Origin of the sequence: Bifidobacterium psychraerophilum, from assembly GCF_000741705.1 — a bacterium.
Taxonomy (GTDB): Bacteria; Actinomycetota; Actinomycetes; order Actinomycetales; family Bifidobacteriaceae; genus Bombiscardovia; species Bombiscardovia psychraerophila.
On record NZ_JGZI01000010.1, the window covers coordinates 634,388 to 692,058 of the forward strand.

Below are 57,671 nucleotides of genomic sequence, written 5' to 3' on the forward strand. Positions count from 1 at the left end.
CAAACTTGTTGACGGGGCGCAGGTGGAACGTCTTTCTCGGATTCGTGTTGCGGCGGATCTCACGACTGATGCTCGAGACGCTGCATGCCAGGCGTTTGGAGATAGCGCGGATACCGTGTCCCATATGCAAACAGTCAGCCAGCGCAATACGTTCCGTCTGACTGAAATACCATTGTGAAATTCAACGTCTGATTCAACAGCTCGACATAATGATCGCGTCGCGCCCTATACATCACATGTCTCGATGCATACACCGCTCCTTGATACTCGTAATGCGATATCCACCTCCTTGGAGAACAGGGGTTAGAACAATAACCACATCCGTTAGTTGATTCTCTTCATTGGGGTGGTAACCAGTGTAGTAAATAATGCGGCACTAATCATAAGTGCACTGTTCTCATTAGTTTTGAACATCCTTATGCTCTCTCCCTAGCTCCACAAGTATAGAGAAGATCACTTCGTTTCAAGTGGCCTTCTCTACTGCTTTTCAGCTTCGTTCCCCTGTATCTCCAAAGTCGATTCACTGGTCCGCATTGGCCCGTGGTGACTTATCCGTGTTTGATATTGCCTAAGTATCACGGCAATCGCTTGAATAACAGTTGGGGCATAACCGCAAACGAGGAGCATATCCGTCTTGAGGCCTTTCGATATGGAGAAGGCGCAGCAGCAGTATGGAAGGCGACAAGGTAGCTGTCACCATGCCGAGTATCCGTCGAGTCCGCGGACACCAGGGAAGCAGGCTGATACATCAAGATTGCCGGTGGGCAATCCACCCGTCACCGTACTTTCTTCTTGTCTTTGGCTTTGAACATCGATGCCTGAATATCGGATAGGTTCCCTGAACACGTTCCCTTCCGCCAGTGCATTGCATTATCTGTCTATAGGCCTGTTCACAAGCTGTCACTATTGCATCTGACTTATCGGAGTGCGGTTTTCAACGATTCCTGAACTCAGCCATGCTGCTGCGAATGTCCGGGTACTGTCTCAACCACAGATCGGAAAGCCGCCAACACCACAGCTTCGGTGACCTCCTCCGGGGCAAAACAGCGTTGAAGGGTCAACCCCTCTTGCACCGCATCAACTACCCGGGCATTAGCGACGCCAGCCCTTTGTAATGCACGTTTGGCCCCCTGCATCCAATCGCGCGTCAGGTCGGCATACCGTTTATCGCGGAAAGACAGAACGTAGAGTTCGGCCAATAATATGCGGTCCTCTCTACGTTCGGCATCCGATTCCCTTGTCACCAGTCGCGAAAGGCTTTCGCTTAGATCAGCGCTCCCATTGTCTGTCACCAAGACCATGCGTGCGAGTGAACGCTGAGCATACTGTTGGAATGCTGCGTAGATGAGCTCATCCCGGGAAGAGAAATAGTAGGTCATCGAGCCGAGTGGCACTCCTGATAGCTTTGAAACATTGCGGTAGGTCGTTTCGGAAAGACCTTTACTTGCAATCAGGGAAAGGACGGCATCAAGTATCATCGTCAACCGATCCGACGAAGCGAAATCCGTTTTTCTTTGCATGAGAGCCCTCCCAGATAACTCAACCCATCGTACCGTCCGTCTACGATGTTATATTCGTACGTACGTATGGTATATTCTACAACTATGAATTCTCCGATGCATTCGATCCGGCCATTAGATTCCATGCAAAAAGCACGCCTCGCGGTATCGGCTCTGTTCCTGACCAACGGAGCTCTTTTCGCCAGCATGGTGCCACACTATCCCGAGATAAAGGCCGATCTTGCCCTAGGCAACGGAGTATACGGCCTCGCAGTGGCCGCCTTCCCAGCCGGGGCTTTAGCGTTCGGATCCGCTGCGGCATTTCTCATACGCCGCTTCGGCTCTGCACGCATTGCAGTCGCGGGAACGGTGACCACCGCTGTTATGGTATTCCTCGTCAGCATCTCGCCGTCACTGCCCTCATTTGCGTTGGCTTTGTTTTTCGCCGGATCGTCAGACGTCATCACTGACGTTGCCCAGAATGCTCAGGGTTTACAGGTTCAGCAACGCTACCATCGTTCAATTATCAATTCCTTTCATGCGGTATGGTCAGCAGGGGTTGTGATTGGTGGGGTATCAGCATCCATATCGATCGCGCTCCACATCGGCCGCGCGATGCACCTGGGATTGATATCAGCGCTGCTGATCATCCTTGCACTGGTGGCCAGCCGCTTTTGCATCTTCGACGATCAACCCAGCCGCGATACAAGAAAACAATCCAGGCCAGAGTCGATTCGCACCCTGACGTCGATACCATTTCATGTCTATGCGTCTCTCCTGGGAATGGCCTTTATCGGTGTGGTTGCCTGTGCGGTGGAGGATTCGGGAAGCTCCTGGGCCTCGTTGTACCTATCGACATCATTGAATGCCCCCGCCGCTGTAGCACCCTTGGGATACATCAGCCTTGCAGCCGCTCAGCTTGTTGGCCGTGCGACAGGAGACAGGATGGTCGATGCATTCGGCATGAGGCAGGTGACACGATTCGGAGGAGCCTTGATCGCTCTCGGTCTCGGTCTGGCACTGCTGTTCCCCTCTATTCCAGGAACAATAGCGGGATTCGCTGCGGCCGGTTTTGGGGTGTCTACACTCGGCCCCAACTCCATGGCAGCGTGCGACAACCTTCCATACCTACGTCAAGGCAGCGGGCTGACAGTCGTCTCATGGATCATGAGAGCAGGATTCCTGCTATTTCCACCCCTGGTCGGATACATCTCTGATGCCGTCAATCTGCGTACGGGCCTACTCGTGTTCCCGATCTTGGGAGTTCTCGTGGTATTGGCCGCAAACGTCATGCCAGGCACAATCCGCCATGATGAAAGCTTCGCCACAAATAGCGACTCATCGCTATAGCAATTGCCCTTGGCTCATGGGTATCAGTTTGCAATATCCTGTGATTCGCCGTGAGGTTCAGTGCGGTCCAATATCCTGTTGATGGCCAGCCCGAATAACAGGGTGAGGATTGATGTCAGCACTGCGCATAACAACGCCGCTTCCCAGGCGGTGAAAAGCGATGACATCAGTGCAAATAGTACGAGCAGGCTTAAGGCTTCTCCGACGCATTCATGCGGCAGCGGGTGTCTGCCTTTGTCGATCAGCAGTGTCGCCATGCGGTCGGTGATGTGGGTGCAGAAGAACCACAGCAGAAAAACACCCAAGATGCCCAGCACCGCCCGCCAGCCGTGGACCCAGGAGTTGAGCTCTCCGAAAGGGAGCAACCGATATGCCACAACGACTCCGAGGAAAAATGGTAGGGCCATGCCCAAGAGCACGGAAGCCGCGAATCCGAGCAGCTTCATCCAGTCCGAAACACCTGCGGCATCGGATTGTTGTCTGCCTTCCATCATCACCTCGCTTTCATCCCGTCCTATCCCAGGAACGTGACAATCCACCATGCAGCGCCCATACCGCCGGCAGGACTGCGGCTGGCCGTTAGATCGTTGCTGTTAGCGGTTATGCTGAGAAGCAGTGACGACAGGTATATCCGAGCAGTGATGCCGATTGACGAAGACCGGGCCGGGAGTTGAAGATGCCATCCAAGGACGACGAGCAGGCAGCCATCAGCGGCGGCAGACGACGCCTTGCGATGCTGGTTCCTCATATGCTCACGACCATGCGGATACTCTGCACCCTGTCCCTCCCCTTTCTGCCTCTCCCCTCGGTTGCCTTCATCATCGTGTACGTCTTGGCCGGGCTGAGCGATGTACTGGATGGGATGTTGGCACGCCGCTGGCATGTCGCCTCCTCCTTCGGCGCGAGTTATGACAGCATCGCGGACACCGTATTCACCTTGGTGTGCATCTGGCTGTTCCTCTCGTACCTGCTTTGGCCTGTATGGTTGATCGCCGCACTCGCCTGCATATGCGTCATCAAGTCGCTCACGGCTATCATCGGATGGCGCAAATACCGGCTGATCCCCTTCGTGCACAGCACTCTGAACAAAATCACCGGCATACTGGTCTTCTTCACCCCGATGCTGATCATCGCAGCCTCACTGATTGCCGCACCGGAACACATCACCAACGGACCCAGGACTCTCATTCTTGTGGGATTATGCCTCTTCGCGGCGGCGGCCGCGGTCGATGAACTCGTCATCACCTTGCTGTCCCCGAGTTTCGACGCCAACAGACGCTCGTCAGTGCATATTCGCCGAAGCGTATAATCGCTTCATTATCCGAGTGATGGGGGCGAATGCAACGATGTTCGATATGCTGGTGAATCTCTATGACGAATCCCTGCTCGATGCGCGCATCCAGGAGAGCATACCCGGCCAGGCCGGATACTCCGTCGTCCGCACACCCGGCATTCTGGCCGATGAGGTCGCATCATTCACCGAGCAAGAGTTCAGTCCGATGTGGGCCTCCGAAACCCGACGGTCGCTCTACAGCACACCATCGGACAGCTACGCGGTTGTGTATGACAACCATATCGTCGGTTTCTGCGCCTTCAACGCCACCGCCAAAGGATTCTTCGGCCCCACGGGCGTACATCACGATCATCGCGGCAAGGGCTTGGGACGCATACTGCTCGTCAATGCGCTGCTCTCCCTCAGGCAGGAAGGCTATGCCTATGCGGTCATCGGTGGGGTGAATGAGGCCGCCGGCTTCTATGAACGCACGGTTCATGCCACGCGGATCCCTTCATCGGACAAGCACAGCATCTACGCTCATATGGGCATATCCTTCTGAGCGATTCTCTGCATCACCTCGGTGGAATGCCGAATCCGGCCAGGCCTGGGCCCCGATCACAGATGCAGCGTCACCACTCCATGAATCATCAGTTCGACGCCGATGCACAGGATCAGAAAACCTATCACACGGATCAAGGCCCCGATACCGGTTGGCCCGAGCTTGTCGACCAGAGGCGTGCCCCACAGCAGCAATGCGGCGATGCAGATTGCGATGACCAGTATTGCCACCACCAGGGCCCCATGCGCCACCACGCCCGGATACCTTGCAGCCAGGCCGATGACCTGACCGATCGCCCCAGGCCCGGCTACCAGTGGCAGTGCCATCGGGGTGAAGGAGATATCGTCTTTCTCCTTGGCGTGCTCATGCTCCTTTTTGGAGAGCGGACTCTTCGGGTTGAGCATACCGAGCCCCGAATGGGCGACGACGAAGCCACCCGCTATCTGAATAGCAGGCAGACTCAGCCCGAACACCCTGAGAATCAGCGAGCCCAGGATGGCGAATACGGAAAGAATGACGAAGACGTTGATCCCGGTGCGGATCGCCTGCCTGCGGATCTCGCTGCGATCATAACCGGCCGTCAACCCGGCATAGGTCGCCAGCGCCCCGACAGGGTTCACAATCGGCAACAAGGTCAGCAACGCGGCAGTCAGCACCGTCAAGAACATGGACATGCTTCGATGATAGCGGCTGCCGGCTGCCGCATGAGAATTCCCACATGGGGCTTCTTCATGATCCTGCCGCACGACCCCGCTGCATACCCACCCCCACTGCATATGACCATACCGAAGGATATTGCAGGCCTTGCCTCCGAAGCGGATACCCTTGAGCGTATGAGAATCGTGTTGCAGCGTGTCCGCGGGGCACAGCTTTCCGTGGTGGATGACACCGAAACCGACGATGTCACTGCCAATGACGCCAACAACGCCAATGACCCCAACAATGACACTGGCAACCACAATGCCACTGACACCCACGAGCAAATGAATACCCCGGCATATGACATGTCAGATCCAAGCGGAGACGGGGATTCACGGCGGATCGGCACCGGCCTGCTGCTGCTCGTCGGGGTGCAGGATTCGGATGGCGATGCCGAAGTCGAATGGATGGCGCACAAAATCGCCCATATGCGCATTTTTGAAGATGCCGCGGGGAAGATGAACCGCTCGGTGCTCGAGGAACACGGATCCGTGCTATCCGTTTCGCAATTCACGCTATACGCCGATACCAGAAAAGGCAACCGTCCGAGTTTCACCAAAGCCGGGCGCCCGGAGCATGCCGACACCATCTGGAACGCTTTCAATGCCGAGCTGCGCGCATATGGCATTCCGGTGGCCGAGGGCGTATTCGGGGCTCATATGCTGGTGGGTCTGGAAAATGACGGCCCGGTGACCATCATCCTGGACAGCGATAACAGGCCCACCGGATGAGATGGAGAGGGCACAGGCAACGTCGTGGCTGAAACGGCCCGACCTTATTTGATGATCGGCCTCAGCGGCGCCGAAACGTCCACCTGATGCTTATCGCCTATTTTGCTGGCATCATTGATGATTTTGTCCACGACGGCTTTTTTCAGATCCATCTGCGATGAATCGCCCCATACGATCGTGTATTTGCCGCTGCTGATTTCCGTGGTGATGGAGTCCTGCGTGGAGGCTGAGACCTTCGTGATCTGCTGTCTCATAGATTCGGGCAGCACGGCCAGCACTTTCAGCGCCTGCTGCACCGCCGCGTCATCCGTTCCCTTGCCAACGCTGGTGACATTGATGACAGGGATTCCATCGACGGAAGCCCCGACGGCATTGAGCACACGTGCCTCCTTGTCGACGGCCGTCAGCCCGCCCTTGGCATCCTTGAGCACAGCCGCCGGTCGCTGGGCGTTGACGACAATGCTCACGCCTTTGGGGAATTCCTTGTTCACCGTGGCGGAAGTCACCCCGGGCAGTTCCCCGATCTGTTTCTCCATATCCCCTGTGGAGACGAGGAACAGCGAGGTGCCGAGCTGACGTTTCGCGATGGCCGTGATTTTGGAGGCCGGCACCCAGTTATTCGTTCCACTCACACGTATCGACGATTCCTGCAACAGGAACACCGGCGAAAAAAGCAGGAACCAGAACAAGGCAAGCAGTACGGCCACCGAGAGCACCGCGATCACGGCACGTTTGAACACCACACGCGCATTCGCCTTGCGGCGTTCCTTGAGACGGGCCCCGAAATCAATCACCTTGGGCCTGGTGAATACGCCCTCCCCCGATACCCCATCGCGGGAGAGACGGGAATCCACATCCTCGTTGCTCCGCATCACCCTGGCATCCACGAAACCGTCCGCTGACGACCCGCTTTCCGCCTGTACACTCCCGGAGGATGCACCTTCATTCGATGAACCCTCACTCGATACGTCTCGACGCGCTTTTTTCGAGGAGGCCGAACGGGCGATGCGTCCGGCTGAAGCACTGGCGGCGGAGCGTTTCTTGCGCCCCTTGCCGTCCTTTTTCCGCTTGCCTGCGGGAGCTTGCGGTCCGTCGGACTTGCCGACGACGGAGTCCTTGCCCTTGTCCCGGCTCTCCAGACCTTCCGAAACCTCGGAGACTTGGCTGCTTACCGCTCTGCGCCCGATATGGGCGTCATCCTCCTGAGCCCCTGCATGGGGGTGGTCCGCATTCGAGGCGATACGGCGAGTCATCGCTGGCTGCCCCGAGCACCGTGGCTCTGCCTATGCGCTTCCAAAGCGTGCAGGATGACCGGAACCACCTGGGTGACATCGCCCGCACCGACGGTGAACAGCACATCGCCTCTGTGGGCGCGCATCGCGAGCATCGCCCCAGCCTGGTTCATATCCTCAACCGCCTGTATCCAGCCTTGCTCCGGCTCATGGGGCAATTGCCGCGCCGCCTTGACGATCGTGGAGGCATTGATATCCGGAAAGTCCTGTTGCCGTTCCCGAGCGGGGAATATCCCGGTGACGATCACATCATCGGCTTTGGCGAGCGCCTGGGCGAAAGCCTCGGTGAAGAAACGGGTTCGTGAGAAGAGATGTGGTTGGAAGAGCACACGCAGTGTGGATTCGGGATAGCGCCTTCTGGCCGCATCGAGCAGGGCGGCGATCTCCGTCGGATGATGCGAGTAGTCATCCACCACGCTCACACCCTCGACCACTCCCCTGAGTTGGAATCTCCTGTCCGCGCCGAGGAAGGATCGTGCCGCTTCGGCGGCCTTCACAGGATTCATGCCGAGCAGGGTGCATGCGATAATCGCCGCGCTGGCATTGCGGGCATTGTGCAGCCCGGGAATACCCAGGGTCACCGGTATCTCGACGCTCTCGTCGGAGCCTTGCCCTGTACCGAGCAATGCGGCGGGAAGACGGAGAACGAAATGCTCCTCGCCACTGCTGGCGCTCTCGCTTTCGGACTGGATACGCGCGAAATATGCGCCATTGAGGTCACCAAGTGATTCACGATCCGAGGTGGAATACGCGACGGCATGCTTCGCCGCCTCAGCATCCATGGCACGAAGCACCGCCAGCGCCCCCTCATCATCGGCACAGAGCACCACATGATCGGTGGCGTGGTGGGCATGATCCACAAATGCGGCGCGGAAATGCTCGGAATCACCATAGTGGTCGAGATGATCCGCCTCGACATTGGTGATGACGGCGATGCTGGGATGGTACTTGCGGAAGCTGCCGTCAGACTCGTCGGCCTCTGCCACCAGCACACGTCCTGTGCCTGCATGCCCGCCGTCAAGCGACCCATTCGGCCCTTGTATGGTGCCACCCACCGCATAGCTCGGATCGGCGAGTTCACCTTCGCCCGCATGCGTAAGAATATGGGCGATCAACGCGCTGGTCGTCGTTTTGCCGTGCGCTCCCGCCACGGTGACGCCGGTGTTTTCCGACAACAGCAGTGCGAGGATATCGCTTCGGTGGACCAGTCTTTTGCCACCGTCAAGGGCGGCGCGCAGCTCGGGGTTCTCGGCCTTGATGGCGCTGGACCAGACCACCGTATCGGCATGCGCCACATGCTCCGCCTGCTGCCCGATCTGCACGGGAATCCCCAATGAGGCCAGCCGCTCGGTTTTCGGTCCGGCCAGTGCATCCGAACCATCCACATCAACATGATCCTCGTGCAGCATCTCGGCGAGCACACTCATTCCCGCTCCGCCGATGCCGATGAAATGCGTGTGTCCAAGACCCGCGACACCCCCGGAATATCCGGAGAAGGCGTATACCGTCGGGTCCAGGGTGGCGGAGGTGACCGCTACGGTCCGATCCGTTCCGGCATCAGTATGAGGGACGTGTTTCAACTCGTGTTCCGACACAGCAGACAACTCCTTGAGAAAGGGTATTTACTCCATTATCGACGCGCCGCCGGCGAGCGCAAGCACCCGCTTGGCCATAATCTGTGCGGCATCGCGCGTTCCGAACTTCCACGCGGCATCGGCCAGCCGTTGCAGACCCTGTTGATCCTCCATCAGGGAGACAACATGTTCGGCGACCCACGAGGATGTGAAATCGGCGTCATCCACCAGCAGCCCACCACCGGCCTCGACGACCGGCTGGGCGTTGAAGCGCTGCTCCCCGTTGCCGAAGGGCAGTGGCACGTAGATGGCCGGCATTCCCACAGCGGCCAGTTCAGCCACGGTTCCCGCGCCGGCACGGCAGATGGTCAGATCCGCGCATGCGAAAGCCAGATCCATCCGCTGCAGGTACTCCACCGCGTGGTAATCGCCATGCCCCACATGTTCCAGACCCAGGTCATTGAGCACATCCGCACCGGCGCGCTCACTCACGATGCGTTTGACATCCTGGATCTTGCCCTTACCGGTCAGATGAATCACCTGGGCCCTGCTCAGCAGCTCGGTGCAGGCCCCTGCAACCGCGGTATTGATGCTCGCCGCACCCAAGGAACCACCCGTGATGAGGATCAGCGGCCTGGTCGGGTCAACACCCAAGGCGGATGCCGCCTCCACGCGCGCAAGCCTCGGTGTGTCAAGATCCTTGCACAACCTGGCGATCACCGGGCGCAGTGGAAGTCCCACACGCTCGATGCGTACGCCTTTAGGCGCTTCAAGCCCGGTGTTGTCATAGACCGTTGCGATGTAATCAGCCCATTTGGCGCCGAGTTTGTTCGCCATGCCGGCTTTGGCGTTCTGCTCATGGATCACGATCGGGATATGCATGCGCTTGGCCGCGCGGTAGACCGGAGCTGAGGCATAGCCCCCGAAACCCACCACGACATCCGCGTGGTGACGCGCCAGAATGGCCTTGGCCTTACGGACCTCGGACATCCACTTTCCCGGGAAGGCGAAGGTCGCCGCATTCAGGGAACGGGGGAAAGGAAGCTTTTCAATCGTTTCCAATCGATATCCGGCCTGTGGAACCAGATCGTGCTCCAATCCGGATTCCGTGCCTACAACGGTGATCGAGGCATCAGGACGTTCGGCCCGTATGGCATCCGCCACACTTAGCAAAGGATTGACATGTCCCGCCGTACCCCCACCGGCCAACACGACATGCACCCGCTCTTCTCTATTTCCCATACCTCTGAGCATATCCCCTTACACCCGACTAATGGCGACGCAACAAGCCAAAGAAGCTCAGGCTTGCGCGACGGCGCCTCTGATTTCGGGAAGGCTGCGCATCATTCTGGCAGCCACACCAGCCGAAATCAGGCACATGATCAGGGCCGTGCCTCCTGCCGAAACGAAGGGTAAGGGCAATCCCATAACCGGCAGTATGCCAAGCACGACGCAGATATTGATCAGGGCCTGGCTGACGATCCATGCGGCGATGCCGACCATGACCATACGGGCGTAACCGTCACGTGACAGCCATGCCACACGCAGGAGGCACCATCCCATGACCACGAATGCCAGTATGACCATGCATGCACCGATGAATCCCAGTTCCTCGCCGATCACGGCGAAGATGAAATCGTTATGCGCTTCCGGTAGATAATTCCATTTCTCACGGGAGTTGCCCAGTCCGACACCTGTCAACCCGCCCGATGCCATCGCATACAAACCATGGATCGACTGGTAGCACACCCCTTGCACGTCGGATGCCGTGCAGGGTTTGTATGCGGCGAGGATACGGCTGATGCGGTTCTGGTTGCCGAGCACGAAGAAGCCCACGATGCCGACCGCACCGACCACACCGATGGACAGCAGCCAGCGGAGAGGGAAGCCCCCGAGCAGGAAGGCCACCACACCGATCAAGACGATGATCATGGCCGTTCCCAGATCCTTGCCCGCCATGACCAGCAGGAAGGCCATCGCGAAGCCCGCCGCGGGAACCGCATAGGATTTCAGAGGCCCGGAATCCTTGGCCCTCTTCTGCGATGATTCCAGCGCCACCGGCAACCACAGACACAGCGCCAGCTTCAGCACCTCCGCGGGTTGGAAACTGATCGAGCCGAAGCCGATCCATCCCGAGTTGCCGTTCACGCTGATGCCCAGAGGCGTGAAGGTGAGGGCCTGCAGCATGAATCCGAAGGCGAGGAAGGCGAAAGACGCCCGTTTGTAAAGCATCAGGGGCAGATGCATGGCGATTACCCCCACCACCACGCCAAGCACCCCATACAGGGCTTGGCTGGCGACCTGGGACCATGGTGATTCGCCGTCGGCGACCATATCCACCGAGGAGCTCGAAAAGACCATCAGCAGACCGAATACGGTCAGGGCCCCCACCGCGGTGATAAAGCCGTTATAGCACCAGACGGGGTTGAGGATGTTCCGCCAACCCGTGTAGTCCTGGTTCGTGGCCGGTGCGGGGCCTGCGTCCGGAACACCTTTGACTCCTCTGGGCTTTCTGACGGTATCGGTGGAAAGCTTCCGTCGAGATAAACCCGACTGCGTCCGCCGTGGTTTTCCGTCCGACTTACTCCTGACCATGAGGATCCGCCTGCCGACGTGCCACCCAGAGCCTTGCCTGTGCGGCGAACTGCTCTCCCCTGTCCGCATAGGAGACGAATTGATCCATCGACGCGCATGCAGGCGCCATCAGCACCACGCTGCCGGGATGGGCATGCGTCCCGGCCGCATCAACGGCGCGTTGCATCACGCTCTCCTTGGGTTCAGGGTCGATGATGGAAAGTGGTATGTCAGGAGCTTTGCTCGCGAAGGCGTCAAGCATCGGGCGCTGGTCGACGCCGATGATCACCGCGGCGGACAGCCTGTCCGCATACGAGGCCAGAAGATCCTCGAAATGCCCGCCTTTGGCCAGACCACCGGCGATCCAGACGACCGAGTGGGGCGGAAAGCTCGATAACGAGGCACCTGCCGCATGGGCGTTGGTGGCCTTCGAGTCATCGACGAAACGGATGACATTCGACGAGTCCGCTTGGGGCCGATCCGTGGATTCACCCCGATGTCCGTTCCCGCCATGTGCAGACCCGGTTTGCTGTGCGATCCCGCGCTGATCGGCATCAACCGTCGTATCGTATCTTGCGACGGTCTGGATTCTGTGCCCACCCGGTTTGAAGGCCTTTAAGGCCTCCACCGCACGGTCGGCCGCTATGCCGTGCCCGAGGACCAATGCGAGGGCGCATAAAGCGTCAGCCAGCAGATGCGGATACACGGTTCCATCCGGCTCGCACAGATGGGAGAAATCGCTTACGGCCGCCAAGGACCTCGCCGCGGTGTCATCTCCAGCGGTGTCATCTCCCGTGGCGTCCAACCCGCTGCGGTCAATGATCCAACCGTCCTGCACGCCGATCTCCCCGGCCTGTGGCGCTCCCAGCGTGAAGCCGACCCGCTTGCAGCCCGGCGCCGGATGTGCGGCCGCCGCCAGTTCACTCACCCTGGAATCGTCCGCGTTGTATACCAAGGCCCGTTGAACGCCCCTGTACACCTTCGCTTTGTCCGCCGCATAATTGGCGAAACCGCCGTGCCAATCCAAATGATCGTCGGCGAGATTGGTGATGGCGGCGCACTCCAGGCTCAGTGACTGCGTGAAATGCAGCTGAAATGAGCTGAGCTCGACGCAGAGCGTCTGGTTCGAGGGATCCACCGCCGCATGCGATACGGCTTTGCCGATATTGCCCACAGCCGGTGCGGTTTCCCCTGCGCCGGTGAGCATCGCCGAAACCATCTGCGTCGTCGACGTCTTGCCATTGGTTCCGGTGATACCGATCCAAGGAGCGGGCTGCTGCGATTGACCGGAGGGGACGCGCAGCATCCAGCCGAGCTCGACCTCGCTGACCACCGGGATACCCAGGCTCTGCGCCTTAACGATGAATGGTGTACGTGGGTTGAACACCGGGGAGCTCATCACCAGATCGATGCCCCGGAAATCCACATCCGCGAAGCTGTGGTAATCGGCATCGGATTTTCCTTCGTCAACGGTCACCACATGCGCCGCACGACCTGCCAGAACCTCGCACGCGCTCCGTCCGGAAACCCCCATACCCGCTACGAGAACCGTTGCTTTGCTGATATCCATCACTATGCCTCAATCCCGCCGAATCATCCGATCAGACCTGAACGTGCGACCCAATCCCCATAGAATATGACCAGACCAACCAGTACCAACAGCAGTTCGATCATCCAGAAACGAACGACGACTTTGGATTCATGCCATCCCTTGAGCTCGAAATGATGGTGGATCGGTGCCATTTTGAAAACACGCTTATGCGTCATCTTGAAGAATCCGACCTGAATCACGTCGGAGAGTGTTTCGATGACGAACAGACCACCGATGATCACGGCAAGCACTTCGGTGTGGGTGGCGATGGACAGCGCGGCGAACAAACCGCCCAAGGACAGCGACCCGGTGTCCCCCATGAAGATGGATGCGGGATTGGTGTTGTACCAGAGGAATCCGAAACAGGCCACCGCGGCGCAGACCGCGATAATCGACAGATCCAAGGGATCGGACACCGCGTAGGAGTACCCGATGTGATCCCCTCCCTTGATGTGGTAGCTCTCCCAGAACGCGATCAGCCCGTATCCGACGAATGCGATCATCGAGCTGCCTGCCGCAAGCCCGTCAAGGCCATCCGTCAGGTTCACCGCATTCGACCATGCGGTCATCAGCAGATTGACCCACAGGACGAACAGCACCGCCGCCAGCAGGCGTCCGGCGAAATCGAAGGAGAGGAAGGGCTTTTCGATGAAGGCGATGCCTGCCTGCGCGCTCGGGAATCCCGATTTGGTGGGCACCATCAGCGACAGCAATGCGTAGATCGTGGCCAGTACGAACTGCCCGGCGAATTTGGCCCCGACGGAAAGGCCGAGGTTCTGTTTTTTGCGCACCTTCGCGAAATCGTCGATGAACCCGAGCAGACCCATCGAAAGCATGGCGAACAGCACCAGCATGGCCGACCATGATGGTGCGTCACCGCGTGAGCAGTAGCGGTAGATGGCCGAAGAAGCCCAGCCCAGCACGATGGCCAGATTGATGACGACGCCGCCCATAATCGGCGTGCCACGCTTGACCTGATGGGATTTCGGGCCATCCTGGCGGATGTACTGCCCGTAATTGAGCTTATGGACGAGACGGATGAGCAGAGGCGTACCGACGATGGTGACGATGAAGGAGACCACCATTCCTATGATCAGTGAAATCAACGCTGGACCTCGCCATTCTGTTCGTCGGCGGTCATACTGTGTGACTCGCGTTTCTCCCATTGCTCGGCCAAGGCGCTCAAGCCTGAGACATGGGAGCCTTTGAGCAGTACGACCATGTTGCGGTGCTCCTGCCCCAGTGAGCTAATCATGTCATCCGCCTGTTTCGCGTCCTGAGCCAGCAACACTTTGAAGTCCTGAGTGGATCCGGTGACTCCGCGTCTTGATGCCTCGTCCTTCGCCCCATCGGCCAGAGCCTGGGCGAGTGGAGCGAGGGCCTCATTGCCTCCGACCGCGACGACGGCATCCAAGGAGAGATCGGCGCACTGCTCGCCTATCTGACGGTGCAAGGCGAGTTCATCAGCGCCAAGCTCCAACATCGCTCCCAGCACGGCGACGCGGAATGGCTTGTCTTCGCCGGACGAGCCCCATGCGCTCAGACCGCGCAACCCTGCCCGCATCGAGTCAGGATTCGCATTGAAGGAATCGTCGATCAGTGTGAATGCGATGCCATTGCGCTCCACGGTGGAGACGGCCATGCGATGAGGGCTGATACGACGTTGATCGGCAAGCACTGCCGCTATGTCATCGAGCGGGAGACCCAGATGGTGCGCGACGGCAGCAGCGGCCAATGCGTTCATCACATTGTGCTCCCCACTGATACCCAGGGTGACGGGAACATGCTCCGCTCCGTCACTCATGGTGAAGGAAGGATGGTCCAAACCATCGACACGGATATCCTGGGCGGTCATGTCAAACGCCTGCCCTTCGTTGAAGACGTCGACTCCTGAGCCGGCCTGTTCACCGAACCAGAGCACCCTGCCCGGTGCGAATCTGCGCATCTGCGCCACACGGGGGTCGTTGGCGTTGAGCACGGCGACGCCACCGGGGAGCAGGCCCTGCACGATCTCGCTTTTCGCCTTCGCGATATTCTCCACCGATCCGAATTCACCGAGATGCGCCACACCGACCTTGAGCGCGATGGATATATCGGGTGGGGCGATATTCGTCAGGTACGTGATCTCACCGATATGGGATGCACCCATCTCCGCGACCAGGAAGCGGGTCGATGCGTTGACTTCAAGCGCGGTAAGGGGCAGTCCTATCTCATTGTTGAAGGAACCGACGGGAGCGATGGTGGAACCCAGACGCCTCAACAATGAGGAGAGCAGGTCCTTGGTCGTGGTCTTCCCGACTGAACCGGTGATCCCGATAATCGTCAACGGCAGGTCCATCTCACGTCGCTTGTCCAGATTATGCCTGGCCAGCAGACCGAGGGCCCGCACGCTGTTCTCCACAACGATCTGGGCGACGGAGGAGCCCTCGACCACATGCTCGACGATGGCCGCGACCGCACCGCTCGCAGCGATGCCGGGCACGAAATCGTGTCCGTCTACCCGCTCACCCGCTATGGCGACGAAAACGGAACCTTCCCGGAGCTGACGCGAATCACTCACCACATTCGTGGCTTCCGCCCGGATATGAGGGGACCCATCCCCGCTGCCCTGTCCCAAATCCGCATGAGGGCCATCGCCGTCGACCAACCTGCCGTGAACCGCTTCGGCGATCTCCTGCAAGGTCATTGGCACCATGCCGACATTCTCGTCCTGATTCATCGAATGCACCTTAAGACAACTCCCTTGAAACGCGCAGTGCGCTTCGTATATTGTTCTTCTTCACTCCAGCAGCCATCACCATGGCAATACTCAACGACAACCTTCTCGTCGAATCCTCATCCTGGAAGACATTCGATTGCACCGCAAGGGCGTCGGAATCCTCACTCCTGGCCGCCACGTGGGTGCGATCCCCCCTGGAGAAACCGAAAACGCGCGAGGCCCTGTCGGCCATGATCGCCAGATCGTCGCGTCCCGGCCGCTGCTGCTGCGCGAAACTCAGCACATCGACCTCTACGGCGTGCAGCGCATCCTCTTTCAGGGTCCCGTCATCGGCACATATGGCAACCGCGGTCGCACCATCCTCGACGCATACCGACAGCAGACGCTGGATGTCAATCGCGCTGAGAGGGTAGGAGACATCAAGTTGACGATCCAGGGAATAGGATCCCTTCGCACTGATCACGCCAACCGGATTGCCGAGGACGTGGAGGAATTCGGACAGCACCTTGACCGAAGCGGAGGAATCCTCACCACTGACCACGAACAACGCAAGCGATTGCGATGGCTTCCCCGCTATGTCCGCCGCAAGCTCACCTATCTGCCTGGCATCCAGATCACCGAAGAGGACGGGTATGTCCGAAGACTCAAGCGGCCCCCTGAGCGCAGTCGGCGCCAGCACCGCATATGCACCCCGCCGTTCGGCCTGGGAAAGCATATGCTCGTCGAGCTCCTGACCGAAGGGCAGCAGCAGTGAGCCCGGCCGGACGGAATCAAGATCATCCGCGATGGAGGTTATGGTGACCGGTTCGGAGAAACGAGGTGAAACCACAAGACCGTAATGGGTGCACAAATACCCCAGGGTCATGCGTTGCGCGATCGATTCGCCCAATGCGCTCATCGTCCCCGCCTCTCTTCCTTGTTCCGACATCCGCGTGTCTGTCTGTTCCCAGTGCGGCGACTCAGATTCACCAACATCACCAATCTACCGGGATAGCATCCTTACGTGGTGTGGAAGTGGGAACCTCGTATTTCTGCATAAGGAATTCACCAATATTCGCGAAGACAGGACCAGCGGTCAGACCGCCGTATGTGCCTTGCGGATCCTTCATGACCACGGTCACCACGAACTGCGGATTGTCGGCGGGCAGTACGCCAACCCAGTCCGCAACGATGGAGGTCAGTCCGCCGTTGGATCCGGCCACTTCGGCGGTTCCCGTCTTCGCGGCCACCCTGTATCCGTCGACGGCCGCAACGCTTTTGTAGTTCTCAGCCACCGACTCCATGGCATTGAGCACCTCGGAGGACACGGTCGAGCTGACGACCTGCGTCGATGACGTCTTGGGCTTGGTCACCGTGCCATCAGCCGAGGTCACCGAGTCGATGATGGACTGCTGCTGTTTGACGCCCTTGTTGGCGATCGTGGCCACGGCGTTCGTGATCTGCAGGGCGTTGGTGGCATATCCCTGACCGAAGAGCACGGTGTTCCTGGTGCGTCGATCCCAGTTCTCGGATGAGCTGAGCAGGCCTTGCGACTCCCCGGACAGGCCCATGCCGGAAGGCTGCCCGATTCCGAACTTCGTCAGGTACTCATAGCGCTGTGCCGTGGTGTACTGGTCGCCCGCCATCACCATGCCGACATTCGAGGAATTCTGCAGTATGCCTGCGAGCGTCCACTGTTTGGTTCCGTGGGACTCCGAGTCGTGGTACTGCTGTCCGTCCACATCGATGCTGTACGGGACGCTGAATTCATCGGTGATCTTATGCGTCCCCTCCTGGAGCATTCCCGCCAGGGAGATGATCTTGCCGACGGATCCCGGCTCGAATGTCTCGGTTACGGCAAGCGAGGGGTTCATCTTCGCCTCCGCGCTGCCCGCCTCCACCTGGTCGGTTCCGGCCAATGCCAGTATCTTCGCATCGGAGACGCGTTGGACCACGGCAATCGCCCATTTCGCCTTGTATTTCTCCTGGCCTTCCTTCAAGGCCTTTTCGACGTACCACTGCACATCGCGATCCGTTGAGAGTTTCACGGTGGCGCCGTTCACCGCCGCTTTGGACTCGGTTTCGGTGCCGGGGATCTGCTGCCCGTTGGCTCCCTGCTGGTATATCTGATACCCGTCCGTCCCGGTCAGCGATGCGTTCTCCATCTTCTCGATGCCGGAGACACCGTTGTCATCGGTGTCGACGCCACCGAGCAGCGAACCCATCAGCGTGCCGTTCGGGTAGGTCCGTTCGCTGCTGAGCTCCGCGCTGATGATGCCACTGAGGTTCAGGGCATCGATGCTGCGTTTGACCGAAGGAACCACGTTCTTCTTGATCACCACGTATTGGTTGGTACCGGTGAGCAGTGCGCCGAGCTGCAGGGCATCCATGCCCAGAACCGGTGCCAGCAGACGCGCGACGGCGGCGGGCCCGGTGACGCCCACCGGTTTGCCGTCGATGCTGTGGCAGTTGCTCGCCGTCTTCTTGGTGCAGGTGGTTGGCTTGAAGGTCGCGGCGAATTTCGGATTGCCGATGATCGTATAGCGCTCCACGCTTTGGGCCAGCACGATGCCGTTCGTATCCGTAATCGTTCCACGCTCCGCCTGCAGCACCTGTTTGGTCGTTCTGCTTGCGGTGGCGGCCTCGGCAGTCGTCTTACCGTCGAGAAGCTGGATATATGCCAGTTTCACCATCGCGGAGGAGGCGATGAAGGCGAGTATGAAGGCGATGACGATCACACGCTTGCCGAATGCGGAGCAATGCTTCCAGAAGGAGATACCCGATCGAATCATTGCTGCCCCTTGCTGTCACCGCTGGCCTTGTAGCCTTGCAGATCAATGCTTATCGAACCTTTTTGCGCGACCATGCCCATCTTTTCGGCTTTCTCCGGCAGGGAGGCCTGAAGCTGATCCAAGGTGCTCTGATCGTCCTGGATGTCCTGATTGAGTCGGCTGATGGACTGCTGCGTTTTGGTGGCCTCGAAGGAGTTCTCGATCATCTGTGTTCTCAGCATCAGTGAGGCTACGAGGCTCGCGCCGAGTATGCACATGGCGACGACGATATGGAACAGCGGCGCCCTGCGCGTGCGGGTCCATACCAGCAGGCGGCGCGCACCGTCGATCATCACCTCGCGTCCGCTGGACTTTCCTGAGACGACATGCAGCTCGGGTCGTGTGGAAGCGGGTTGCGCTTTCGGGCGACGTTTGTCTGGTGCCGCGCCTGAGCGTACTGAACGTTGTGCTGCCGGCATGACTATCCTTTCCTTCCGAAGCCGTGATGTGAACGCTGATGTTGGTCGTGGGCCTTTCCGGCCCTGCTGTCGAGGCTCTGGGCGCTCTCCTCGAAGATCCTGATCCACTGATCGGGCAGGTCCCTGGTCAGTTCGACCGCCCTGAGTCTGACCGAAGCCGAGCGGGGATTGCCGGCTATTTCCGATTCGTCCGCTTTGATGGCGCCTCTGGTCAGATCGGAGAACACCGGCTTGGCGTCCTCGGGTATCACCGGCAGGCCGGGAGGCACGTCGGCATTCAGACCTTTGACCATGAAGCGTTTGACTGTTCTGTCTTCCAGGGAGTGATAGGACTCCACCACAAGACGGCCGCCCACACCGAGATGCTCGGCGATCTGCGGCAGGGTCCGGGCGAGCTTGGAGAGTTCTCCGTTGACTTCGATGCGCAAGGCCTGGAATACGCGTTTCGCGGGATTCCCTGCGGGCCTGTGGGCTTTCGGCACCACCCGGTCGACCAGTTCGTTGAGCTGGCGTGAGCTGGTTATCGGCGTTTCCTCACGCTGATGCACGATGGCATTGGCGATCAGCCGACTGAAGCGCTCCTCCCCGTACTCCCTGAAGATGAAGGTGAGTTCCCGGGCATCGTATTCGCTCAGGATCTTCGCCGCCGTCAGCTCCTGCGACACGTCCATACGCATATCCAGAGGGGCGTTCTGGGCATAGGAGAAGCCACGTTCCACCTCATCGATCTGCAGGCTTGACAGTCCGAGATCCATGAACACTGCCTGGACCTTGTCCACCTGCTGATCCTCAAGTACGGATGCGAAGTCATCGAAAGCCGCATGGACGGGCGTGAAACGTTGCGCCAGTCCCGCCTCCGCAATACGTGTGGTGGCGAGCGCAAGGGCTTCGGCGTCACGGTCTATGCCGATGAGCCGTGCGTGCGGTGAGGCTTTGAGGAATGCGATCGCGTGTCCTGCAAGGCCGAGCGTGCAATCCACGACAATCGAGTTCTCGTGTTCGAGTGCTGGCGATACGAGCGCAACGCAGGATTCGAGAAGAACCGGCTGGTGTATGGCAGTCAAATCGCTCATCAGAACTCCACCTCCGGCAACACGTCATCAGCGATATCGGAGTATCCCTGTTCCTTGCTCTCCAAATAGGACTCCCAGGCTTTGGTATCCCAGATCTCCGCCCTGGTTCCGACGCCGATCACGACGACGTCATCACTGAGGTGGGCATAATCGCGCAGCATCTGCGGCAGCAGCACGCGTCCCTGCTTATCGGGTTTCTGCTCAACCGCTCCCGAGAGGAACACACGCAGATACTCCCTGGCGGCTTTGTTGCCCATCGAGGTGCGTTGGATCTGGACGGCGACACGGCGGAACTCGCTTTGTGGCAGGAGATAGACGCAACGCTCCTGGCCGCGTGCCATCACCAGGCCCTGACCCAGCTGACCACGCAATTTGGCCGGCAATGCGAGTCGTCCTTTGTCATCGACCTTGGGGGTGTAAGTGCCGAGCAGCAGTGGCGGCAGGCCCATATCGTCCGCTTCATTCGCCGCTTGCGGGAGGGATTGCTCTGCTTGATCGGCATTCAGCATGTTCCCACCCCCTTTACCGACGCGCTGCCGGCACGTCCAAGCCATCGACTGTTTCCCCACTTTACCCCATAGTTCCCCATTCTTCCCCACAAACATGGATAGTTCACGGTGATTCACCTCACGCTCTCCACTTCCTTCGAAAATCCGGCAGGTCGATGGCAGCTCGCGCGATGGGCGAAAGTCCCTCTGTCGTAGAGGCTCAGAGGTATATTGGAGTGCTCAGTTTGAAGACCTAGGAAACGGATGTGCATGTCGAGCTACTCTTCACAACTCCAAGAAGAACAACGGGCAACAGACCATGCTTATCAGCGTCTGGATTCGTTGCGATCCCAGACTCGTTCGCGCCTTGACGCGGTCCGGGCCGCCGGTTCTCACGGTTCGCCCACACAGCGCACGGAACGCGATTCCTTCGCCACCATGTATGAGGACAGGCTGACGCAACTGCGCGCGGTGGAGGACCGGCTTGTGTTCGGCAGAATCGACAGCACCGCGGGCGAACGCCGGTACATCGGCCGCATCGGTCTCTCCAGCGAGGACCACGAGCCGATCCTGACCGATTGGCGGGCCGATGCGGCTCGTCCCTTCTACGAGGCGACGCCATCGAATCACGGCGATATCGTCATGCGCAGGCACATCACCCTCAGCTTCCGATCGGTGATAGGGCTTGAGGACGAGGTGCTCGATCTCCAATCCCCCCAGATCGGACAGGCATCGAACTCCGGCACACTCACCGGAGAGGGCGCTTTGCTGGCATCGCTGAGTTCGAAACGCACAGGGAAGATGACCGATATCGTGGCCACCATCCAGGCCGAACAGGATCGCATCATCCGCTCCCTCATGTCCAGGGCGATTGTGGTTCAGGGCGGGCCCGGCACAGGGAAAACCGCCGTCGCGCTCCACAGGGCCGCTTACCTGCTTTACACGCATCGCAGCACGCTCGAACGTTCGGGCGTCCTCGTCGTGGGTCCCAGTCCGGCATTCCTGCATTACATCGACCAGGTCCTCCCCTCATTGGGGGAAACCGGCGTGGTCAGCCGGACGATAGCCGACCTGATTCCAGGGGTCAGCGCCACGCATCTCGACAGTCCCAAAGCCGCCCAGCTCAAAGGCGACCGCAGAATGGCGAGGGCGATAGCCAACGCCATCGCCGCACGCGTCCGCATTCCCGAAAAGCTGCCCACCGTGAACATCAACGGCATCTCCGTCAGCGTGCTCGCCGCGGATATCCGGCAGGCGCAGGAGGCTGCGCGCCACAGCCGACAGACGCACAATCAGGCACGGAACACCTTCGTGCGCACGATGATCCATCTGCTCACGGCCAGGTATGGCGAGCAGCTCGATTACACGCCCGAGCAATCGGAACTGTCCCAGGCGACATCCATGCTGCGCATGAATGATGAGATCCGCAAGACGCTCAACCTCGCATGGCTGCCGATGAATGCCGCATGGCTGATCGACAGCCTGTGGGCGGATACGAAGCGACTGTCCAGATACGCCCCGTGGCTGAGCGGCGACGATCTGCAAACCCTGCACAGGCCCGCGCATTCACCGATCACCACATCGGACATCCCCCTGCTCGACGAGGCGATGGATCTGCTCGGCCCGGATCCCAAAGCCGCATCACGATCCGCGATGCAGCGTGAGCAGGAACGCAACGACGAACAGTTCGCAAAGGATACGCTTGCGCAGAACGGCATCGGCACCGGACTGGTGACGTCCCGCATGCTCCTCGACCAGATGCAGAGCGACGACTCCGAGATGATGTCCCAACGCGCGGCCTCGGACAGGCAATGGGCGTATGGGCATATCGTCGTCGATGAGGCCCAGGAGCTCACGCCGATGGAGTGGCGGATGCTGATGCGCAGATGCCCTTCACGTTCATTCACCATCGTCGGGGACGTCGCACAGACATCCTCGCTCGCGGGATCCAGATCCTGGGAACGCTCGATGAACCGCCTCTTCGGCGAGGACGGCTGGGATCTCAATGAGTTGACCATCAACTACCGCAATCCACGTGAGGTGAGCAATCTCGCGTCCACCTTCGCGCAATCCGAGGGCCTGTACATCTCGACGGTGAACGCCGTGCGTGATGTGCCGGGATCGCTCCAGACCATTCACGTGGAGCATGATGAGGATCTCATCGACGCGGTATGCACCAGCGCGACGGAACTCACACGCAGATTCATCGGCCAGGACGGTTCGGGCAGAATCGCGATCATCACGGATGACACGCTGATCGGGTCCGTCAGGGACTCCCTCCACGATCACCTCAGGCGGGAGCTGGGAGAGCACGAATTCACCAGACTGGCCTCGCAGAACCAGTGGAACCGCCAGATCAACGTGTGCAACGCCCAGGAGGTGAAGGGGATGGAATACGATGCGGTCGTGCTCGTCGAACCGGGCATCATCGAGGAGAACGCCGCCTCACGTCTGGTCGCCGCATCGGATCTGTACGTGGCGATGACCCGTCCCACACAGCAACTGGTCATTATTCGCACACGGCGTGACGCTGACGACCTCCCGCTATACAGTGAGTAGCATGCCTAAAGCACTGTTACTGGAGAATATTCATCCCTTTGCCGCCGAATCACTTCGTAAGCATGGTTTCGAAGTCATCACCATGAAAGGCGCCCTCCCCCAGGACGAGCTCATTGCATCCCTTGAGGGCGTGGATCTCCTAGGCATTCGATCTAAGACGAATGTGACCCACACCGTGCTGAACGCATGTCCGCAACTCTCCGCCGTGGGATGCTTCTGCATCGGCACGAACCAGGTGGATCTGGCCGCGGCCGCCGAACAGGGCGTGGCCGTGTTCAACGCCCCGTACTCGAACACCCGCTCGGTGGTGGAGCTTGTGGTGTGCGACATCATTTGTCTGATGCGTCGCATTCCCGCCCACACCCATCACCTGCGCCATGGACTGTGGGACAAGTCGGCCAGCGGTTCGCACGAAGTCAGGGGCAAGACCCTGGGCATCGTGGGATACGGCAACATCGGCTCACAACTTTCGGTTCTGGCCGAAGCGCTCGGCATGCGCGTCATCTTCTACGATCTTGAAGAGAAGCTCGCCCTGGGCAACGCCCATCGCGCTTCCAGCCTGGAAGAGCTGCTGCTGCAGTCGGATGCCGTCACCATTCATGTCGATGGCAGGAAATCCAACACCGGCTTCTTCGGCGAGGATCAGTTCGCCCACATGAAGGAGGGCGCGATTTTCATCAACCTCTCCCGTGGTTTCGTAGCGGATCTCGACGCCCTGAAACGTCATCTCGATTCCGGTCACCTCTCAGGGGCGGCAGTGGACGTCTTCCCTGTCGAACCGCGCAAAAGCGGGGATGCCTTCGAGTCCGATCTCGCCGATGAGGACAACATCATCCTGACACCTCATATCGGTGGCTCGACCCTCGAAGCACAGGAGTCCATAGGGCATTTCGTGGCCCAGAGACTGCAGGACTACTGGGAGAAAGGGTCCACCACACTGTCCGTGAACATGCCCCAGCTGACGCTAGGCCCGAACACTGGTGCGGTGCGCATAGCCCATCTGCACCAGAACTTCCCCGGCGTGCTCGCCCGTTTGAATCAGGTGCTCGGCGAGGAGAACATCAACGTCACGGCGCAGTCGCTGGCCACCGAAGGCGAACTGGGCTATGTGGTGACCGATCTTTCGAACGCGCCAAGCCGTGAGACGCTCAAGGCGCTTCACGACGTCAACGGGACCGTGGAGGTCCGGGTCATCTGAGACCAACAGTCGACCGTACGAAAGCAGGCTGTGCGATCGGACATGGAATCCTTAAGGGGATGGCCATGTCGGATCGCACAGCCTGCTTGTGTTATCGCCCGGGAAGATCAGAGATCGAAATGCATTTCGCCGTTCCTGAGCTCGGATATGGCATGCTCGAAGTCATCCAGTCCATTGAAATTCTGATAGACGCTGGCGAATCGCAGATAGGCCACTTCATCAAGGTCGCGTAGGGGCCCCAGGATGGCCCGGCCGACCTCATCGGATTTGATTTCCGCCATGCCACGTGATCTGAGGTCCTCCTCGACCTGTTGACCCAAAGACTTCAGATCGTCCTCCTTGATCGGACGACCTTGGCACGCCTTACGCACCCCTGAAATCACCTTGTCGCGGTTGAACGGTTCGGCGCTGCCCGAACGCTTCTTCACCAGAAGCATCGTGGTCTCGACGGTGGTGAATCGCTTCGAGCACACCGGGCATTCCCTGCGTCGTCGTATTGAGTATCCGTCGTCACTGATGCGCGTATCGATGACTTTGGTATCGGAGTTCTGGCAGAAAGGACAATGCATAGCTCAGACTATAGTCTGACCACCAGAAGCAGTGTCTTGCGCTCATCGGCGAGCGAAGCCTGCGTGCATCATCAGCGAAGGTGGCTGCGCATATGCGGTCCGTAGATCACGGGCAGAGGAAGCAGCCTGTCAAGATCGGATTCCGCTTCACCACAGGATTCAGGAGGCCTCGACGGGCACCACAAGACGCTGACCGGCGGTGAGCGCCGCTGAATCCAGATTGTTCAGATCCATCAGCTCGTTGACGGTTTCGGAAACGTCGTGACCCGCAGGTGTGATGCTTGAGGCATATGCCCACAGGGTATCGCCCGGACGGACGGTATATGAGGTCACCGAAACGGCTCCGGTCGCCGAATCGGCGTTCTCCGGCGTCACCATCGCGAAGACACCGAAGGCGATCCCCACGGCCAGCAGGGTCGCCGTCACCTTGCCCCGTAGCGTCAACCTCATATGTTGCGATGTCCTCGCAGGATGCGATTGACTGCGTACCGCGGCACCACTGATTGCAACACTCATTTCCAACACCGCCTTCTTGACTTCGCGTTCTCTGTCCCGCATGCCGCCATTCGATCCGATATCCGAAGGGCTCGGCATGAAGCAACTGTTCAAACAAGCCTTTCGAACATCTGTTCTATCGAACAACTGTTCTGATTGTGGCACATCTGTTCGAAAGTTGCAAGTGCTTTTTCGAACAGATGTTTGATTTCACAGTGTGGACACGGTAGACTGTTGAAAACGACCGAAAGGAACCGCTGTGAGCACCATCCCTTTTCCCCCGCAAGGTGAAACAGAAGCTTCGCGGCAGGACGCGCTGACCCCGCGTCAAAGCAAAGTGCTCAATGCCATTCGCACACATATATCGGCGCGTGGATTCGCACCGTCATTTCGAGAGATCGGCGACGTCGCCGGTCTGAAAAGCCCTTCCTCGGTCAAACACCAACTTGAGGTGCTTGAGGAAAAAGGCTATATCCGCATGAGCGCGAACAAAGGCCGGGCGATAGAACTCATCGAGGACGGCCAATCCGCGACGGATAGGGATGAATTCGGAACTTCACCGACCCGAGGCCACTCCGGTGCCGGCGATGACGGGATCTCCACAATCGTTCCCTTCCCCGACATTCAGGAGACGGCAAGCGCATCCCTTCTCGAATCGCATGATGTGCCGCTGGTGGGAAGGATCGCCGCGGGCGAGCCCATCACGGCGGAGCAGCATGTTGAAGACGTGATGAGACTGCCCGAACGCCTTACCGGATCCGGCCAGCTCTTCATGCTCGAGGTCCACGGGGATTCAATGGTCGATGCCGCCATATGCGACGGGGACTTCGTCGTGGTCAGGGAACAGCAGAGCGCACAGAACGGCGATATCGTCGCCGCGCTACTCGACGATGAGGCGACGGTCAAGACCTTCCGTCAGGAGCATGGCCATACCTGGCTGATTCCCCACAATCCCGCATACTCCCCCATCGACGGCACTCATGCCTCGATCATGGGCAAAGTGGTGACCGTCCTCAGGAAGATCTGAGAGCGACACTTCCGGCTTTGGCACGGGCATCGGAAGGGATGTCGGAGGACTGCTGGGCCTCATCATGCAAACCGGACTCATGGTGTTGCATATAGCCCTCGGGTTCCAACTGGAAGGTCGTGTGCTCGATGCTGACCGGGAAATGCTCCCGCAGACACTCCTGCATGGAGGCCAGAACGCGGCTGGCATCCTTCATGCTCAGTCCGGAATCGACAACCACATGTGCCGTCAGACGTGGCAGACCCGAGGCGACGGTGCCCGCATGCAGGTCGTGGACCAGCACCACGTGATCCACATGCTCCAGATGCTCCTTGACGGCCTCCAGATCAAGCCCTTTCGGTGTTTCCTCAAGCAGGACACGCAGGCTGTCGATCAGCAGCTTGATGGATCGGGGAACGATCAGGAGGGCTATGGCCGCACCGGCGACAGCATCGAATCCGGACCAACCCGTCGTCAGCATCACCACAGCGGATATCACGACCGCGACCGAACCCAGCGCATCGTTCATGACCTCAAGGAAGGCCGCCCGCATATTCATATTGTCGTTGTGCTGCGCCGCAAGCACCACGATCGACGCGATATTCGAAAGCAGACCCAGAATACCGAAGAAGAGCAGCAGCCCGAGATCCTGCACACCATCCGCTGCCGGATTGCTCAGACGCAAAACCGCCTCGACCAGGGCGTAGCAACCCACCGCGAGCAATACCGCGGCACCCGCCGCAGCGGTGATCACTTCCAGACGTGCCCAGCCCCAGGTCTTCTCGTTGGTGGGGCGCCTGCGCATCAGCGTGGCCGTCACCAGTGAGGCCGTAAGCACCGCCACATCGGTGAGCATATGCCCGGCGTCGACCAGCAAGGCCAGGCTGCCGGTGATGTAGGCACCAACCACCTCGGCCACCAGGACCAGCGAGGTGAAGGAAAGCGTGAAGGCCAGCCTGCGTTGATGACTACGGGCCGAAGATTGCCGACCGGATGTCTGCTCGGCCCAGGTTTCAGTGTCGTTCATATCCCGCATGCGGCCGACTATACCCCGGATCGCATGCATGCAACACAGTTCAGCGGAATTTCATGCAAGGGCGGCACACCCTGGAATCCCCATCATGGTCAGCAACCGGAGGCATACCTGCGATCCGACGACACTCCGGCCGCCTCCGTAGATTCGTGCCATGCGGATGCCGTTAACGGTCACCGCAGATACAACAAGGCGGGCCCTCGACCTGAATCGAGTGGCCCGCCTGTTCCGAGAACGAAGCTATCAGAATCCGAAGTTGCTTGCGGTTTCCTTCAGCGTCTCCGCCGAGCGTGTCAGCGAAGCGAGTTCGCCATCGCTCAACGGCGTGTTGATGCGTGTGTTCACACCCTGACGGTTCAGCACGCTTGGCACGGACATGCACACATCGGAGATGCCGTGGAAGTCGTCAAGCAGGGAGCTGACGGGCAGGATCCTGTTGGTGTCGTTGATGACCGACTCGATGATGTCGACGCCGGACATGGCGATGGCGTAATTGGTCGCGCCCTTGCCCTCGATGATGCGGTAGGCCGCGTTCTTGACTTCCTGGTGGATCTCTTCGCGCTTGGCCTCGTTCAGCGGATCATGTCCCGGAAGTTCCTTCCAGTCGACCATCGGGACGCCGCCGATGGTCGATGAGGACCACAGCGGAACTTCGGAATCACCGTGTTCGCCGGCGATATAGGCGTGCACGTTCTTGACGTTCACACCGGTCTCCTGAGCGATCAGGAAACGCAGGCGAGCGGAATCCAGGTTGGTGCCCGAGCCGAACATCTGGTTGGCGGGCAGCCCCGAAAGCTTCATCGAGACGTAGGTGACCACGTCGACGGGGTTGGTGACGAGCATGTAGACCGCGTTGGGGGCCACCTTCACGATGTTCGGGATGATGGACTTCATGATGTTGATCGTCGCACCGGCAAGGTCAAGGCGGGACTGCCCTGGCTTCTGGCGTGCACCGGCCGTGATGACGACGATATCCGCATCGCGGCATATCTCCACGTCATCGGAGCCCTTGATCGAAACGGTCGGATAGAAGCTTGAGCCATGCTGCATATCGAGCACCTCGGCCTCAACCCTCTTCGCATTGATGTCTTCCAACACGATTTCACGTGCGACGCCGCGCTGTGCTGCCGCAAATGCCATGGTTGAACCGACAGCTCCGGCCCCAATGATGGCGAGCTTTGTTGGCTTGATTGGTGAATGCACCATAAATACAGACCTCTCTTAGCAATGACCTAGGGATTGATGAGATCACAATCCACAATACTTATTCACTCTATCTTCACTAGATGACGTTTGCGAATCGATGCACGGTGTCAGCGTCGCCCAAGTCGGCGCTTAGTCCGCCGCCTGGTCGACGATCAGGGCAGCGGTCCTGCTATCGACGTCCGCATCCACGAGAATCCCGTCATTCGTGTATTCCACCGAAGACACCTTGCCATACTCCCTGATCTGGGACACCAGCGATCCGCTGGTGTACGGCAGCAAGGCGTGAACGTGCACGTCGGGCACCGGAAGCTTCGACTCCACCGCCTCCCTCAATGCGGCAAGTCCATAGCCCGACTGCGCGGAGACCACGAATGACCCTGCGTCCAGTTGCTTGAGGCGTTCACGCTGAACCTCGCTGATGCGATCAGCCTTGTTGAAGACGATGATGCGCGGTATCGACTCCGCCCCCGGGATGTCGGTGAGCACCGTATTCACCGCATCGATCTGGGAGAAGGGATCAGGATGCGAACCATCCACGACGTGAATGATCAGGTCGGCCGCGGCCACCTCCTCCAATGTGGATTTGAATGCCTCGACCAACTGTGTCGGCAATCGCCGTACGAAACCGACGGTGTCCACATAGGCGTAATAGCGCCCATCGGGGGTCTGCGCCCTGCGTACCGCCGTATCCAGGGTCGCGAACAAGGCGTTCTCGACCAACTCCCCCGAGCCGGTCAACCTGTTCGTCAGCGATGACTTGCCCGCGTTCGTGTACCCGACCACCGCGATCGTCGGCATGCCGAAACGCCTTCTCGAGCCACGTTTCACATCACGCGCCGGTGCCATCTGCCTGATCTGCCTGCGCAGTTTCGCAATGCGGGTGCGAATCACGCGCCGGTCCATTTCGATTTTGGTCTCACCGGGACCTCGCGAACCGATACCGCCCGCCTGGCCTGCGGCCTGACCTCCAGCCTGCCGTGAAAGCGAGGCGCCCCAGCCTCGCAGCCTCGGGAGCATGTATTCGAGCTGCGCGAGCTCCACTTGGGCCTTGCCCTCGCGGCTGGTGGCGTGCTGGGCGAAGATGTCGAGGATGACGGCGGTGCGGTCCACGACCTTCACCTTCGTCGCATCCTCCAAAGCCCTACGTTGGGACGGCGGCAGATCGTCATCGACGATGATCGTATCGGCCTCGAGCTTGGCGACGATACCCGCAAGCTCATAGGCCTTGCCCGAACCCACATATGTCGCGCGGTCGGGCACGTTGCGGTGCTGCAGCAGCCCATCGAGCACCTCGGCGCCCGCCGTCTGCGCCAGGGCCGAAAGCTCCCTGAGGGATTCCTCGGCCTGCGCCAGACTCGATGTGGCACTGGACCAGACGCCGACGAGCACCACGCGCTCCAGACGGAGTTTGCGATATTCGACTTCGGTGACATCCTGGAGTTCGCCAAGACCCGCGACGTGTTTGAGCTCATTACGCTGCTGCCGCTCGACCCACTCCTGCCGGGAGCGTTCATCCTGATCGTCGCGGCGCCCATCGAGCAGCACCTCGGATTGTTCCTGCAGGGGCTCGGATTGAGGTCGTCTCTCCACATCATGCCCGGCCCGAAGAACACCTGCGGTCACGGCATGATCCGCCGCTCCGCCGTCTTCTGTATTATGGTCATGGTTCTGCGCGAACGAATCGGCTGGCAAACGTTGAGTCAAAGGCACCTCTGCATACGAAAATCTCGATTTGATTGTGACCCTTTATTATCATCGAGTGAGTAGACATTGTGCCGTCGGGATTGTGCGCATGGCATATGACGGATGACGCCACAGATACGACATGGCTGGATGCAGCAGGCGGCGACGGGGAAGCACAGAGCGGATGGCAAACACAGGCAGGGTGAGGAAGCATGGACGGGCAGAAGGATGATGCCGGAGTGAAGCATCAGGATCAGTATTTTTCGGCGCAACCCCAGTCGGCGGATCTGCGCAGATCCTTGCACGTGACCCTTCGCTCACATGAGCTGGACGTGATCGTCTCCAACGGCGTATTCTCCTCCGGCAGACTGGACCTCGGCACATCGGTGCTGCTGCGTCACGCTCCGACACCTCCGGAACACGGCAGGTTCCTCGATCTGGGCTGCGGCTGGGGACCAATCGCGCTCACCCTGGCCTTGGAATCGCCCGAGGCGGAGGTCCATGCGGTCGACATCAATGAACGCGCTTTGGAACTGACCACCGAGAACGCCCGAATCAACGCTTGCACGAATATCCAAAGCCATCGCCCGGATGATCTGCCATCCGACATGCGTTTTGACCTTATCTGGTCGAATCCCCCGATCCGAGTGGGCAAGGAGGCATTGCACTCTCTGCTGACCGATTACCTCAACAGGCTCAACCCGGGAGGCCGGGCCTATCTGGTCGTGCAGAAGAATCTTGGCGCCGATTCGCTGATCACCTGGCTTTCGCGCACCCTGAACGAAGGGCAGGCGATTGATGCGTCGGCACCGGCCGGGTCGGCAACGCCATCGACGGAGTGGAGCATCGGGAAGATCGCATCATCCAAGGGATTCAGAGTCATCGAGGTCATCCGCCCCGAGGACCTCTCTTCGGCACACGGGCGCGCGGACCATGCCGCGAATCCCGACACCACGCCTGATGCACCCCTGCACACCACTTCGAACAACTCCGCGAATCCTTCCCTATGATCTTCGATTATCCAAACGAGCTGCCCGTCAGCGCAGCGAAAGACGACATCCGTGCGGCGATCCAAGAATCCCAGGTGGTGATCGTATCCGGTCAAACAGGATCGGGTAAAACCACCCAGATCCCGAAAATACTTCTGGAGATGGGCCGTGGCACGCATGGCAAACAGGTGGTGCACACCCAGCCCAGACGCATCGCGGCGAGGAGTGTGGCCGAGCGCATCGCGGCCGAGACACAGACCAGACTCGGGAACGAAATCGGCTTCCAGGTCCGCTTCACCGATGAGAGTTCACCCTCGACACGGCTACGCGTGGTCACGGACGGCATTCTTCTGGCCCAGATTCAACGCGACCCGCAGCTGAAGGCATACGATACGATCATCATCGACGAGGCCCATGAGCGCAGTCTGAACATCGACTTTCTGCTCGGCTACCTCACCACGCTGCTGCCGAAGAGGCGTGATCTCAAGCTCATCATCACTTCGGCGACCATCGATTCACTGAAGTTCCAGGAGCATTTCGCCGAGGCTCTGCATACCAAGGTTCCGGTGATCGAGGTTTCCGGAAGGACGTATCCGGTTCAGATCGTCTACGAACCCACCGATGGTCTCCCGGCATTGATGCAGCACGTTCCCGGCTTCTCGTCTTCAAGCAACCCCGATCGTGAGGATTCGCTCGATCTGCCCGAGGCCGTGGCCCGCGCCTGCACCGAATTGATCGTCCATTCCACGCATGAGCGCGGAGCCAGGGATGTTCTGGTCTTCGCCGCGGGCGAGCGGGACATCCACGATTACGAACACGCCCTGCGCCGTCACTTCGGCGAACGCACCAACGATATGCGCCGCTCCGATGCCATCGAGATCATGCCGCTGTTCGCCCGCCTCTCCGCCAAGGAACAGCACCGCGTCTTCGAGGACCACAGCCATCAACGCATCGTCATAGCGACCAATGTGGCCGAGACCTCGCTGACCGTGCCGGGCATACGCTATGTGGTCGATCCCGGTACGGCACGAATCAGCCGCTACTCCAAATCGGCGAAAGTGCAACGACTGCCGATCGAGGACATCTCCCAGGCGAGCGCCGACCAACGCGCGGGTCGATGCGGACGTCTGGCTGATGGCATCGCCATACGACTCTATGGAAAGGACGATTTCGATCAGCGCGAGCGCTTCACCGAACCGGAGATCCTGCGCACCTCGCTCGGAGCGGTCGTCCTGCACATGCTCTCGGTCGGCGTGGCCCATACCGCACACGATGTCGCCGATTTCGGATTCATCGACCAGCCCGATATGCGCGCCGTCTCGGACGGCTTCAATGAGCTGACCGAATTGGGCGCGATCTCCCGGAAGCACGGCGAGGTCAGACTGACGACGACCGGCAGGCAGCTGGCCCGGATCCCCATCGATGTGCGTCTGGGAAGAATGGTCATCGAAGCCTCGCACAGCACCCCGAATGTGCTGGCATCGGTTCTGGTCATCGTCGCATTCCTCAGCCTTCAGGATCCGCGCGAGCGCCCCCAGGAGCAGCGGGAGGAAGCCGATCGCTGCCATAACCGCTATGCCGATGAACAGAGTGATTTCATCACGGCCCTGAACATATGGGACCGTTTCTTCCAGGCAGACGGTGAAACCAGCAATTCCTCCCTGCGCAAGCTGTGCAAGGCCGAATACATGGGTTATCTGCGCATGCGCCAGTGGAGGGATCTGGTCCGCCAGCTGCGTGAGATGTGCCGCGAATTCAAATTCCGCGTCGGCGAGGCCATCCCCTCGTCTCGGCCAGATCTTGAGATCCGCCAACTGCCTCAGAAGCAACAGGCCGCCCATAGTCTGAATTGCTCGTGGGACGATCAGAGCATCCACCGGGCGATGATGGCGGGTCTGCTGTCGAATATCGGCATGCAGATCGTGCATGAGACGAAGGCCTCGGACTTCACCGGATTGAAGGGGGCCGCGCGGGCCAGAGCCATGAAACGTGCCGCCAAACTCGCACGCAACGACTACCAGGGGGCACGCGGGACCCGTTTCGCGCTTTTCCCCGCCTCGGGCGTCGCCAAAACCACACCCGCCTGGGTGATGGTCACCGGGCTGGTCGAGACCTCGCGTCTCTGGGCACGCTACGCCGCGGCCATTGACCCCGCATGGGCGGAATCACTGGCCGGATCCCTCACGCGCACCACCTACGCGGAGCCGCATTGGTCGGCATCCCAAGGTGCGGCCGTCGCCAAGGCCAAGGTGCTGCTGTACGGGCTGCCGATCGTCGAAGACCGCCATGTGCAGTGGGGATCGATCAACCCCGTAGAGGCACGCGACATGCTCATTCGTCAGGGGCTCGTCGAGGGGGACATCCAGCAGCGCTTCTCCTATGACGACTTCGTCAGAGGCAATCTGAATGTCCTTGAGCAGGCGGGTGACGACACCAGACGTACCCGTCGCATCATCGACGCCGTCAGCGACGAGGACCTTGTCGATTTCTACGATGCCGTGATACCGGATGACATCACCTCCTTGGCGGCCCTGGCCCACTGGTGGAAGACCGAACACCAACAGCACCCGCATCTGCTTGATTTCGACCCCGATGAGGTCGAACGCCTGCGAGAAAGCGAGGAGATAAGCCTCGATGATTATCCCGACCAGTGGCATACGGTCGGCAGTGACGCCTCCCCCATCGATCTGAAACTCAGCTACATCTATGACCCGCATGCTGACAATGACGGCGTCACCGTTCATATCCCGCTGAAATACCTGTCACGGCTCTCCGTGGAGGAGTTCACATGGAATGTGCCTGGAATGCTCGATGAGCTGATCGTGTCAACGATCAAATCGTTGCCGAAGACCTTGCGCGTCCAATTCGTTCCAGCACCTGACACGGCCAAAGCCATACGTCTGTGGATCGATGAGCATTACCCCGCCCTGCCGGGCAGCGCGAAGACCGTGGACCATGCCTCCTCACCCCGGACCTGGCCTGATTTCGCCCATGTCTTCACCACTGCGGCCATAGCCGTGGTGGGGGCGCAGCTGCACCCCGAAGTGTTCAATGACGATCAGCTGGCTAAGCTGCCGCCGTACACACGCATGACCTTCAGCGTCGAGGGCGCCCGGCCGGACAAGGGCCGTAGGCATGCCTCCCACGGTCACGGCCGTGGCCACACGCAGGTACTCGGCACATCCAAGTCGCTGCACGAACTCCAGATGCTCTTCGCCGCACAGGCCGAGGCCTCGGCACGCAAACTGGTCAGCTCGAAGGCACAGAAGGCCGCAGAGGCGGGAAAACTCGTGGAGCAGACCAATCTCTTGCATCGGGCGGGCGCGACCACACAGACACGGTCCTCGATGCTCTGGAAGGGTGCTCTGGATGCTTTGCGCCTGCCGACGGAGAGAATCACCTCGCGCTGGCTGGGCACCGAGGCTCTGATGATGGCTTCAGCACCGTATTCGAGCACCAAGGCGCTTGTCGAGGATCTGCAGTTCGCCGCCGTCAAGCGTCTGCTGCCGAATGTGAGGGAACTGCCTGATGATGCCGCACTCGATCAAGCGGTGAATGATGTGAGTGAGATATACGAAGACACCGTCTATGCCGTCACGAAGGATGTGGTGCAGGCCCTCAAGGAGTTTGCACAGGTGGATTCAGCCGTTTCCGGTCCCGCCGACCTCCCCCTGCTGTCGGTGCTGCAATGGCTTCGCGAACACATCGCCACACTGGTCCGCCCCGGCTTCATAGCGGACGCCCCCAGCGACGCCCTGATTTCGATCGAGCGTTATCTGCGGGCGGATATGGTACGGCTGCAAAAGGCCAAAGCCGACAAAACCCGGGATGTACGTTGGGCATGGCAGGCCGACGAGGCCCGTCAACTGGTCACGGCCGCACAGGAACAGGCGAAGAAGGAACCCGCCGGGGCACGGCGTGAGGAGCTGATGGAACGCTCCACACGGGCCCGGTGGATGCTGGAGGAATTCTATGTCTCACTATGGGCCCAGGAATTGGGCACTTCGGGGCCGGTCAGCCTGCAGCGCATCCGCAAGGCGATCGCCGCATAGCTCCATCCTCGGCGAACACACACCCCGACGTTCTATCATGATGACGATGAAGGCGTTTGGAATTGGAATGTGCACACTCCGGGAGACGGATATCCCGACGATGCGCCCCGAACGGGCAGATGCCACGACGGCAGAAGAGGTTACACACCTATGACCGGAAAACATACCGGCAAACGCAGCACGAGCGGAAGAGGCACAGGCCGAAGGAAGGGCACATCGGGCATCCGGGGCATTGCCCTGGTCTGGAAGAGGATGTCGCCGCTTCACCGGGTGCTCTCATCCGTGGCGGCCACCCTGGTCGTACTGCTGGTCATGACGCTGACGATGGGCGCGATCCGATACGCCCAGTATCTGACCGAGGTCCATAATGCGCAGGAGCGCCAACAGCAATTCGCCAGGGAATACTCCTTCAACCCCGGCAGTATCATCTCCGATACACGCTTCTTCGATTCCAAGACCATGAACGCCAAGGAGATCCAGTCCTTCCTCGATGAGAAAGGCACGGCCTGCACCGGCAAGAGCTGTCTGAAGAACTACACGGTCGACACCCAGGACAAGGCCGCCGATGCCTTGTGCAAGGCGTATAAGGGCGCTTCCAAGCAGAGTGCGGCCACGATCATCGATGAGGTGTCGAAAGCCTGCGGAATCAGCCAGAAGGTCCTGCTGACCCTGCTGCAGAAGGAACAGCATCTGGTGACGGCGACCGCCCCCACAGCCTGGCAGTACAAGGCGGCAATGGGCCTCTCCTGCCCGGATGATGCGGATTGCGATCCGAACTACGCGGGATTCTTCAAACAGGTCTACGGCTCAGCCAGCAGGTTCAAGTATTACCAGGCCCATCAAAGCGAGTACTCATACGCCGCGCAGAAGCTCAACTACATCCAGTACAGTCCCACGAAGTCCTGCGGCGGCGCGAATGTCTACATCGACAACGAGGCCACGGCCTTGCTGTACATCTACACGCCGTACCAGCCCAATGCTGCGGCCCTCAACGCTGGATTCGGCGAGGGGAACAGCTGCTCAAGCTACGGCAACCGTAATTTCTCGCTGATCTATGCCAACTGGTTCGGCAATCCGCGCGCATGAAGGCGCCGATCGCCGTGTAGGCGGTCTTCGACCTGCCACGCAGCAGGATATGAAACGCCGTGTCTCACGGTGATATCCCGTCCTGCGTCGCATTCAACCCGATATCACACCGAATCTCGCGGCATAGCTTCCGAGGAACGAGTCCTTCATCGTCTCAGGGCTGCGATGGGATTTACCGTATTGGTCGATGAGGCCGTGGAATTCCTGCAGTTCGACCACCGTGAACGCATATGAACGCACCTCGGGCAGCATGCGATTCCTGAAGGCCTCATAGCCCTTGGGTACATCCTGACCCAGAAATCCGAACAAGCGGCGGGCATAGGTATCGGCGATGAAGGCTTCACGGTCGAATACGTAGAGCAGCAGATCATCCGCCGTCTCTCCCCCGACCCCGAACACCGACAGCAGTTCGGAACGCAGCTCCTCATCCTCGATGCCCTCGGCGCCCTCCGGCCTGAATCCGCAGCGATCGCCATACCATGCGCACAGATCGTGCAGGGCCCTTGACTTGTTCTTCTGGAAACCGGATGGACGGATCAGTTCCTGCAAGTCACCGGGATCGAGGGAGAGCATGGTATCTGGTTCGAGAACACGGGCCTGCTTCAGGGCATCAAGGGAACGGGCCACATTGCCCCAGGCCGTGTTCTGCGTAAGCACGGCCCCGACCATGATCTCGAATCGGCTCTCCGCAGGCCACCAATGGCTCGGCCCCATGGCCTCCAGCATGATGGAAAACACGTCCCGGATGGAGATCTCTTCACCCGGGACGTGTTTCGCAATCACTGACATCCTCTTCCCCGCTGTATGCAGCACCCTACACGCCACTTGGACGCACGGCTTCTCCCGCCGGACTAGAGCCGGGGCAGGTATTTCTGCAGCTCGTACGGCGTGACCTGCATGCGGTAGTCTTCCCATTCCTGACGCTTGTTCCGCAGGAAATACTCAAAGGCATGCTCACCGAGCACATCGGCCACGAAGTCGGACTTCTCCATGATCTTCAATGCCGAGTCCAGGGAGTCGGGAAGCGGTTCTATCCCCATGGCCTGGCGTTCGGCGTCAGTCAGCTCCCAGACGTCATCACTCGTCGGATCGGCAAGCGTCATCTGCTTCTCGACGCCGTCAAGCCCCGCCGCCAGCAGAACCGAATACGACAGATAGGGATTCGTCACCGGATCCAAAGCGCGGAACTCCATGCGAGCGGAGTTGCCCTTGCCCGGTTTGTACTGTGGGATACGCAGCAGCGCGGAACGGTTGTTGTGTCCCCAGCAGATATAGCTAGGAGCTTCGTTGCCGCCCCACAACCGTTTGTAAGAGTTGACATACTGATCGGTGACCGCGGTGATCTCCGCGGCATGGTAGAGAATGCCCGCGGCGAACTGGCGCGCCGTCAGGGACATGTTGAATTCCTGACCCGCCTCGTAGAAGGCGTTGGCGTCGCCCTCGAAGAGACTGAGATGGGTGTGCATGCCTGAGCCTGGCTGATTGGTCAGCGGCTTGGGCATGAAGCTCGCGTGAATGCCCCGTTCAAGGGAGACCTCCTTCACCACCGTGCGGAAGGTCATGATGTTATCCGCTGTGGTCAAGGCATCGGCGTAGCGCAGGTCGATCTCATTCTGCCCGGGGCCGGCCTCGTGATGCGAGTATTCGACGGAGATGCCCATCTGCTCGAGCATGTTCACGGTCGCGCGACGGAAGTCCATCCCTGGGCTGCGGGGCACATGATCGAAGTATCCGCCCTCGTCGATGGGCGTCGGAACCTGGGACCAGTCGTTCTGGCTTTCGAAGAGATAGAACTCGATTTCGGGGTGGACGTAGAAGGTGAAGCCCTTGTCTTTGGCCTTCGAAAGCGCCCGCTTCAGCACATGGCGCGGATCGCCGAGGCTTGCGTCACCCTCCGGAGTCAGGATGTCGCAGAACATGCGTGCTGTCCCCTGCGGTCCACCACGCCACGGGAGGATCTGGAAGGTGGAGGGATCCGGTTTGACGATCATATCGTCCTCGGAGACCCTGGTCATGCCTTCGATCGCCGAACCGTCGAAGCCCAATCCCTCTTCGAAGGCCGCTTCGAGCTCGGCTGGCGCGATGGCAACGGATTTCAAAGTCCCCAACACATCGGTGAACCATAGGCGAATAAAACGTACATCGCGTTCCTCTACTGTGCGAAGCGCGAACTCCTGCTGCTTATCCATGCTAGCCATGCTTTCATGAGTTTATTTCGTATGCAATACCATCGCCCGGTGTGTTGCCAAAACACCGCCGTTCAAACGTCTGATTCGTCACTTTCCGACGAGCGCCAGGGCTTCCTCCAAGGTGAAGGCCTTGGCGTACAGGGATTTGCCCAGAATCGCGGAATCGACGCCCAATGGGCTCAACTCCTCGATCGCACGTAGATCGTCGAGTTTGGAGATGCCGCCCGATGCGGTGATCTTCGCATCGCTGCGTTCCGCGACCTGCCTGAGCAGTTCGATGTTCGGCCCCTGCATCATGCCGTCGCGCGCCACGTCGGTGACCACATACCGTGAGCAGCCCACCTCGTCCAGGGCCTTCATGGTCTCGAAGAGGTCACCACCCTCCCGCGTCCACCCTCGGGCCGCAAGCGTATGCCCTCTGACGTCGAGTCCGATGGCGACCCTGTCCCCGTACCTCCTGATCACCGAAGCGGTCCACTCAGGGTTCTCCAGCGCGGCCGTCCCGATGTTCACCCGTGCCGCACCGGCGTCAAGCGCCGCCGCCAGGCTGTCGTCATCGCGGACTCCGCCGCTCATCTCGATATTGACCTGATCGCCGAGTTCAGCGACGATCTCGCGTAGCTGGTCGCGGTTGTTCCCCGTACCGAAGGCGGCATCGAGATCGACCAGATGGATCCACTCGGCCCCGCTACCCAACCATGTACGCGCCGCTTCCAACGGACTGCCGTAGTCGGTTTCCGAGCCGGATTCGCCTTGACGAAGGCGGACGGCCTTGCCGTCTCGAACATCCACAGCGGGAAGAAGCGTCAACATAGGTGTTCCTTTCATATTCTGTGTTCACAGTAGTCGGTGTCCAGACAGGGCCGGCATGCATGCCGCCGCAGGCCTCGCGCCTGGTCGGAGGATGTGCCTCGCCGCGCTCGCCGGTATCAGCCCTGTTGCGGGAATGTCCCCATCCAGTTTCGCAGCAGCCGCGCGCCGGCCTGCGCCGATTTCTCAGGATGGAACTGGGTCGCGCTCAACGCCCCCCGCTCATAGGCCGCCACGAAATGACTGCGCCCGTAATCGCACCAGGTGATCTTTCCCTGTTCTCCGGCGAAATCGATATCCGATTGCTCCGCGTCCTCGGCACCCATCGCCGCAAAGGAATGCACGAAATAGAAGCGTTCGTCTTCGATGCCTTCCAGCAGCCTGCTGCCGGGTGCCGCGCTGACGGTGTTCCAGCCCATATGCGGCACGACATCCGCGTCCAATGCGGTGACCTGGCCATTGATCAAGCCCAGCCCCTCGGCGTCGTCCCCATGCTCGGTGCCCATCTGGAACATGATCTGCTCACCGACGCACACCCCAAGCACCGGGCGGCCGGCACGCAGCCGATCGGTGATCACCCGATCGCCATTCACCGACTTCAGACCCTCCATGCATGCGGCGAAGGCGCCCACACCCGGCACGACGAGACCATCGGCCTGGAGTGAGGCACGGTAGTCGGATGTCAGGGTCACATCAGCACCCAGATTGTCGACAGCCCTGAGCATCGAACGGACATTGCCGAAACCATAGTCAAACACCACAATTGAAGTCATTACGATCCCTCATCTCACTCGTTGGCGGTGCCTGCCGCATGCCCGCCCGAACCGGAACGCGTATGGCGGGCGATGATGGCCATTGCCGATTCGTCGCTCAGCTCGTCGGTATCGCTCACACTGTAGCCGTCAACCTGCACCATGCTCAGATTCGATGCGCCGATCAGCAGATCCTCGACGCAGGATGACGTGGAGGCGAACAGAACCGGCGGGGAGAAGGACTCCCCCGCGTGTCCGTTCAGCCATAACGTCGCTTCAAGTTTGTCGGCACGATTCACGGCGAGCACCGCAGAGAGACCCGAAACCACTGAGGTCAGATCCCTGGCGCATGTCTCCGGTTCATCACCGTCAAGGGCACGCAGCACGGCGAAGGCGCCTTCCGGTGTGTCGATGCAATCCGCATCGATGCCCGCGAGCCTGCAGAAGGCGGCGAGCAGCTCACCCGAGGACAATCTGGTGATCAGGGTCGCGATTTTGGCCTTGTTGCCGATCAGGCCTTCCAGCTCATCATCGAAGTCGATGCCTTCACCGGAGGCATCCCCGGAAGTCTGGGGATCGGATGCCTGATGATCCTGCTCCGTCGTATTCGCCGATGCACCGTCATCCGGTCGGGACGCGCCGTCATCATCTGCGTTGAGCTCCTCTTCGAAGCCTGCGAGCGCCGCCTCTATCTCCTCATCGGTCAGATGACGCTCTCCTTCGGGATCCTGCGACGATCCCCGTCGTCCGTCATCCTTCTCGCTCACAATGCACCCTTGGTGCTGGGAATGCCCGTTACCCTGGGGTCCATTTCGACGGCTCCGCGCAGGGCACGTGCCAGGGCCTTGAATTCCGCCTCGGCAATATGATGGGGATCCCGCCCTGCCAGCAGCGTCAGATGCAGGCAGATACCCGCGTGGAAGGCTATCGATTCCATGACGTGACGTACCAATGAGCCGGTGAAGTGCCCGCCGATCATCGCATATTCGAAGCCTTCGGGTTCACCTGTGCAGACCGCGTAGGGACGGCCGGAGATATCGACCACGGCTGTGGCCAAAGCCTCGTCAAGAGGCACCGTCGCATCGGCGAAACGGCGGATGCCGCGCTTGTCTCCGAGCGCCTGTTTCAAAGCCTCGCCGAAGACGATGGCGATGTCCTCCACCGTGTGATGCGCATCGATGTCGGTATCCCCACTTGCCTTGATCGACAGATCTATCAGGGAGTGCTTGCCCAGTGCAGTCATCATATGGTTGTAGAACGGTACGCTGGTCTGAATGTCCGTAGCGCCCGTGCCATCCAGGTTCAGGCTCAGCTCGACCTGTGATTCGCTGGTGATGCGCGTTATCGAGGCTGTTCTGTCCATGGTCTCTCCTTTGTAACGATACCCACTGGTACCCAGCATAACGAGCCGATACTACAGTCGGTCGCCGTTGTCCGGTCCTCCCGGGTGCCGCGACGCCATAGGTCGGCGGGTACGCTACGCCTGGTCGTGCAGAGCAAGGACCTCGGTGAAGGCCTGTCGGAAGCGGGCCATCTCCTCATCCGTGCCCATGCATACGCGCAGCCAGCCTTCCGGCCCGACCACGCGGATGAGGACCCCACGGTCCAGCAGATCCTGGAATATCGTCTCCCGCCGCTCGAAGGTGCCGAAGAGCACGAAGTTCGAACCCGAGGGTGCGACTCGGATATTCTCGCCATGATAGTGCTGCTGGGCGAGCCACGAGGCCGTCTGTTCCCTGGTCTGCCTGAGATGCGCGACGGTGCTCAGCTGCTCATCGGTGTGTTCGAAGGCGGCGAGCGCCGCGGCCTGGGTGACCGCGCTGAGGTGGTACGGCATGCGCACGATGCGCACCGCATCTATGATGCCCTCGTCGGCGGCAAGGTAGCCGACACGTGCACCTGCGAAGGCGAAGGCTTTCGACATGGTCCGGCTCACGGCCAGATTGTGGTGTTTGGGGACCAGGCTCACCGCGGATGGTGTTCCCGGATCACGGAATTCCACATAGGCCTCATCGACGATGAGGATCGGGTGCGCACCTTCCGGGGCCCCGGTGACCGGAGCCTGTTCGCAGGCGGCGAGCAGGGCCTCGATCTCGTCGTGTGGCAGCACCGTTCCGGTCGGATTGTTCGGACTGGTCACCAGAACCATCGAGGGGCCGTACTCGTTGATGGCATCGATCGTACGATCCACGTCAAGGGTGAAATCCTCATGGCGATGCGCGAGTTTCCATGTGGTGAAGGTGTCGCGGGCGTATTCCGGGTACATCGAGTATGTCGGGTCGCATCCCAGCGCCGTGCGTCCGGGGCCGCCGAAGGCCTGGAAGAGCTGCAGCATGATCTCGTTGGAGCCGTTGGCACCCCAGAGCTGCTCGACGCGCAGGCGCGTGCCGGATTCCTTGGCGAGGTAGTCGCTGAAGGCCTGACGCAACTCGATATGCTCCCTATCGGGGTATCGGTTCAGCTCGGCCGCGATGGAAGCGACCCGCTGTGCGATGCTGCTGACCACGTCAGGCTCAAGCGGATAGGGGTTCTCGTTGACATTCAGGCATACCGGTACGTCCAGTTGAGGCGCCCCATAGGGCTCCTCACCCAGCAGATCGTTGCGCAGCGGGATGCTGGAGGGGATGGCGCTCATAGCAGGCCCGCCTCCTGTTCCTGCTGGCGAAGCGTGGCTTTGTCATAGGGATCGTCGATGAAACGGCTCAGCACGCATTCACCGTGTCCCGGCAGATCCTCGCTCACCGCGAAGGCGTTGATCCGGGAAGCCAGGACCTTCAGCCCCTCTTCGTCATATTCGATCACTTCGACCGGCTTCATGAAGGTGTGCACGCCGAGGCCGCTCGCGAAGCGTGCGGTCCCACCTGTCGGCAGCACGTGGTTCGAACCGGACATGTAATCACCAAGCGGGACCGGGGAATACGGCCCGCGGAAGATGGCTCCGGCATTCGTGATCCTCGCGATCACGGCGTCCGCATCCTTCGTCTGAATCTCAAGATGTTCGGCGGCATAGGCATTCGCCACCTCAATGGACTGGTCGATGCCGTCGGTCAGGATGATGCCCGACTGGCTTCCCGCCAGTGATGTCGTCACACGCTCGGCATGCTCCGTGCGCGGAACCCGGTGCAGCAGACTCTCCTGCACGCGCTGGGCCAGTGCCTCGTCATCGACGATGAGCACGGAACCCGCAAGCTCGTCATGTTCGGCCTGGCCGATGAGATCGGCAGCGAGCCATTCGGGATTGGCGCCCGAATCCGCGACTATGGCGATTTCCGTCGGCCCGGCGACGGCATCGATGCCGACGAAGCCGGATACCAGACGCTTTGCCGTCGCGACGAAGATGTTGCCTGGGCCGGTGATCTTGTCCACCGGGTCGCAGAGCACGTCGCCATCCTGTGGCAGCGAGCCCTTCGCACCGTATGCGAACATCGCGATGGCCTGCGCCCCGCCCACCGCATAGACCTCATCGACACCGAGTATGGCGCATGTCGCCAGGATGGTCCCGTTCGGCAGCCCCTCCTCCGAGGTTTTGGACGGTGGCGTCGCGATCGCCAGGGATTGGACGCCCGCGGCCTGTGCCGGCACCACGTTCATGATCACCGAGCTCGGGTATACGGCCTTGCCTCCAGGAACATAGAGTCCGACGCGCTGCACCGGAATCCAACGCTCGGAGACCCTGGCCCCCGGGGCCAGATCCGTGTGGAAAGCTTCAGGAACCTGGGACGCGCTGACGGCCCGGGAACGCCTGACCGACTCCTCGATGGCGAGCTTGACCTCGGGATCGAGCTCCTCCAACGCCTGTTGGAGTTTCTCCTGAGGAACGCGGAGATTCGTGGGCCGCACGCCGTCGAAGCGTTCGCCGAAATCCCTGAGCGCCGCCGCGCCGCGTTGATGGACCTCATCAAGAATCGGTTGCACCAGTTCCGCGGCCTCATGCGTGCCCATCTGGGCCCTTGGCATCGCCTGCAGCAGTTCGGAGCGCGTGAGCCTCTGCCCGCGCAAATCAATGGTTCTCATGAGATTGTCCGTCATAATACTGATGTTAGATTCCACCAATGACGAAGCGGCACGACCATGTTGGCGCAGGCGCTCAGGCTGCGGTCAGACAGGAGGGTCCGAAAATCGTTTTGATCTCGGCGAAGAGGCTGGTGTCACGTTTGATCCGGTATCCATCACCGAATGTCATCACCGTGGCATCGCCTTTGGCGTTCACCACCAGCAGCTTGACCTCGCAGTAGCCCGGGTGCGAACGCAGTATATCGCTGAGCTGCTTCATCCTCATGCCGTCCAAGGCGACGGGTGGCAGTGCGATCATCAGAGGACGTTCATCGACGGAATCCAGGGTGGGTTTCTCCATCTCCGTCGCCCGCATCGAGACCGTTTCCTCGCGCAGCTCGATCTGCCCTCTGACGCATACGACGGTATCCACGGCCAACTCCGCGGCATTGGCCTCATACACCTTGCCGAAGAACATGCATTGGATGGAGCTTTCCAGATCCTCCACCGTGACGATGGCCCAGGCGTTGCCTTTCTTCGACACACGGCGGTCCACGCCGGTTATCAGACCGGCGATGGTTATCATCTGGCCTTCGCCCATCGTCTTGGCCTTATCGATGAGCTGGGCGATGGACATATCGCGCAGACCGGCAAGCACCGAGGTCATGCCACTCAAAGGGTGGTCGGAGACATACAGACCCAGCATCTCCCGCTCGAAATTCAGCTTCGTCGGCTTGTCCCATTCCTCGATGTCCGGGACGGTGACAGCGGCATCCCCCATCGCATCATCCGATTCGTCGGCCCCGGCATCCGCGAAGAGATCGAACTGTCCCTCGGCCTGCTTGCGTTTCAACGGAACCAGGGAGTCTATGGCGACCTCATGGATCTGGTACAGGGCGCGCCTGTTGGGGTCAATGGCGTCGAATGCCCCCGCTTTGATCAGGGATTCCAAGGATCGGCGATTCAGGACGTTCAATGAGACCCTTCGCACGAAATCAACGAAATTCACATAATGCCCGTGCGGACCTTCACGTTCGGAGACGATATCCGCAACCACCTTGTCACCGACATTGCGGATGGCCCCCAGCCCGAAGCGCACCACGTCGCCGACTGCCGAATACTCGGAGACCGACTCGTTCACATCGGGAGGGAGCACCTGGATGCCCATGCGCCTGGCCTCGCCGAGGTACAGGGCCGTCTTGTCCTTGTTGGTGCGTTCGTTCTGCAGCAGGGCCGCCATGAATTCAACGGGATAATGGGTTTTCAGATAGGCGGTCCAGTAGGAGATCATGCCGTAGGCCGCGGAATGCGCCTTGTTGAAGGCATATCCGGAGAAAGGCACCAGAATATCCCAGACGGCCTGTGCGGCCTGCTCCGAATACCCGTGCTCCTTCATACCGGCGAAGAAGGGCACCCGCTCCTTGGCCAGCACTTCGGGCTTCTTCTTACCCATCGCTCGACGCAGCACATCAGCCTTGCCCAATGAGTAACCAGCCAAGATCCTCGCGGCGGACTGCACCTGCTCCTGGTAGACGATCAGGCCGTAGGTCTCGTCGAGCACGTCCTTCAACGGTTCCTCGACCTCGGGATGGATCGGGACGATGTTCTGCAAACCGTTCTTGCGCTTGGCGTAGTTGGTGTGCGAGTTCATATCCATAGGACCGGGGCGGTACAGTGCGATCAATGCCGAGATGTCGTTGAAGTTATCCGGTCGCAGGGTCTTGAGCAGGGATCGCATGCCGTCGCCATCGAGCTGGAACACACCCAGCGTATCGCCACGGGACAGGAGCTGGTAGGTTTCCTTGTCATCCAACGGGATCTGCTGGATCGTGATCTCTTCCTTGCCGTTGCGCACGATGTTCTTCAGCGTGTCACGGATGACCGTGAGATTGGAAAGCCCGAGGAAATCCATCTTGACCAAGCCCAGGGTTTCACAGGTGTGGTATTCGAAGGTGGTCGTCACGGTGCCGTCGTTGCGTTCCATCAGCGGCGAGGTATCGGTGATCGGGTTGGATGCCATAATCGTCGCGCAGGCGTGCACACCGGTCTGGCGGATCATGCCCTCGATGCCCTTCGCCTCTTCGGTGATGCGTTTGACATCGGGATCGGAATCGTACAGATCACGGAACTCACGGGCCTCCGGGTAACGTTTCGACTTCTCGTTGAAGATGTCCTTGAGGCTCATGTCCTTGCCGTTCACGGAGGGCGGCAGCGCCTTGGTGACACGGTCTCCCATCGCGAATTCGTAGTCCATGATGCGTGCCGAATCCTTCAGGGCCTGCTTGGTCTTGATCGTGCCGTAGGTCACGCATTGGGCGACCTTGTCGCTGCCGTATTTGCGCCCGACGTAAGCGAGCACGCGCATACGGCCTTCCGGATCGAAATCCACATCGATATCAGGCAGCGAGACGCGCTCCGGGTTCAGGAAGCGTTCGAAGATCAGACCGTGCTCGATGGGGTCAAGCTCGGTGATGCCCATCGCGTAGGCCACCATCGAACCTGCCGCCGAGCCACGACCGGGGCCCACCATGATGCCGTTCTCCTTGGCCCAGTTGATGTAGTCGGCGACCACGAGGAAGTAGCCCGCGAACTGCATCTGGCAGATGACACCGCATTCGTAGTCGGCCTGTTGCACGACGCTCTGCGGCACACCATCGGGATAGCGCTTGGTGAGCCCCTCCTCCACCTGGTGCAGGAAGAGCGAGGTCTCGTCCCATCCTTCCGGGCACTCGAAACGCGGCATGAAGGCGCCGTCCTCATGGTCGTCGAACATCACATTGCAGCGTTCGGCTATATCGAGCGTATGGTCGCAGGCTTCAGGAAACTCCTTGAACAGTTCGCGCATCTCCTGGGCGGTTTTGATGTAGTAGCCGCTGCCATCGAATTTGAATCTGCCGGGTTCATCGAGGCGCGAGCCTGAATTGATGCAGAGCAGTGCGTCCTGTGCCGAGGCATCATGCTCATGCACATAGTGCGAATCATTGGTCGCCAGCAGAGGAGCATTGAGCTGCTTCGCGATGCGCAGCAGATCCTTGGTCACCCTGCTTTCGATTTCGAGACCATGATCCATCAACTCGACGTAGTAGTTCTCCCTGCCGAAAATATCCTGGAACTCCGAGGCCGCCCTCAACGCCTCGTCATACTGACCCAGGCGCAGGCGCGTCTGCACGATTCCCGATGGGCATCCTGTGGTGGCTATCACGCCTTTGGAATGGCGGGAAAGCACCTCTTTGTCCATACGCGGCCATTTGCCGACCAGACCCTCAAGATTGGCGATCGAGGAGGCCTTCATCAGATTCACCAGGCCCTCATCGTTGCTGGCAAGCAGGGTCATATGGGTGATGAAACCGCCACCCGATACATCGTCGGAGCGCTGCGCCTCGGTGCCCCACCGTACGCGGGTCTTGTCCTGACGGGAGGTTTCGGGCGTCACATAGGCTTCGATGCCGATGATGGGTTTCACACCCGCCTGCACCGCCGTGCTCCACATCTCATAGGCACCGTGCATATTGCCGTGATCGGTTATGGCGATGGCGGGCTGGCCGAGTTCCTTGACCTGTTCGACCAGATCTGGGATGCGTGATGCACCGTCGAGCATCGAGTAATGGGTGTGTGTATGCAGATGAACGAAGCTGGAATCGACGGAGGAAGTCATGCCCTCTAATCTAACAGCCCCACCCAATCATCCTGTGGTGAACGCTCCGGACAGCCGGTGCAATCTCGGGATGCACGGGCAGACTGCGACCGTGCCCGAACGGTCTCTCCTGCGTGCCGTTCAGCGGCTATCCGGGCGCATGCGCACCATATCGAGCGCGTGCTGCAGATCCCTCGGATAGGTGGAGTCGACACGCGTCCACAGATGTGTTCGTGGATGGCGAAATTCCAGTCTCATCGCATGGAGCCACTGCCTGTCCAGTTCCAGCTCCTCCGCAAGGCGGGGATTCGCACCATACATGTGGTCGCCCACGAGCGGATGCCCGATGGATGAGAAATGGACGCGAATCTGATGCGTTCGTCCTGTTTCGAGATTGATGCTGGCCAGGGTCGCCACACCGAAACGTTCCAGCACATCCCAATGGGTGATGGCGGCTTTGCCGGATGGGGTGACCGTGAAGCGGAAATCCGATACCTTCGCCCTGCCTATCGGGGCCTCTATCGTGGCCTTGTCCTCATTGAGGTTCCCCTGGACCAGGGCATGGTAGGTCTTGACCACCTCATGCTCCGAGAACTGCCGGCGCATCTCCTTGTATGCCAGTTCAGACTTGCACACCAGCATCAGGCCGCTCGTGCCCACATCAAGACGGCTGACGATGCCTTGCCGTCCTGCGGCGCCGTAACTGGTGATGTGCACTCCCCTGTTGAGCAGGCTACCGAGGACGGTCGGCCCGGTCCAACCCACCGAGGCATGGGCTGCCACGCCCACCGGCTTGTCGACCACCACGATATCCTCGTCTTCGTAGACCACAGCCATGTCATCGGCTATCGGTTCCGGGGGCTGGCTGGGGTGTTCGAGATCGAGCTCGATCAGATCCCCGGTATGCAGGCTTTTGGACTTCACCATCGGACGGTCCAACAGTCTGACCTGTTGCGAGTCGATGAGCTCCCCCGCCTTTGCCCGCGATATCCCAAGCATCTTCGCGAGGGCCACATCCATGCGTTTCCCGATCAGTGCGTCCGGGGCAGGAATGATCTTGCTCATGAATCGCTTGGCCCGACGGCTTGCTCAGCCACGGCCGCTTCCTGACCGTCTTCGTGAGGCGCTGCCGCCTCGTCCCCGAAGGGAATGCCCTTGAACAGGGCCAGCACTATGCCCACGCCCGCAACCATCAGGATGATGTCGGCCACATTGCCCACCGACCAGCCATAATCGAGGAAGTCGACGACCTTGCCGTCGAGGAAACCCTGTGCATAGACGATGCGGTCGATGAGGTTGCCCATCGCACCGGAGAAGGCGAGAGCCAACAGCAGCGTCCACACCATCGAGCTCGTCCGGATCACCATGACGATCATGGCCAGGCAGGCCACGATGGCCACCAGCGAGATCACCCAGGTGTATCCCGATGCCAATCCCAGTGAAGCGCCGGGATTGCGCAGCAGGCGCAGGGAGAGGATGCCCGGGATGACGGGCACCGAATCGAGTGTTGAGAGTTTGGCAAGCGCCAATGCCTTGGTGACCTGGTCTATGCCAAGCGCGACGACGGTGACGCAAGCAAAGACGGCCACGCGCATGCGCAGCCGCCTAGCTGAATTTCCCTGAAGGGACATAAATCATGACCTCACTGGTCTGCAATCAGTGCTGGGAATCCTTGGATCCCTCGGATGGCTGATAGGAGTTGGTCTCGGACACCTGCGAAACAAGCTGTCCGAGGAACTCGGTGAGCCTGCTGCGGTATTCGGACTCGAACTGCTTGAGGCCCTGGATATTGCCCTCGATGACCTTCGACTGGGTGACCAGCTTGTCCTTGACATCGGCGGCATAGCGGTCCGCACCGGTACGGGTTTCCTTGTCGTACTCCTTGGCGCGCTTCTGCACCTCGGACTCGTAGGTATCCGCCTCCGCACGCTTGTGCTTGGAGTAGGTGTCGGCATCGGCATGCGTCTTGGCCGAATAGGCATCGGCTTCAGAATGCACGCGGGTCGAGTAGTTGTCCGCATCGCTGTGCGTGCGCTTCGCATACTCATCAGCCGCGACGTGGGTCCTGTTGGAGTACTCATCCGCCTTGGCGACCATCTCGTCATGCTTGGCCTGACCATCGGCGGTGAGCTCTGCGCCCTTCGCCTTGCCCTTATCGACGTACTGGTCATGCAGCTGCATCGCGAGGGTGAGCATCGCAGTGGCGCGCTCAGGCTCGGAATTAGCATCGGCACCGGCGCCCGCGATCTTCTTGAGGCTTCCGGTCTCCGTCGACGGCTCCATCTTCGAGACCTGCTGGCGAAGCTGCTCTTCACGCTGCTTGGACTCTTCGAGCTGCTTGGAAAGGTTCTGGCTTGCACCGGACTGCTGGTTGAGCTGCTGCTGGAGCTGCACGACCTGCTGCTGCGCTGCCGAAAGCTGCTGCTGCAGACCTTCGCCGCGGCTGCGGATGGAGTCGCGCTCCTGCTGGACGGCGGTGAGCTGGTTGGCCAGAGCCTCGGCATCATTGCCCTTGGCGGCCTGTGCGGTGAGCTGATCGATCTGGTTGTTGAGCTGATCGACCTGCTGCTTCAACTGCTCATTCTGGGACGCCAGAGTCTGTACGCGCTGCTCCGCCTCGGCGAGCTTGGCTCCTGCGTCGGAGCCCTCCGTCTTGCCCGGATTCTCCTTGAGTGCCGCGTTTTCCTTCTGCAAGGACTCCACTTGTGCAGTCAGATCGGAGATCTTCGAGTTCAGCTTCGCCACGTCAGGGCCGAGCGACTGGGTCGAGGCATCGCTTTGCATAGCCTGCTTGCCCAGCACCTGAACGGTGTCGGCTATCTCGTCAAGAAAGTCGTCGACTACATCCTTGTCGTAGCCTTCCTTGAACCTGACTGACGGGATGTAGCGCTCCCTAATATCTTTCGGCGTCAATAGGACCATTGAAATTCCACCCCTTTCGGGCAACATGCATTTGCATTGTTGGTTTCCTTTTCAGCATGCTAGCACGTATACCAGTCCTCATTTGGAAGGCTGGGGTGTTATATGAGCACTTGAAGCACAATCAGGATGAAGTAGAGCACCATGAAACTCAGATCCAGCTGTATGGCGCCGAGCGACAATGGCTTGATGTACCGTCGCAGCCATCTCAGCGGAGGATCGGTCAGTCGGTAGACGATCGAAACCAGCGTCGCCACGAAAGCTTTGGGGTACCAGCGCGGGGAGAGTACGAAGACCCAGTCCAGTATCATGCGCGCGATGAGGATGAAGAGGTATGCGTTAATCGCCCAATCGAGGATATAACGTATGAGTGTAACAAGCATGAGGACAGCGTACCAATGCTCGCTTGACGTTTGCTGTAACCCGGCTGAAGGCGTGTCAGCCGACCGGGAGCGTCGACGATCCCTGGAAACACGCCTGTGCGGGGCTCAGTGCCGTCTAGTCGGCGAAGAGGTCATGCGAGGAGGACTGCCGTTTCGGCTCCTCGACCTTGATGTTGACCTGGGCCGGGCTCAGCAGGAACACACGTGGCGTCACGCGTTCGATCGATCCGCGAACGCCAAAGACCACGCCTGCGGAGAAGTCGACGATGCGATATGCCACAGCCTCCGAAACGCCGGTGAGGTTGAGCACGACCGGCACGCCGTCACGCAAGGCCCTGCCGACCAGCTGTGCATCCTCATAGGATTTCGGATGGATCGTGGTGATGCGGTTCACCCTCCCCTGGAAGGGGCTCGTCTCACGAGATGCGGAGGACGTTGTTGAAGGCGAGATCGGGGTCACCGAATGATCCGAGTCGAAGGAGGACTCCGTCGTTTCCTCCTGCTCGTTCTCGAACTCATCCTCATCAACCACATCAGCCATGCCGAGATACGACATTGCATTCTTCATGAATCCTGCCATGTGTGCTCCTTAGTCGCCTCAGCGCAGAAAATCGGGAATATCGAGATCGCCGGGATCCTGCTGTCCCTGCGGCGTGGGGGCCTGCTCCACAACATCATGTTCCGATGTCTCGTCGGAAAGCGGCTCTTCCTGTGCCGGGGCGGGGCTGCTGGCGCGCTGTGCGGTCAGTGGCGGCACCTCCGGGGTTTTCCGCTGGGCCTGCTGGGCGTCGGCCTGCTGCGCTTCCTCGTCCTTCTTGTTGGGATCGAAGCCCGCTGCGATGACGGTGACGCGAACCTCATCGCCGTAGGCGTCATCAAGGGCGAGGCCCCAGATGATCTGAGCCTCGGGATGGATTGCATCCTGCACGAGTTGCGCCGCCGCCGAAGCCTCCTGCATCGACAGGTCGGTCGGACCTGCGACATTGATCAGCGCACCATGCGCGCCTTCGATGCTTTCTTCGAGCAGGGGCGAGCTGATGGCGATCTCCGCGGCCTGCGTGGCCCGGTCCTCGCCCCTGGCCGCGCCGATGCCGAAGAGTGCCGTACCGGCATCCTTGAGGATCGCGGTCACATCCGAGAAATCCACGTGGATGTAGGAATTCATCGTGATCAGGTCCGTGATGCCCTGCACGCCTGCAAGCAGTGCGGTATCGGCCGTTTTGAACGCATCTATGACGCTGACGGTCCGATCGGAGAGATCCAGCAGACGGTCATTCGGTATGACGATGAGCGCATCGACCTCTTTGCGCAGATTCTCGATACCCGACTCCGCGGAGGAGGCACGACGCGGACCTTCAAAGGTGAATGGTCGCGTAACCACCGCGATGGTCAGGGCCCCAAGCTGTCGGGCGGCTCGCGCCACCAATGGGCTGGCCCCCGTTCCGGTGCCGCCGCCTTCACCTGCGGTCACGAACACCATGTCGGAACCTTTGATGGCCTCTTCTATATCCGACTGATGGTCCTGGGCCGCCTTGGCGCCCTTCTCCGGATCGGCGCCGGCGCCGAGTCCGCGACTCGAATTGTCAGAAAGCGAGATTTTGACATCGGCTTCCGATCGCAGCAAGTCCTTGGCATCGGTATTCACGGCCACGAATTGGACGTTCTGCAGCCCCTCAGCGATCATGCGATTGACCGCATTACCACCAGCTCCTCCGACACCGACGACCTTAATGCTGGTCTTGTCGTTGAAATTGTCAGTCTGGGCAATCTCGCTCACAGTATGCTCCTGTCACTCACGGTTAGACTCACTCTATCGCAGTTCCGGCACGCATTGATGGCAATTTCCGCGTGTTTGCGTGGATTTTCTCTCATCTCACCGGCCTTCCCCTCATCTCGCGCTTTCCCCAACTCAATACGATGCATCCATCGGATCGTCACCGAACAGCGATTCCCGTCCTTCGACGGATAATTCTCGCGAATCCAACCAACCATACGGAAGATGAACCTTTTTCGCATATCGCACACGCCCGCGCGGTTTGTCCGCTATGGCCTCCGGGAAGGGAACATCAGCGTCCAGCTGCCCGACGTTGCGGTCGATGTCCTCAAGCGATTCGGACTCCATGAATGATCTGCGAACCGATCCCCCGACCGGGAAACCCTTGAGATACCAGGCCACATGCTTACGCAGATCATGCACCGCCATCTGCTCGTCGCCGTCGTAGAACTCCGTGAGCAGGCGCGCGTGACGCGCGATCACGGCCCCGACCTCCCCCAGCGTCGGATTGACCCTCTCCGGTGAACCGGCGAAAGCGTTCCTGATGTCCGCGAAAAGCCATGGACGCCCTTGGCATCCCCTGCCGATGGCAACACCGGCACATCCGGTCTGCCGCATCATGTTCACAGCATCCTGGGCGCTCCAGATATCCCCGTTGCCGAATACCGGGATGTCAAGGGATTGCGTCAGCTCGGCGATTCGCTGCCAATCCGAATGTCCGCCGTAATACTCGGCGGTGGTGCGCGCATGAAGCGTCACCGCGGCGCAACCCTCATCCTGCGCGATACGACCGGCGTCCAGGAAGGTCTCATGTTCATGGTCGATGCCCACACGGATCTTGGCGGTCACCGGAATGCCCGCAGGCTCGCACACCGACACCACACGACGCACGAGTTCGGCGAAGACATCAAGCTTCCAAGGCAGGGCCGAACCACCTCCACGGCGGGTGACCTTGGGGACGGGGCAACCGAAGTTCAGGTCGACATGATCCGCCATCCGATTGTCGACCACCATCCGTGCGGCCTGCTCGACGATGCCGGGATTCACGCCGTAGAGCTGTAAGGATCTTGGGTCTTCGCTGGGAGCGAAACGACACAGACGGAGTGCCTTCGGGTTGTTCGCCACGAGGGCCCTGGCCGTGATCATCTCGGCCACGTACAGGCCCTGCGGTCCGTACTGCTCGCACAGCAGCCTGAAAGGCCAGTTCGTCACACCCGCCATCGGCGACAGCATGACTGGGACCGGAACATCGATGGGCCCCAGTTTCACCCCGGCGACGGCATCCGTCACACTCAAAGAATCAGTAATTGCCACCAGCTTCGGCCACCTTTACCGGGGCGGACTCGTCCTGCCCCGCTTCGTTCTCAACGTCGACCGCGCCATCAGCGGCACGGGCACCTGTTATCTGCGCAGGCCCTTCAGGATACTTCACACGCTTTTCCTTGATGCGGTCATTCACGAAATCGGCGACCTTGTCCAGGGAGATGCGCTGCTGCTCCATGCTGTCACGATCGCGTACGGTCACCGCCTGGTCATCGACCGTGTCGAAGTCGACGGTGATGCACACGGGTGTACCGATCTCATCCTCACGACGGTAGCGACGTCCGATGGCACCGGCCTCGTCGTAATCGATCATCCAGTCATGCTGGCGCAGATCCGCGGCGAGATTGTGTGCGATGTCCTGCAGCGCGGGCTTCTTCGACAGCGGAAGCACGGCGGCCTTCACCGGGGCGAGCCTCGGATCGAGGTGCAACACGGTGCGCTTGTCAACGCCACCCTTGGTGTTCGGAGCCTCGTCGACGTCGTAGGCATCCACCAGGAAGGCCATCAGCGAACGCGTCAATCCGGCCGCGGGTTCAATGACGTACGGCACGTAGCGTTCGCCTGTCGCCTGATTGAAATAGCTCAGGTCCTCACCGGAATGCTCGGCATGGGAGCTCAGATCGAAGTCGGTACGATTCGCGACGCCCTCAAGCTCGCCCCACTCGGAACCCTGGAATCCGAAACGGTATTCGAGGTCGACGGTCCGCTTGGCGTAATGTGCCAGCTTCTCCTTGGGATGCTCATAATGACGGAGATTCTCCGGGTTGATGCCCAGGTCGGTGTACCAGCGGGTGCGCGTATCGAGCCAATACTGGTGCCACTGCTCATCGGTGCCCGGCTCCACGAAGAATTCCATCTCCATCTGCTCGAACTCACGGGTGCGGAAGATGAAGTTTCCGGGCGTGATCTCGTTGCGGAAGCTCTTGCCCATATTCGCGATGCCGAAGGGCGGTTTGGAGCGGGAGGATCCCATGACGTTCTTGAAGTCCACAAAGATGCCCTGTGCCGTTTCGGGCCGCAGGTAATGCAGGCTATGGTCGTCCTGCACCGGACCGAGGTGGGTCTGGAGCATCATGTTGAAATCCCGAGGTTCGGTCCAGTTGCCCTTGGTGCCGCAATCCGGGCATGGAATGTCCTTCAGGCCATTCTCGGGGGCATGGCCATGCTTCTCCTCATAGGCCTCCTCCAAGGTGTCCGCACGATGGCGCTTATGGCAGGACAGGCACTCGATCAGAGGATCGTTGAAGACGGACACATGTCCGGAAGCCACCCACACCGGGGTGGGCAGGATCACCGAGGTGTCCACGCCGACCACATCGCCGCGCGTGACCACCATCGAGCGCCACCACTCCCGCTTGATGTTGTCTTTCAGAGCCACTCCGAGTGGGCCGTAATCCCACGCCGATCTCGTACCGCCATAGATCTCCCCCGCAGGGAACACGAAGCCACGACGCTTCGCCAGGGACACCACCGCATCGAGTTTGGATTCAGCCACGGAACACCTTCTGTTGAGATTTTTTCAAGGGTTTTGACTCGATAGAGTCTATAGCGAGACTCTGACACCCTTCCCGACGCACGATGCACCGGTGACCGCGCGCCATACGGAGCTTTCCCGGAGCTGTTTCCACAAGGTGCCCGACCGCGCCCGCGCTCATCCGATGGTGGGCGGTTTCGGTGCTGTCCAAGGGTTTTCATATGGTTCAGATGCACATGCAGGGGCACTCGGAAGAGTTGAGATGGCACGATGTCACGACGGCATCAGGTCAGTCCCTTCGAACCTGTTGGTTAAGACCATCGTAGGGAGACATGAAATGTCTGATTCCACATCATCCGCAGCATCTTCATCCACGGCATCCTCTCCGACGACCCAGCTGGCATCGGCGAAGCCGCTTGAGGCCGATCACCCGATCCGCAAGGCGATCGAGCAGGCCGCCCGTCAGGTACGCCGGCAAACACCGCTTGCACAGTCCTTCACCAATTTCGTCACCATCAACCTCGTGGCCAACGCCCAACTGGCGGTCGGAGGCACGGCAGCCATGAGTTATCTGCCGGATGACATCGCCGATGTCAGTGCCATCGCCGGAGCCACCTACATCAACGTCGGCACACTGCTGCCATTCTTCGCCGAAGCCCTGCCGCAGATCGCGAAAGACCTCAACGCTTCGGCCAAACCCTGGGTTCTGGACCCGGTCGCGGCAGGACTCGGCAATACGCGCACGTCGATTCTGCGCTCCTTCAAGGAGAATCCCCCGACGATCGTGCGTGGCAACGCCTCCGAGATCATCGCACTCACCCACATGTGGGATTTGGATATGGGCGCGAAACAGGCCGATGATGCCGATGGGACAAGCCGTCCGGCAGGCGTCGAATCCGTCGACGATGTGGATCAGGCACGGAACGCGGCCGTGACATTGGCCCGTTTCCTGTCATCACGCAGCGCCACCGGCACGGCGGCGGTCGCGGTATCCGGGGCGGTTGATCTGGTAACCGATGGCGCGAAGGTGTATCGCCTCCCGGGAGGCAGCGAATTGATGACGAAGATCACCGGAGCGGGATGCTCCCTGGGTGGGGTCACCGGCACCTATCTTGCGGTTTGCGATCCGATCACCGCAGCCATCGCCGCATCCGTCCACTTCAATTGCGCCTCGCAGACCGCCGCCGAAACGGCGACCGGACCGGGCTCATTCCAGACGGCCTTCCTCGATGCACTCTGGAATACCAGTGCGACGGACATCGCCAAGGGCGCTATTCTCATCGCCGAGTGACACCTCGGCACGGCACATCCCATCCGTGACAATCTAAGGAAGATGTATGGATACGCAGCATTCCCCATCACCACAAGCAGCAGACGTCCCTCGCCTCTCAGTGCCCTCGCCAGCCTTTGCTTCGATGCGCGGCAGCTTCGACCTGTCGGCATATCTGGTGCTCGGCCCTGATGACACCCACGGCCGGGCAGTGGAGGATATCGTCGCGGCGGCACTGCGGGCGGGCATCACCTTCGTGCAGTTGCGCGCCAAACACTCGGATGCCTCAGAAATCATCGATATGGCGGGACGCATCGCCCGCACGATAGCCGATGCGGGCAAGAGTGCCACGGTCCCCCTGGTCATCGACGACCGTCTGGACGCCACCTGGCAGGCCCGGTGCGAAGGCATCAAAGTGGATGGCGTCCACGTCGGGCAAACGGATATCAGCGTCGAATACTGCCGCACCCTGCTGGGCCCGGATGCGATCGTCGGCCTTTCGGCGAATACGGAGCACCTCATCGATGTGGTCAACGCCCTCCCCGAGGGTGTCATCGATTATGTTGGCGCGGGGCCTGTTCATCCGACGATCAGCAAAGCGGATGCCGGTATTGATGAAA

49 protein-coding genes and 1 pseudogene (2 of these 50 running past the window's edge) are annotated in these 57,671 nt (G+C 60.0%); 12 read left to right on the forward strand and 38 right to left on the reverse strand.

Going from position 1 to position 57,671, the window contains the following annotated elements:
• Positions 1–181 carry the 5' portion of a helix-turn-helix domain-containing protein gene (locus BPSY_RS09745; protein ID WP_081884392.1) on the reverse strand. It extends 209 nt beyond the left edge of the window, so the window shows 181 of its 390 coding nt (coding positions 1–181); the start codon lies at positions 179–181; its stop codon lies beyond the left edge, outside the window.
• 769 nt (positions 182–950) lie between these two features.
• Positions 951–1,520 (reverse strand): TetR/AcrR family transcriptional regulator, encoded by a 570-nt coding sequence (locus BPSY_RS09750; RefSeq protein WP_052118902.1) that lies wholly within the window; start codon positions 1,518–1,520, stop codon positions 951–953.
• A gap of 84 nt (positions 1,521–1,604) precedes the next feature.
• Between BPSY_RS09750 and BPSY_RS09755 the strand changes: the two genes are divergently transcribed.
• Positions 1,605–2,849, forward strand: a complete 1,245-nt coding sequence (locus tag BPSY_RS09755; protein WP_051921907.1) for an MFS transporter — start codon at positions 1,605–1,607, stop codon at positions 2,847–2,849.
• Between the two features lie 23 nt (positions 2,850–2,872).
• Here the strand turns inward: BPSY_RS09755 and BPSY_RS09760 are convergent, their stop codons facing one another.
• Positions 2,873–3,295 carry a hypothetical protein gene (locus tag BPSY_RS09760; protein WP_152596825.1) on the reverse strand — a complete coding sequence of 141 codons (423 nt, stop codon included), beginning with the start codon at positions 3,293–3,295 and terminating at the stop codon, positions 2,873–2,875.
• A 230-nt stretch (positions 3,296–3,525) separates the two neighbouring features.
• On the opposite strand from BPSY_RS09760, the gene BPSY_RS11195 reads away from it, so the two are divergent.
• Positions 3,526–4,158, forward strand: a complete 633-nt coding sequence (locus BPSY_RS11195) for a CDP-alcohol phosphatidyltransferase family protein (RefSeq protein WP_051921908.1) — start codon at positions 3,526–3,528, stop codon at positions 4,156–4,158.
• A 37-nt stretch (positions 4,159–4,195) separates the two neighbouring features.
• The gene (locus tag BPSY_RS09770) at positions 4,196–4,684 is read left to right on the forward strand and encodes a GNAT family N-acetyltransferase (RefSeq protein WP_033497496.1); all 489 of its coding nucleotides are present in this window, start codon (positions 4,196–4,198) and stop codon (positions 4,682–4,684) included.
• Positions 4,685–4,740: 56 nt separating this feature from the next.
• Here BPSY_RS09770 and BPSY_RS09775 read toward each other — a convergent pair whose 3' ends face one another.
• Positions 4,741–5,358 carry a MarC family protein gene (locus BPSY_RS09775; protein WP_033497435.1) on the reverse strand — a complete coding sequence of 206 codons (618 nt, stop codon included), beginning with the start codon at positions 5,356–5,358 and terminating at the stop codon, positions 4,741–4,743.
• 159 nt (positions 5,359–5,517) lie between these two features.
• Here BPSY_RS09775 and dtd point away from each other — a divergent pair, with 159 nt between their 5' ends.
• Positions 5,518–6,114 (forward strand): D-aminoacyl-tRNA deacylase, encoded by a 597-nt coding sequence (gene dtd, locus BPSY_RS09780; RefSeq protein WP_081884430.1) that lies wholly within the window; start codon positions 5,518–5,520, stop codon positions 6,112–6,114.
• 44 nt (positions 6,115–6,158) lie between these two features.
• On the opposite strand, the gene BPSY_RS09785 is transcribed toward dtd, so the two are convergent.
• From BPSY_RS09785 to mraZ, 12 genes are all read right to left on the reverse strand, one after another.
• Positions 6,159–7,367 carry a cell division protein FtsQ/DivIB gene (locus BPSY_RS09785; protein ID WP_081884394.1) on the reverse strand — a complete coding sequence of 403 codons (1,209 nt, stop codon included), beginning with the start codon at positions 7,365–7,367 and terminating at the stop codon, positions 6,159–6,161.
• Positions 7,364–8,923 carry a UDP-N-acetylmuramate--L-alanine ligase gene (gene murC / locus BPSY_RS09790; protein ID WP_033497492.1) on the reverse strand — a complete coding sequence of 520 codons (1,560 nt, stop codon included), beginning with the start codon at positions 8,921–8,923 and terminating at the stop codon, positions 7,364–7,366. Before murC ends, BPSY_RS09785 begins: the two co-directional genes overlap by 4 nt.
• Positions 8,924–9,028: 105 nt before the next feature.
• On the reverse strand, positions 9,029–10,222 hold the full coding sequence (locus tag BPSY_RS09795; RefSeq protein ID WP_033497433.1) for a UDP-N-acetylglucosamine--N-acetylmuramyl-(pentapeptide) pyrophosphoryl-undecaprenol N-acetylglucosamine transferase: 1,194 nt from the start codon (positions 10,220–10,222) through the stop codon (positions 9,029–9,031).
• 57 nt (positions 10,223–10,279) lie between these two features.
• Positions 10,280–11,575: a peptidoglycan glycosyltransferase FtsW gene (locus BPSY_RS09800; RefSeq protein WP_081884395.1), complete on the reverse strand. Its 1,296-nt coding sequence runs from the start codon at positions 11,573–11,575 to the stop codon at positions 10,280–10,282.
• Entirely contained in the window at positions 11,562–13,124 is a 1,563-nt protein-coding gene (locus tag BPSY_RS09805) for a Mur ligase family protein (protein ID WP_033497431.1), read from the reverse strand. The genes BPSY_RS09800 and BPSY_RS09805 overlap by 14 nt, the downstream gene beginning before the upstream one ends.
• A 23-nt stretch (positions 13,125–13,147) precedes the next feature.
• Entirely contained in the window at positions 13,148–14,251 is a 1,104-nt protein-coding gene (gene mraY, locus BPSY_RS09810) for a phospho-N-acetylmuramoyl-pentapeptide-transferase (RefSeq protein WP_033497428.1), read from the reverse strand.
• A complete protein-coding gene (locus BPSY_RS09815; protein WP_051921966.1) occupies positions 14,248–15,840 on the reverse strand; it encodes a UDP-N-acetylmuramoyl-tripeptide--D-alanyl-D-alanine ligase in 1,593 nt (530 codons plus the stop codon). Before BPSY_RS09815 ends, mraY begins: the two co-directional genes overlap by 4 nt.
• Positions 15,841–15,874: 34 nt before the next feature.
• Positions 15,875–16,792 carry a UDP-N-acetylmuramyl peptide synthase gene (locus BPSY_RS09820; protein WP_238556849.1) on the reverse strand — a complete coding sequence of 306 codons (918 nt, stop codon included), beginning with the start codon at positions 16,790–16,792 and terminating at the stop codon, positions 15,875–15,877.
• A gap of 46 nt (positions 16,793–16,838) precedes the next feature.
• Complete coding sequence (locus BPSY_RS09825) at positions 16,839–18,635, reverse strand: peptidoglycan D,D-transpeptidase FtsI family protein (RefSeq protein WP_051921909.1); 1,797 nt, start codon at positions 18,633–18,635, stop codon at positions 16,839–16,841.
• Positions 18,632–19,093: a cell division protein FtsL gene (ftsL, locus tag BPSY_RS09830; RefSeq protein ID WP_033497426.1), complete on the reverse strand. Its 462-nt coding sequence runs from the start codon at positions 19,091–19,093 to the stop codon at positions 18,632–18,634. Before ftsL ends, BPSY_RS09825 begins: the two co-directional genes overlap by 4 nt.
• 2 nt (positions 19,094–19,095) lie before the next feature.
• Positions 19,096–20,166, reverse strand: coding sequence for a 16S rRNA (cytosine(1402)-N(4))-methyltransferase RsmH (gene rsmH / locus BPSY_RS09835; RefSeq protein WP_033497424.1), 1,071 nt, complete (start codon positions 20,164–20,166; stop codon positions 19,096–19,098).
• Positions 20,166–20,615: a division/cell wall cluster transcriptional repressor MraZ gene (mraZ, locus tag BPSY_RS09840; protein WP_238556862.1), complete on the reverse strand. Its 450-nt coding sequence runs from the start codon at positions 20,613–20,615 to the stop codon at positions 20,166–20,168. Before mraZ ends, rsmH begins: the two co-directional genes overlap by 1 nt.
• Positions 20,616–20,924: 309 nt before the next feature.
• On the opposite strand from mraZ, the gene BPSY_RS09845 reads away from it, so the two are divergent.
• Together BPSY_RS09845 and serA are read left to right on the forward strand one after the other, a co-directional pair.
• Positions 20,925–23,213, forward strand: a complete 2,289-nt coding sequence (locus tag BPSY_RS09845; protein ID WP_033497420.1) for a HelD family protein — start codon at positions 20,925–20,927, stop codon at positions 23,211–23,213.
• A 1-nt stretch (position 23,214) separates the two neighbouring features.
• Positions 23,215–24,411 (forward strand): phosphoglycerate dehydrogenase, encoded by a 1,197-nt coding sequence (serA, locus tag BPSY_RS09850; RefSeq protein ID WP_033497419.1) that lies wholly within the window; start codon positions 23,215–23,217, stop codon positions 24,409–24,411.
• 107 nt (positions 24,412–24,518) lie between these two features.
• Here serA and nrdR read toward each other — a convergent pair whose 3' ends face one another.
• Together nrdR and BPSY_RS09860 are read right to left on the reverse strand one after the other, a co-directional pair.
• The gene (nrdR, locus tag BPSY_RS09855; RefSeq protein ID WP_033497417.1) at positions 24,519–24,980 is read right to left on the reverse strand and encodes a transcriptional regulator NrdR; all 462 of its coding nucleotides are present in this window, start codon (positions 24,978–24,980) and stop codon (positions 24,519–24,521) included.
• Between the two features lie 159 nt (positions 24,981–25,139).
• Entirely contained in the window at positions 25,140–25,430 is a 291-nt protein-coding gene (locus BPSY_RS09860) for a LysM peptidoglycan-binding domain-containing protein (RefSeq protein ID WP_051921967.1), read from the reverse strand.
• 304 nt (positions 25,431–25,734) lie between these two features.
• On the opposite strand from BPSY_RS09860, the gene lexA reads away from it, so the two are divergent.
• A complete protein-coding gene (gene lexA / locus BPSY_RS09865; protein ID WP_033497415.1) occupies positions 25,735–26,502 on the forward strand; it encodes a transcriptional repressor LexA in 768 nt (255 codons plus the stop codon).
• Here the strand turns inward: lexA and BPSY_RS09870 are convergent.
• From BPSY_RS09870 to hflX, 3 genes are all read right to left on the reverse strand, one after another.
• Positions 26,489–27,508 (reverse strand): cation diffusion facilitator family transporter, encoded by a 1,020-nt coding sequence (locus BPSY_RS09870; protein ID WP_081884433.1) that lies wholly within the window; start codon positions 27,506–27,508, stop codon positions 26,489–26,491. The genes lexA and BPSY_RS09870 overlap by 14 nt on opposite strands.
• A gap of 249 nt (positions 27,509–27,757) precedes the next feature.
• Positions 27,758–28,720, reverse strand: coding sequence for an L-lactate dehydrogenase (locus BPSY_RS09875; protein WP_033497413.1), 963 nt, complete (start codon positions 28,718–28,720; stop codon positions 27,758–27,760).
• Positions 28,721–28,849: 129 nt separating this feature from the next.
• A complete protein-coding gene (gene hflX, locus BPSY_RS09880; protein WP_033497479.1) occupies positions 28,850–30,343 on the reverse strand; it encodes a GTPase HflX in 1,494 nt (497 codons plus the stop codon).
• A gap of 272 nt (positions 30,344–30,615) precedes the next feature.
• Here hflX and BPSY_RS09885 point away from each other — a divergent pair.
• The 3 genes and pseudogenes from BPSY_RS09885 to BPSY_RS09895 form a co-directional block, all read left to right on the forward strand.
• Positions 30,616–31,293: pseudogene (locus tag BPSY_RS09885) on the forward strand (class I SAM-dependent methyltransferase); the annotation flags it as partial.
• Positions 31,294–31,409: 116 nt separating this feature from the next.
• Positions 31,410–35,444, forward strand: coding sequence for an ATP-dependent RNA helicase HrpA (gene hrpA / locus BPSY_RS09890; RefSeq protein ID WP_033497411.1), 4,035 nt, complete (start codon positions 31,410–31,412; stop codon positions 35,442–35,444).
• Between the two features lie 150 nt (positions 35,445–35,594).
• Complete coding sequence (locus BPSY_RS09895; RefSeq protein ID WP_193346442.1) at positions 35,595–36,530, forward strand: hemagglutinin; 936 nt, start codon at positions 35,595–35,597, stop codon at positions 36,528–36,530.
• 93 nt (positions 36,531–36,623) lie between these two features.
• On the opposite strand, the gene BPSY_RS09900 is transcribed toward BPSY_RS09895, so the two are convergent.
• The 17 genes from BPSY_RS09900 to BPSY_RS09980 all read right to left on the reverse strand — a co-directional run bounded on the left by BPSY_RS09900 (position 36,624) and on the right by BPSY_RS09980 (position 55,802).
• Complete coding sequence (locus tag BPSY_RS09900) at positions 36,624–37,319, reverse strand: endonuclease III domain-containing protein (protein ID WP_033497410.1); 696 nt, start codon at positions 37,317–37,319, stop codon at positions 36,624–36,626.
• A gap of 62 nt (positions 37,320–37,381) precedes the next feature.
• A complete protein-coding gene (gene glnA / locus BPSY_RS09905; RefSeq protein ID WP_033497408.1) occupies positions 37,382–38,719 on the reverse strand; it encodes a type I glutamate--ammonia ligase in 1,338 nt (445 codons plus the stop codon).
• Between the two features lie 87 nt (positions 38,720–38,806).
• Positions 38,807–39,532 carry a bifunctional 1-(5-phosphoribosyl)-5-((5-phosphoribosylamino)methylideneamino)imidazole-4-carboxamide isomerase/phosphoribosylanthranilate isomerase PriA gene (gene priA / locus BPSY_RS09910; protein ID WP_033497406.1) on the reverse strand — a complete coding sequence of 242 codons (726 nt, stop codon included), beginning with the start codon at positions 39,530–39,532 and terminating at the stop codon, positions 38,807–38,809.
• Positions 39,533–39,648: 116 nt separating this feature from the next.
• Entirely contained in the window at positions 39,649–40,302 is a 654-nt protein-coding gene (gene hisH / locus BPSY_RS09915) for an imidazole glycerol phosphate synthase subunit HisH (protein ID WP_033497404.1), read from the reverse strand.
• Positions 40,303–40,316: 14 nt separating this feature from the next.
• Positions 40,317–41,048, reverse strand: a complete 732-nt coding sequence (locus BPSY_RS09920) for a hypothetical protein (RefSeq protein ID WP_033497401.1) — start codon at positions 41,046–41,048, stop codon at positions 40,317–40,319.
• Positions 41,045–41,644, reverse strand: a complete 600-nt coding sequence (gene hisB / locus BPSY_RS09925) for an imidazoleglycerol-phosphate dehydratase HisB (protein ID WP_033497399.1) — start codon at positions 41,642–41,644, stop codon at positions 41,045–41,047. The genes BPSY_RS09920 and hisB overlap by 4 nt, the downstream gene beginning before the upstream one ends.
• 114 nt (positions 41,645–41,758) lie before the next feature.
• Positions 41,759–42,916: a histidinol-phosphate transaminase gene (locus BPSY_RS09930; protein WP_033497397.1), complete on the reverse strand. Its 1,158-nt coding sequence runs from the start codon at positions 42,914–42,916 to the stop codon at positions 41,759–41,761.
• The gene (gene hisD / locus BPSY_RS09935) at positions 42,913–44,310 is read right to left on the reverse strand and encodes a histidinol dehydrogenase (protein ID WP_033497395.1); all 1,398 of its coding nucleotides are present in this window, start codon (positions 44,308–44,310) and stop codon (positions 42,913–42,915) included. The genes BPSY_RS09930 and hisD overlap by 4 nt, the downstream gene beginning before the upstream one ends.
• A 58-nt stretch (positions 44,311–44,368) precedes the next feature.
• Entirely contained in the window at positions 44,369–47,929 is a 3,561-nt protein-coding gene (gene dnaE / locus BPSY_RS09940) for a DNA polymerase III subunit alpha (RefSeq protein ID WP_033497393.1), read from the reverse strand.
• 120 nt (positions 47,930–48,049) lie between these two features.
• Positions 48,050–48,973, reverse strand: a complete 924-nt coding sequence (locus BPSY_RS09945; protein ID WP_033497391.1) for an RluA family pseudouridine synthase — start codon at positions 48,971–48,973, stop codon at positions 48,050–48,052.
• Positions 48,970–49,539: a signal peptidase II gene (locus tag BPSY_RS09950; RefSeq protein WP_081884396.1), complete on the reverse strand. Its 570-nt coding sequence runs from the start codon at positions 49,537–49,539 to the stop codon at positions 48,970–48,972. The genes BPSY_RS09945 and BPSY_RS09950 overlap by 4 nt, the downstream gene beginning before the upstream one ends.
• Positions 49,540–49,564: 25 nt before the next feature.
• The gene (locus BPSY_RS09955; RefSeq protein WP_033497389.1) at positions 49,565–50,830 is read right to left on the reverse strand and encodes a DivIVA domain-containing protein; all 1,266 of its coding nucleotides are present in this window, start codon (positions 50,828–50,830) and stop codon (positions 49,565–49,567) included.
• A 98-nt stretch (positions 50,831–50,928) separates the two neighbouring features.
• Positions 50,929–51,210: a YggT family protein gene (locus BPSY_RS09960; protein ID WP_033497387.1), complete on the reverse strand. Its 282-nt coding sequence runs from the start codon at positions 51,208–51,210 to the stop codon at positions 50,929–50,931.
• Between the two features lie 115 nt (positions 51,211–51,325).
• Positions 51,326–51,790, reverse strand: coding sequence for a cell division protein SepF (locus BPSY_RS09965; protein ID WP_033497385.1), 465 nt, complete (start codon positions 51,788–51,790; stop codon positions 51,326–51,328).
• Between the two features lie 18 nt (positions 51,791–51,808).
• Positions 51,809–52,987: a cell division protein FtsZ gene (ftsZ, locus tag BPSY_RS09970; RefSeq protein WP_033497383.1), complete on the reverse strand. Its 1,179-nt coding sequence runs from the start codon at positions 52,985–52,987 to the stop codon at positions 51,809–51,811.
• A 132-nt stretch (positions 52,988–53,119) separates the two neighbouring features.
• Positions 53,120–54,298, reverse strand: a complete 1,179-nt coding sequence (dusB, locus tag BPSY_RS09975; RefSeq protein ID WP_100841104.1) for a tRNA dihydrouridine synthase DusB — start codon at positions 54,296–54,298, stop codon at positions 53,120–53,122.
• Positions 54,285–55,802 (reverse strand): glycine--tRNA ligase, encoded by a 1,518-nt coding sequence (locus BPSY_RS09980; protein ID WP_033497381.1) that lies wholly within the window; start codon positions 55,800–55,802, stop codon positions 54,285–54,287. The genes dusB and BPSY_RS09980 overlap by 14 nt, the downstream gene beginning before the upstream one ends.
• A gap of 316 nt (positions 55,803–56,118) precedes the next feature.
• Between BPSY_RS09980 and thiM the strand changes: the two genes are divergently transcribed.
• Positions 56,119–57,072 carry a hydroxyethylthiazole kinase gene (thiM, locus tag BPSY_RS09985; RefSeq protein WP_081884397.1) on the forward strand — a complete coding sequence of 318 codons (954 nt, stop codon included), beginning with the start codon at positions 56,119–56,121 and terminating at the stop codon, positions 57,070–57,072.
• Between the two features lie 46 nt (positions 57,073–57,118).
• Positions 57,119–57,671 carry the 5' portion of a thiamine phosphate synthase gene (locus BPSY_RS09990; RefSeq protein ID WP_238556850.1) on the forward strand. Its footprint extends 230 nt past the window's final position, so the window shows 553 of its 783 coding nt (coding positions 1–553); the start codon lies at positions 57,119–57,121; its stop codon lies beyond the right edge, outside the window.

Coding starts and splice junctions, on each gene's coding strand:
- BPSY_RS09750 (WP_052118902.1), bottom strand. CDS start 1,520: ATGCAAAGAAAAACGGATTTCGCTTCGTCGGATCGGTTGACGATGATA.
- BPSY_RS09755 (WP_051921907.1), top strand. CDS start 1,605: ATGAATTCTCCGATGCATTCGATCCGGCCATTAGATTCCATGCAAAAA.
- BPSY_RS09760 (WP_152596825.1), bottom strand. CDS start 3,295: ATGAAGCTGCTCGGATTCGCGGCTTCCGTGCTCTTGGGCATGGCCCTA.
- BPSY_RS11195 (WP_051921908.1), top strand. CDS start 3,526: ATGCCATCCAAGGACGACGAGCAGGCAGCCATCAGCGGCGGCAGACGA.
- BPSY_RS09770 (WP_033497496.1), top strand. CDS start 4,196: ATGTTCGATATGCTGGTGAATCTCTATGACGAATCCCTGCTCGATGCG.
- BPSY_RS09775 (WP_033497435.1), bottom strand. CDS start 5,358: ATGTCCATGTTCTTGACGGTGCTGACTGCCGCGTTGCTGACCTTGTTG.
- dtd (WP_081884430.1), top strand. CDS start 5,518: ATGAGAATCGTGTTGCAGCGTGTCCGCGGGGCACAGCTTTCCGTGGTG.
- BPSY_RS09785 (WP_081884394.1), bottom strand. CDS start 7,367: ATGACTCGCCGTATCGCCTCGAATGCGGACCACCCCCATGCAGGGGCT.
- BPSY_RS09795 (WP_033497433.1), bottom strand. CDS start 10,222: ATGGGAAATAGAGAAGAGCGGGTGCATGTCGTGTTGGCCGGTGGGGGT.
- BPSY_RS09800 (WP_081884395.1), bottom strand. CDS start 11,575: ATGGTCAGGAGTAAGTCGGACGGAAAACCACGGCGGACGCAGTCGGGT.
- BPSY_RS09805 (WP_033497431.1), bottom strand. CDS start 13,124: ATGGATATCAGCAAAGCAACGGTTCTCGTAGCGGGTATGGGGGTTTCC.
- BPSY_RS09815 (WP_051921966.1), bottom strand. CDS start 15,840: ATGGTGCCAATGACCTTGCAGGAGATCGCCGAAGCGGTTCACGGCAGG.
- BPSY_RS09820 (WP_238556849.1), bottom strand. CDS start 16,792: ATGTCGGAACAAGGAAGAGAGGCGGGGACGATGAGCGCATTGGGCGAA.
- BPSY_RS09825 (WP_051921909.1), bottom strand. CDS start 18,635: ATGATTCGATCGGGTATCTCCTTCTGGAAGCATTGCTCCGCATTCGGC.
- ftsL (WP_033497426.1), bottom strand. CDS start 19,093: ATGCCGGCAGCACAACGTTCAGTACGCTCAGGCGCGGCACCAGACAAA.
- rsmH (WP_033497424.1), bottom strand. CDS start 20,166: ATGAGCGATTTGACTGCCATACACCAGCCGGTTCTTCTCGAATCCTGC.
- mraZ (WP_238556862.1), bottom strand. CDS start 20,615: ATGGGCCTGCCGCCACTGCTGCTCGGCACTTACACCCCCAAGGTCGAT.
- BPSY_RS09845 (WP_033497420.1), top strand. CDS start 20,925: ATGTCGAGCTACTCTTCACAACTCCAAGAAGAACAACGGGCAACAGAC.
- serA (WP_033497419.1), top strand. CDS start 23,215: ATGCCTAAAGCACTGTTACTGGAGAATATTCATCCCTTTGCCGCCGAA.
- nrdR (WP_033497417.1), bottom strand. CDS start 24,980: ATGCATTGTCCTTTCTGCCAGAACTCCGATACCAAAGTCATCGATACG.
- BPSY_RS09860 (WP_051921967.1), bottom strand. CDS start 25,430: ATGAGGTTGACGCTACGGGGCAAGGTGACGGCGACCCTGCTGGCCGTG.
- BPSY_RS09870 (WP_081884433.1), bottom strand. CDS start 27,508: ATGAACGACACTGAAACCTGGGCCGAGCAGACATCCGGTCGGCAATCT.
- BPSY_RS09875 (WP_033497413.1), bottom strand. CDS start 28,720: ATGGTGCATTCACCAATCAAGCCAACAAAGCTCGCCATCATTGGGGCC.
- hrpA (WP_033497411.1), top strand. CDS start 31,410: ATGATCTTCGATTATCCAAACGAGCTGCCCGTCAGCGCAGCGAAAGAC.
- BPSY_RS09895 (WP_193346442.1), top strand. CDS start 35,595: ATGACCGGAAAACATACCGGCAAACGCAGCACGAGCGGAAGAGGCACA.
- BPSY_RS09900 (WP_033497410.1), bottom strand. CDS start 37,319: ATGTCAGTGATTGCGAAACACGTCCCGGGTGAAGAGATCTCCATCCGG.
- glnA (WP_033497408.1), bottom strand. CDS start 38,719: ATGGATAAGCAGCAGGAGTTCGCGCTTCGCACAGTAGAGGAACGCGAT.
- priA (WP_033497406.1), bottom strand. CDS start 39,532: ATGTTGACGCTTCTTCCCGCTGTGGATGTTCGAGACGGCAAGGCCGTC.
- hisH (WP_033497404.1), bottom strand. CDS start 40,302: ATGACTTCAATTGTGGTGTTTGACTATGGTTTCGGCAATGTCCGTTCG.
- hisB (WP_033497399.1), bottom strand. CDS start 41,644: ATGGACAGAACAGCCTCGATAACGCGCATCACCAGCGAATCACAGGTC.
- BPSY_RS09930 (WP_033497397.1), bottom strand. CDS start 42,916: ATGAGCGCCATCCCCTCCAGCATCCCGCTGCGCAACGATCTGCTGGGT.
- hisD (WP_033497395.1), bottom strand. CDS start 44,310: ATGACGGACAATCTCATGAGAACCATTGATTTGCGCGGGCAGAGGCTC.
- dnaE (WP_033497393.1), bottom strand. CDS start 47,929: ATGACTTCCTCCGTCGATTCCAGCTTCGTTCATCTGCATACACACACC.
- BPSY_RS09945 (WP_033497391.1), bottom strand. CDS start 48,973: ATGAGCAAGATCATTCCTGCCCCGGACGCACTGATCGGGAAACGCATG.
- BPSY_RS09950 (WP_081884396.1), bottom strand. CDS start 49,539: ATGTCCCTTCAGGGAAATTCAGCTAGGCGGCTGCGCATGCGCGTGGCC.
- BPSY_RS09955 (WP_033497389.1), bottom strand. CDS start 50,830: ATGGTCCTATTGACGCCGAAAGATATTAGGGAGCGCTACATCCCGTCA.
- BPSY_RS09960 (WP_033497387.1), bottom strand. CDS start 51,210: ATGCTTGTTACACTCATACGTTATATCCTCGATTGGGCGATTAACGCA.
- BPSY_RS09965 (WP_033497385.1), bottom strand. CDS start 51,790: ATGGCAGGATTCATGAAGAATGCAATGTCGTATCTCGGCATGGCTGAT.
- thiM (WP_081884397.1), top strand. CDS start 56,119: ATGTCTGATTCCACATCATCCGCAGCATCTTCATCCACGGCATCCTCT.